Source organism: Paenibacillus motobuensis, from assembly GCF_039521865.1.
GTDB lineage: Bacteria > Bacillota > Bacilli > Paenibacillales > Paenibacillaceae > Fontibacillus > Fontibacillus motobuensis.
The window spans coordinates 1-57671 of sequence record NZ_BAAACX010000016.1; the positions used below are offsets into that span (position 1 = coordinate 1).

A 57671-nucleotide genomic window follows, 5' to 3' on the forward strand; every position below is an offset into this window, starting at 1 on the left:
ATAGCGTTAGACTGCGAATACAGTATTTTACTCGGGTCAGACTCCAGATTTAAGGGGCCGAACCGTAGCCGCAGTTATTTGCTGTATGAAGCCCGTAAAAGACCGGAATAGTTGTAAATAAACACTTATTTCCGTTTTTACTATTCTGTATTAGAAAATATAGTATACAGCTACAAGAATAAGTGCATAACATACACTTAAATTAACAATCAAAAGGGCTATGGTTTTAGTAAGTGTAATTTGTACACTTAAAATAGCGATAGCTCACAAATTTCGTGTAAACGGCCATTTTAAGTGTACGTTATACAATTAAAACTTGAGTTAACGCCCATAGCCATCCATTTAGTTGTATTTTTTGCAATTAAGTATTCGGTTAATGAATAAAGCCAGGGAATGAGGAGCGGAGCGTACAAAGTTTGTACGAGAGCACCTGAGATGTTTCCAGAGGAAACATGACTTCGTAAGCATCTGCTCAGGCCCGGCTGAATTCAAGATTCGATGCCGAATAAGCTACTTTGATTCACTTCGTGTTAGATATAGAATTTATACGTTATCAGCAATGCTGATGAAATTCTATATCGCAAGAAAACCTACCTTTGAGTCGCGGTCGCTCATCCCCTGAATGGCTTCGATCAGTTTTCTTATCAAAAGTGGAATTTTTGAACTACCCGTTAAATTAGTGTTCAAAAATTCCAGTTTTCAGCACCGAGAAGGTTGGATGAAGCTAGGGATTGAGGAGCGGAGCGTACGAAGTTTGTACGAGAGCACCGGAAATCCCGGCTGAATTCAAGATTCGATGTCGGATATGCTTCTTGGATTAACTTCGTGATCAAAAGTGGAATTTTTGAACTACATAAAGAAGGATGGTGTGTTGATATGGCATTGCGGATTATTGTCCAAGAACCGGATGAAGTGTTGCATCAGGTCGCTAAAGAGGTTAAGAAGATTACTCCAAACGTACAGAAATTGCTGACCGATATGGCGGAGACGATGTATGATGCTGAGGGCGTTGGGCTTGCGGCACCGCAGGTTGGTATTCTGAAGCGGGCCATTGTCGTAGATGTTGGCGATGAGCATGGACTAATTGAGCTGATTAACCCCGAGATCGTCAGCAAAGAGGGAGAACAATTCGGTCCCGAGGGCTGCTTGAGTATCCAGGGATTGCGTGGTGATGTGCGCCGGGCACAGACGGTCACGGTTAAAGGCCTCGACCGTAACGGCAAAGAGGTTACATATACAGGGTCGGATTTGCTCGCGAGAGCTTTTCAGCATGAAATTGACCATTTGAACGGTGTTCTCTATACAGATGTAGCGGAAAGAGTATATGAAATTACCCCTGAGGGTGAAGAAAAGGTGTGAGGAATAACGATGAATATCGTATTTATGGGGACGCCTGCTTTTGCGGTTCCGTCTCTGGAGGCTCTGATTGCAGAAGGCTATAACGTTGTTGGTGTCGTGACTCAGCCAGATCGTCCGCAAGGTAGGAAGAAGGTCCTGACTCCGACTCCGGTAAAAGAAGCAGCATTGCGGCATGGTCTTCCAGTGCTTCAGCCACATAGAATGCGCGCGCCGGAAGCCGTAGGAGAACTGGCTGCGCTACGTCCTGATCTGATCGTTACGGCCGCTTACGGACAGATTCTGCCTAAGGCCGTGTTGGACTTGCCTCAGTATGGTTGCTTGAATGTGCATGGGTCCCTCTTGCCCGCTTACCGCGGGGGTGCGCCGATCCAACGCTCGATCATCAACGGTGAGAAGGAGACCGGCGTTACGCTGATGTATATGGCAGAGGGCTTGGATACTGGGGATATGATCGAGAAGGTTGTTGTTCCGATCGAGGATGAAGATAATTCGGGCACGATGTTTGAGAAATTAAGCCTTGCCGGGGCGAAGCTGCTGATGGAGCAGCTGCCGCTTATCTTGAACGGAACTGCCAAGCGGATTCCGCAGAACAACGAGGAAGCTTCGTATGCTTCTAACTTGTCGCGTGAGGATGAGCGGATTGATTGGACGGCTTCATCCCGTGATATTTTCAATCGGGTTAGAGGCTTGGTGCCATTCTCGGGCGCATTTACGCTGTGGAACGACGAAGTTTTCAAGATATGGTCGGTAGCTAAGCCGACCATGACAGGATCTGCGTCGGCTACCGGGGTAGTTCCCGGGACAGTACTCGGGCTGTCCGAGCAGGGGATCGAAGTGAAGACCGGCGATGGATCGGTTTGGCTGACCCGTGTTCAGCCCGCTGGGAAGAAAGCCATGGAGGCCGCTGAATTTATTCGCGGCGGTGTCATGAAGAAAGGCGCGGTATTGTCATGAGCGATATGAAAGGCCATTCCGGCCAGGCTGGCAGCAACAAGAGAAGGCAGGGGAATCAATCTGGAGCTGGCATGGGTTCAAATGCTGGAAAAAGAAGCAAAAAGGCGCAGCCTACAGCGCGGGATACTGCTCTGGATGTGTTGACCGCTGTAGAGCAAGAAGGGGCCTACAGCAACTTGCTGCTGAATGGAGCGCTGCAGAAATCCGGGCTTACTGGTCCAGATGCGGGTCTTGCTACAGAGCTTGTATATGGCACCATATCGCACCTCAATACGATTGATTACTTTCTGGAGTCCTTTGTTAGCAAAGGGATGGCCAAGCTTCAGCCTTGGGTCAGAAATTTATTGCGGCTAAGCTTCTATCAATTGTATTATCTGGATCGTATTCCACCCCATGCGGCGGTGAACGAAGCAGTAAATATCGCAAAACGGCGTGGTCATCAAGGGATTTCCGGAATGGTAAACGGGGTGCTGCGAAATGTGCTTCGTCGCAAGGCGGAGTTGTCCTTGCCTAGTGATCTCTCTCCGGCGGCACGGATCTCACTTGCTTATTCCCATCCGGAATGGCTCGTCTCACGATGGATTGAGCAATACGGAGAAGCTATCGCAGAAGCGATCTGCATCGCGAATAATGAACCTCCTTCCGTCAGCATTCGTGTGAATCGTTCTCGGACAAGTCGGGAAGAGATGTTAGTTGTTATGGAAGAGCAGGGGCTGGAGGTCGTTCCGTCACCTATATCACCGGATGGTATTTTGGTATTAAGCGGCGGCAACATGGCACTTACAGAATGGTATAAGGGTGGACTTATCTCGATCCAGGACGAGAGCTCCATGCTCGTTGGCGCGGCTGTTCAGGCGATGCCAGGTATGAAGGTGCTTGATTGCTGCGCCGCTCCCGGCGGCAAGACATGCCATATCGCTGAACGGATGGAAGGCCGCGGTCAAGTGATCGCGAACGACATCCATACGCATAAGGCGCAGCTGATCGCCGATCAGGCAAAGCGGCTTGGTCTTGACCAGGTTGAGACGATGACCAGCGATGCGGCCAAATTATCTGAGCGATTCACGGCCGAGTCATTCGACCGTATTTTGCTGGATGCTCCATGTTCAGGCTTGGGCGTAATTCGCCGGAAGCCAGATTTGAAATGGACGAAGACACCAGGCGATATTACGGAGATTAACGCGATTCAACGTACCCTATTAGATGCGGTGTGTGGGCTGCTGAAGCCGGGTGGAATTCTTGTCTACAGTACCTGTACGATTGAACGAAGCGAAAATGCGGGCATGGTAGAAGCTTTTTTACAGCGTCATCCGGAATTTTCACTTGCCGAGGATATGCCAGGGGGCTGGCAAGCTTTGCAGGAAGCGAGCGCCAGAGAGAAGGACGGATTGCAGATCCTACCTCAGGACTATCATTCTGACGGATTTTATATCGCTCGTCTTGTGAAAACCTCGATTTAAGCTGTGTCTATACTTAATCTTTGCGAAATACCTAGAATTACTATATACTGGAATCGGTGAAGCACACTTCTATTTATTGCTTTAAGCGATAATAGGGTGTGCTTTTTGCTGCGTAAGCCCCTGTTAAGGGCTTCCACTTTAGTGTTATTATATTTTATGCTAAAATAGGTGGAATGAGTATGGTCATATACTTGATACTATAAGAATAGGTGTGTGAAGATGAAACCTTTTATATACGATATGAGTTTGGAAGAGCTTCAGGAATGGGCAGTACAGCAAGGGGAGTCGTCCTTCCGCGGTGCGCAGATATTTGACTGGCTTTATGTAAAGCGCGTAAACTCTTTTGATGAGATGACGAATTTATCCAAGACGCTTCGGCAAAAATTGGACGAACAGTTCTCGTTCGTAACTTTGAATGAAATTACGAAGTTTGAATCCAAGGACGGTACGGTCAAGTTCCTGTTCGGGCTGCATGATGATCATGCGATCGAGACGGTTATCATGAAGCATAACTACGGGAATAGCGTCTGCGTTACCACCCAAGTCGGATGCAAGGTTGGTTGTACATTCTGTGCGTCTACCTTGGGTGGACTGAAGCGGAATCTCAATCCGGGGGAAATAGTAGCCCAAGTTGTGCAGGCTCAGAAGATTCTTGACACACGCGGCGAACGTGTTAGCAGCATTGTGATCATGGGCACAGGTGAACCGTTCGAAAATTATGATGCCACGATGAAATTTTTGCGAATTATGATTCATGAGAAGGGCTTGAACATTGGACAACGGCATATTACTGTATCAACGAGCGGTATCGTTCCCAATATATATAAATTTGCTGATGAGGATACCCAGATTAATCTGGCGATTTCGATTCATGCCCCGAACGATGCGCTACGCTCCAAGCTGATGCCTGTCAACCGCCGCTTCCCGTTCGATGATGTTATCGAGGCACTGCGTTATTACATCGCCAAGACCGGACGCCGCGTAAGCTTCGAATATGCGCTGATTGGCGGAGTAAATGATCAGGTGGAGCATGCAGAGGAACTGGCAGAGGTTCTCAAGGATATGCTCTGTCACGTGAATCTGATTCCAGTCAACCATGTTCCAGAGCGGAAATATGTCAGAACCTCAAGAAACGATATTTTTCAGTTCCAACGTACATTGGCGGACAAGGGCATTAACGTAACGATTCGCCGGGAGCAAGGACATGATATTGCAGCGGCTTGCGGACAACTGCGGGCCAAACATATGCAGTCTGGTACGAGGTGATTAAGATTGATAAAAACGGCTTATGTAAGTGATGTAGGAAGGGTTCGCTCTGTGAACGAAGACAGCACCTGGGTTGCTGGCTTGGAACAAGGGTATACGCTGGCGATCGTGGCTGATGGTATGGGTGGACATCAGGCTGGGGATACAGCCAGCCGTCTGACCGTCGAGACGATTGTGCAAGATTTGCAGTCTTTGCCTGCAAACTTGTCATCGCAACAGTTCGGAAATGAACTGCAACGAGCGATTCTGCATGCTAATGAAATCGTGTATCATGAAGCGAAGGAGCATGTAGAGTACTACAATATGGGGACCACGGTGGTTGCCGTCCTCCTTAAGGAACGCGAGGGAATCATCGGCCATATTGGAGACAGCAGAGTCTATCAATTCCAAAATAACGTGCTGACTCAAATCACTGAAGATCATTCTCTCGTTAATGAATTGCTTAAGAATAATCAGATTAGCGAGCAGGAAGCAAACGTGCATCCACATCGAAATATCGTGACCCGGGCACTCGGAACCGATGAAGAGGTGGTTGCCGACATGTATTCGGTGATGTTAGATGAGGGAGATATACTGCTGCTCTGTAGTGACGGTCTCAGCAATCATGTAACCCCGGAACAAATGATTCATACGCTTGGAGCCGGCGAGCTTCCTCTGGATCATCGTGCTAATCAATTGCTTCAATTCGCCCTGGATGCAGGGGGCGACGATAATATTACCGTCGCATTGTTGGAGTATCATGATGAGTCCGTGTCAAGCGCAAAGGGGTGGGATTTATGATCGGTCACGAGTTAGGTGGTCGTTACCAAATTATTGAACGAATTGGCGGGGGAGGAATGGCCCTCGTCTATCGGGCTCAGGATATTCTATTAAATCGTAATGTGGCTATTAAGGTTTTGCGTCAGCAATTTGTGAACGATGAGGAATTTATCCGCCGTTTCCGACGTGAGGCACAATCAGCGGCATCCTTGTCACATCCGAATATCGTTAGCGTCTATGATGTCGGACAAGAGGGCGATGTTCATTACATTGTTATGGAATATATTGAAGGCCGCAACTTGAATGAGATAATCAAAGAGCGTGCTCCATTGCAGGTAGATGAGGCAGTTCGTATCGCATCGCAGATCGCCGATGCCCTGGATCATGCCCATATGAATCATATTATTCATCGTGATATTAAACCTCATAACATATTAATCGGCCGTAATGGCTGGGTGAAGGTGACTGACTTCGGAATCGCGCGTGCCGTAACTTCAACGACGATTACGCAGACGGGCTCGGTCGTCGGGTCTGTGCATTATTTCTCACCTGAACATGCCAAAGGGGTAACAACGGGCGAGAAATCAGACCTTTACTCCCTTGGAATTGTACTCTATCAGATGCTGACGGGCCGTCTTCCATTCCTTGGGGAGAGTCCGATCAGTGTGGCGCTGAAGCATCTACAGGAGCATTTTGACGAGCCGCGTTCGGTGAATCCAATGATCCCGCAGAGTGTGGAGAATATTATATTGAAATCAATGCGCAAAAATCCTGGCGAGAGATATGAATCTGCCAAGGAAATGCTGCGCGATCTGGAGACCTGTCTGCTGCCAGAGCGCAGGACGGAGAATAAGCTGACCTTTGCCGATAACGAGGATGAGGACAGCACTCGTGTTGTCCCGGCTATTAAGCCGCAAAACAGGCAATCTGGTGGAGGTTCTAAGTTGTCCCGTGATGATCAGGGGTCCGATGAACGGCAGAAGCAGAAATCAGGTAAGAAGCCGATAAGCAGCAAGACTAAATTATGGGTCAGCATTACACTGATTGTGATCGTTGCGATGCTTGGTATTGCCTGGTATGTGAACAAGCTCGTCACCGTGGAAGAAGTAAAGGTGCCGAATGTGCTAAATATGTCCATTGAACAAGCTACTGAGGAGTTCTCCAAGGTAGGTATTGTGGTTGGGGATATTGCTCGGGTATATAAAGAGGGCGTAGATGAAGGAATTGTCTATGAACAGAGCAAGCCAGAGGGAACCGCGGTGAAGGAAGGCTCGTCGATTGATTTGACAGTAAGCACCGCGAAGGAGCTTCCAAAAATGCCGATGCTAAGTGGTGCAACCTATGAGGATGCTGTTGCACAGCTAGAACAGATCGGGGTATCGAAAGAAAGGATCAGCAAGAACGAGGAAAATAACCCCGATGTAGAAGCAGGCAAGGTCTTTGGTCAAAACCCGGATGCCAATGCGGAGTTTGATCCGGAAACCGTTCAGATTGTGCTGAAAGTGAGCAAAGGCCGAGAAAATATCAAGATGCCAAATCTGGTCGGGAAGACCCAGGATGAAGCGCTAAAGGCGATTGAGGATGCGGGGCTGAAGCTGGCGAAAGACGGAATTAAGCAGAAATCGAGCTATGATAAACCATTAGGTGAAGTTATGGAGCAGTGGCCATATGCGCCAGATGGAGATGTAGCACCGGGATCAGAGATAACGATCTTCGTCAGCTCCGGCTATCCGTCTGATGCGATCGAGTATACCTTCGTGGTTCCTGTTGTTCCGGCTGAAGACGGACAAAAGAGCAAAATCCATATTATCTACGGGGATGCTCGCGGTGAGAATCAAGACTGGGGTACGAAGACAATCGGCAAACCGCAATATATGTCGGTAGATCTCGTTCTGGCACCTAATAAGGACGGATATGTCTATGTGAACCGCGATGGGGCATTAACGGATACCTACAAGATCTCGTATATTGATGCCAAGCAGGGGACTGTACCGCAGCCATCGTTGCCTGTAACGAATACGCCGGATGAATCAAATCATGAGTCCAATGGCAATAATGGTGACGGTGATAACGGGAACTCTGATCAGAACCCTCCTGATACAGGCATGGCCACCAGCTCAAAGTTAACTGGAAGGTTAACGAATGGGAAGATGAAGGGGTTTAGACATCATTGAAGTTGAGCTTGAATAAGCTTCAATCGTTATATCGTTGTACAGACAGATATGAAAGCGAGGCCTGCAAGAATGCCAGAAGGCTTAATCGTTAAGGCACTAAGCGGTTATTACTATGTGAAGCCTGCAGACCCGGCGTTGGATGAGATTATCCAGTGCCGGGGCCGCGGCATTTTTAAGAAAAAAGGCATATCACCTCTCGTTGGAGATCGGGTCATATATAGTCCGACAGAGAACGGCGAAGGGATGGTAGATGAGATTTTACCACGCATCACGGAGTTGATTCGTCCGCCGATAGCTAATGCCAGGCTTGCGGTACTGTTATTCTCACTGAAAGAGCCTGATCTGAATTTGCAGCTTCTGGACAAGTTCCTGGTACATATCGAACATGAGGGGCTGCAAGCCTTGATTTGCTTGACCAAAGAGGACTTGCTCGATGCGGAGAACGAGGATATAGCCAGCATTACGGAGCAGGCAGCTCGCCTCTATGAGCAGATTGGATATGAAGTGTTCATTACCAGTTCTCTGACTGGCAAAGGAACGGAAGCTGTGAAGTCGCGTCTAGCCGGGGAGATTAGCGTTCTTTCCGGTCAGTCCGGGGTAGGCAAATCGACGCTGCTGAATGCGATGTTCCCCGGATTGTCGCTGGAGACGAGTGAGATTAGCACGAAGCTTGGCCGGGGGAGACATACGACCCGACATGTAGAGCTGATCGAGCTTGAGAATGGCGGATATGTTGCGGACACTCCAGGCTTTAGCCAGCTGGATTTCCTTGAGCTTGGCATTGAGGAGCTGTCTACCTGCTTCCGCGAGTTCCGCGAGCTTTCAGAGGGTTGCAAATTCCGCGGATGTACGCATCTGCATGAGCCAGGCTGTAAGGTGAGAGAGGCTGTGGATGATGGGGCTATTGCAGCAGGACGGTATGAGCACTATGTGCAGTTTTATGAGGAAATGAAAGACAAAAAACGGAGGTATTGACTTCATGAATGACATCTATATTGCACCGTCTATATTGTCGGCTGATTTTGCCAAGCTGGGTCAAGAAGTAGTCGAGGTAGAACGCGGCGGAGCCGATTGGCTTCACGTCGATGTCATGGACGGCCATTTCGTGCCCAACATTACATTTGGAGCGCTGGTAATGGGAGCAATTGCCCCGCTGACCAAGCTTCCGCTCGATGTCCATCTGATGATCGAGAATCCTGAGCGATATATTCCAGATTTTGCAAAAGCAGGAGCTCATCTTATTACAGTTCACCAGGAAGCTTGCGTACATTTGCACCGCGTCCTGCATATGATTAAGGAGCATGGCGTCAAGGCGGGTGTGGCGATCAATCCGGCAACTCCTGTGTCTTCGATTCGCGAAGTGCTGGAGGATGTGGATCTGGTGCTCGTCATGACGGTAAATCCAGGCTTTGGCGGTCAGGCTTTCATTCCGTCTACTCTTCGCAAGATCAAGGAATTGAAAGAGCTGCGAGAGGAACTGGGGTTGAAGAACCTCCGAATTGAGGTTGATGGCGGAATCTCAGCTGCTACAGCACCGCTGGTCGCCGAGGCCGGTGCGGATGTGTTGGTCGCAGGGAATGCGGTGTTTGGCCGTAGCGACCGCAGCGCTGCTATTCAGGAGATTCGCAGCAGTTTGCAAGAGTAGTCGTAGCTATATTCTCTTCATATTTGCCTGGTTTCACCTTGTCTGATTGGCATAGTGATTCGATCAGACGCATACAATGGGTTACATGAGCGGGTTCTCATGCAGCCCTTTTTTTGTCGGCGGAAATACACAGGAAGAGGGCGCGGAACATACACTATGAATGAAGGCATGAGAATGATGGGGAGGGTGAACGATGAAATTTTATACATTCAAGCTGCCTAAGTTTTTGGGAGGTTTCGTCAAAGCGGTGTTGAATACATTTCACAAAAACTAGGCAGCGACAACTGCCGCTATCATGGAATTCGGCGCGGCGCAAATCCCGCCTTCCATCACGCGGTTTGTGGCGATACTGTTTTCCGGTTGCTGAAGTGGCAGGAGAATACGAAAAAAGCACCTCTACTAAGAAAAGGTGCTTTTTGTCTATATTCTTATTCTCACCATTATACGCGAGTCAGTTTACCGGATTTCAAAGCCCGAGTGCTGACGTATACGCGTTTTGGCTTACCGTCTACCAAGATCCGGACTTTCTGTACGTTAACGCCCCAAGAACGACGATTACGGTTGTTAGCGTGGGATACGTGGTTACCGCTGCTTGGTTTCTTGCCTGTTACATAGCATTTGCGAGACATTCATTACACCTCCTGTTCCGATACACCTGTCTTGAAAATAACAGTTTATTATTGAAGTTAACAGTTATTGTTCAAGCCGGCTTAAGCCGGTCGATTTCCTTCTTTTAACCTATAAATGTATGGAAACCGCATAAAACAATACTTACATATAATATCACAGTAAAAAAACGTCCGTCAACCGATCGACAAACTTTATTTCTATAGTGCGCTTGTCGCGCTTTGTTTATTTATTTATCTTTATTCTTATAGTACAATATGGTTTAGCCCATAATAATTTCAAGGGAGGAGTGAGCAAGGCGTGGCAATACAACTGGATACCGAATATGGACGTATCGATATTTCGGAGGAAGCAGTAGCTGTGATCGCCGGGTCGGCCGCCATGGAATGTTATGGACTCGTAGGGATGGCAAGCCGGAAACAATTCAAGGACGGCATTGCTGAATTGCTGGGGCGTGAGAATCTAGCCCGGGGTGTGGAAGTGAAGCTCGATAATAAGCGATTGGCAATTCATCTTTATATCATAGTTAGTTATGGTACGAAAATTTCCGAGGTTGCCTACAACATACAGCGAAAAGTAAAATACGTGTTAAATGAAGTCGTTGGACTCGAAGTGGCTCAAGTTAATGTTGCAGTCCAAGGCGTTCGTGTATCAAGCTAGGAAGGGGAATTCTCATTGAGTAAGCGTTCTATTAACGGAACAGATTTTACCGCCATGGTGCTAGCCGGGGCGAAACGATTGGGAGATCATGCCGAGCATGTCAACTCTCTAAATGTCTTTCCGGTTCCCGATGGAGACACCGGGACGAATATGAATCTAACGATGACGGCTGGAGTGGCCGAATTGAATAATAACGGATCGGGCGGACTTGGCAGTCGGGCAAATACTTTGTCCAAGGGTTTGCTGATGGGGGCCAGAGGGAACTCCGGCGTTATTTTATCCCAGTTATTCCGCGGATTTGCCCGCTATTCATCCTCTTATGAAGAGCTGAATGCGATTCAATTTGCTGCCGCTTTGCAGAGCGGGGTGGATACAGCCTATAAGGCCGTAGTGAAGCCGGTGGAAGGCACGATTCTTACGGTAGCGAAGGAAGCGGCCAAGCACGCCGTTCACCAGGCTAGACGCACGACCGATATCGTAGATTTGATGGCTGACGTGCTGGCGAAGGCTAAGGAAGCTCTTGCGAATACGCCTGAGCAATTGCCTGTACTGAAGCAGGTCGGAGTTGTTGATTCCGGCGGACAGGGTCTTGTATATATTTACGAAGGCTTTATGGAGCAATTGACGGGCACAGCGAAGCCTATCGATTCGATGCCTGCACAACCTAAGGCAGGATCGGTCTCTGCAATTACAGTCGTTCATCCGGCCGAGCATCATGATGCTACTGCCCAAGCGAAGCTTGATACAGAGGATATTGAATTTCTCTATGATATGGAATTTTTCATAAATCGTACCCTGGGCGGCGTACCGCATGCGAATTTTGATGAGGATCAATTCAGGGAAGCGCTGTCATTAAATGGTGACTCTATTATCGTCATTGCCGATGATGAAGTTATCAAAGTTCATGTGCACTCTAAAGCACCTGGCGAGGTTCTGAATCTCGCTTTGAAATATGGGGAAATTACTCAGATTCATATTTTGAATATGCGTGAACAGCATCGCGAACTACTATCAACCGGACTTGATGCTACTCCGATGCCAGAGCTGTTCGCTGATATTCCGGCGGAACCTGTCCGTTCTGTGGATCCTGCTGAGGTTCCTGCGGACGAATTGGCGCCTTATGGATTTATTGCTGTAGCGTCTGGACAAGGCATCTCGGATATTTTCAAGAGCCTTGGTGTTGACGTTGTTCTATCCGGTGGACAGACGATGAATCCAAGCACAGAGGATTTCGTTAAGGCAATTCATTCGATTTCTGCACAGCATGTATTCGTGCTGCCGAACAATTCGAATATTGTTCTTGCTGCTCAGCAGGCTCGGGATTTGCTGGAAGATGAGCGCAGCGTAACAGTCATTCCAAGCAAGAGTATTCCGCAAGGAATCGCTGCTGCATTTGCCTTCCAGGAAGAGGAGAGCGCTGAGGTGAATACGGATTCTATGTTGAACGCCGTATCTCATGTCAAGACAGGACAAGTTACTTATGCGATCCGTGATACGATGTTTGATGATCTGGAGATCAAGGCTGGTCACTATATCGGGATCGAGAACTCCAAGATCGTTGCGACAGAAGAACAACTGCTAGAGACAAGCCAAGCTTTACTTGCCAAAATGCTGGTTGGCGGAGATGAGATCGTTACGATCCTGATTGGAGAAGAGGCGACAGAGGAAATTACAGAGTCGTTGGTGAGCTGGCTGAATGAAACTTATCCTGATGTCGAAGTCGAGACTCATGATGGCGGACAACCGATCTATTATTACTTGTTCTCGGTTGAATCCTGATCGTCCTTGAGTAAGGACGAATGATGAAAGGGTGAAGATACCTATGAGTCAGATCGTTATTGTAGCAGACAGTACAGGTGATGTTCCTGCAGCGCTGGTTGCAGAATACGGTATTCATATTATACCGATGCGGCTTGCCTTCGGGGATGAGTCTTACTTGGAAGGAATCGACATCACGGTAGAAGAGTTCTATGACAGGCTGGCGAAGTCTAAGGATCTGCCGACGACTTCGCAGACCTCGCCTGCTCAATACGTCGAGGTGTATCAGAATCTGATGAAGCAGTACCCTGGTTCTCCTATCGTCTCGATACATATTTCATCGGGGATGAGCGGCACATATCAATCCGCTCAGCTGGCAAAGTCGATGATTGAGGAAGACTCGACGGAGCCGGTAAATATTACGGTGATTGACTCGCTCTGCGCCAGCTACGGCTTCGGGATGCTGGTCGTGCATGCGGCAAGATTGGCGAAGCAAGGGGCTTCCGTCGAGCAGATTCGCACGGAGTTAGAGCGTCTCGGACAGGAGCGCAGGCTTTATTTTCTGGTCGATACACTGGAATATTTGCAGAAAGGTGGTCGGATCGGCAAAGCGGCGGCCATTCTTGGCACATTGCTGAATATTAAGCCGATTCTTTCTGTAGACCATGAAGGCATCATCTATTCGGTAGATAAGATTAGGGGCCGTAAGAAGGCGGTATCCCGTGTTATTGAGCTATTCAGGAATGATTTTCCGAATCATAAGGATTTGAACGTCGCTGTGTGTGATTGTGTGAATCCTGAAGGAGCGGAAGAGATTATTCAATTGTTATCAGAGCATTTTACCCTGCATGAGATCGTCCGTAACAGCATCGGTTCTGTCGTGGGTACTCATGTGGGTCCTGGTACGGTAGCCATCTTCGTGTGGCCGGCCTAAAGAGGTTGTCCCAAAAGTCCGACTTTTGGGGCGTGTATTAAAGCGAGGGATTTGTACAATGAATTTGCATGAAATCCCCGTAAGGCAAGTCAGCGGCGTGAGTGCTCTCAAAGCAGGAGAGCTTCACGCCTTTGGCATCTTTACGGTAAATGATCTAATTGAATATTATCCGTTCCGTTACGAAGATTATCGGCTTAAATCTTTGACAGAGGTTAAGGACGGCGACAAAATTACAGTTCAGGCGAAAATTATAGGAGTTCCAGTCCTGCAGCGTTATGGGCGTAAATCAAGAATGACCTGTAAAATGGTGGCCGAGGATTGGATGTTCACGTCGACATGGTTCAATCGCCACTTCCTTCGCGATCAATTGGTTGCGGGAAGAGAGATCATATTAACCGGGAAATGGGATCTGAAGCGTAATCAACTTACAGTATCCGATTCGGAGTTCCCGGACAAGGGCGTGCAGCGAAGCGGCACCGTCCAGCCGGTGTATTCGATTGGTGGGAAAATTACGCAGAGCTGGATGCGCAAGACGATTCAACAGGCGATGCAGCAGTATGGGGAGCTGATCCCTGAAATTTTGCCTGAGGGGCTGCTGAAGCAATATGATCTCATGTCGAGAAAACGGGCGATTCAGCGGATCCATCTGCCGCAGGATCAGACTGAGGGACAGCAGGCCCGTCGCCGTATGGTCTATGAGGAGCTCTTCTTATTCCAGCTTAAGCTGCAGGCCTATCGTGCGATTAACCATGAGCGGATGGATGGTGTGGCTCATATCGTCGAGAACTCGGTCATTCGGGAATTCGTGCGCAGCCTTCCGTTTGAGCTGACGGATGCACAGAAGCAGGTGGAGCTGGAGATCCTGCGGGACATGCGCTCCCCTTATTGTATGAATCGCCTGCTGCAAGGCGATGTCGGTTCTGGGAAGACAGTCCTTGCTGCGATTGCGCTGTTTGCCGCGGTGAAGTCGGGACATCAGGGAGCTTTTATGGTGCCGACAGAAATTTTGGCGGAGCAGCATGCCCGTTCGCTTGCGAAGATGTTCGAGCCCTTTGGCATCTCTGTAGGATTGCTTACAGGAAGTGTTACGGGCCGCAAGCGCAAGGACTTGCTCGCTTCCTTGCAGATGGGGCTGACGGACGTCATTATCGGTACCCATGCTTTGATTCAGGAGGATGTATTTTTCCGTTCGCTGAGCTTGGTTGTTACAGATGAGCAACATCGCTTCGGGGTGAATCAGCGCAGTGTATTACGGCGGAAGGGATTCAACCCCGATGTACTGACGATGACCGCTACTCCGATACCGCGGACGCTGGCGATTACTGCTTTCGGAGATATGGATGTCTCTACGCTGTCAGAGCGGCCGAAGGGCCGGAAGCCGATTTCAACCTATTGGGTGAAGCATGATATGATGGATCGCGTGCTCGGCTTTATTTCCCGTGAAGTTTCGCAGGGTAGACAAGCTTACTTGATCACTCCGCTGATTGAGGAATCGGAGAAGCTGGACGTTCAGAATGCGATTGATCTGTATGTATCGATGCAGCAGGCGTTCCCGGATTTCCGTGTCGGACTGCTGCATGGGAGAATGACCCCAGGCGAGAAGGATGAGGTCATGCGGGCGTTCTATGCGAACGAGGTGCAACTACTCGTGTCAACAACGGTTGTAGAGGTCGGCGTGGATGTGCCGAATGCTACGCTGATGATCATCATGGACGCCGACCGCTTCGGCCTGTCGCAGCTGCATCAGCTGCGCGGCCGTGTAGGGCGGGGGGAGCACGCGTCTTACTGCGTGCTCATCGCCGATCCGAAGACGGAGGTAGGTCAGGAGCGAATGAAGGTCCTGACCGATACGGACGACGGCTTCGAAGTGGCGCGCCGGGACCTGGAGCTACGTGGTCCCGGGGATTTCTTCGGCACGAAGCAGAGCGGCGTGCCGGAATTCCGAATCGCGGACATGGTCAGCGATTTCGCGGTGCTCGAGGCGGCGCGCGATGACGCCGCCCGGCTGGTGGCGGACGCGTCATTCTGGACGTCGCCCGAGTTCGAGCCGCTGCGCGGCTATCTGCAGCGGGAACAGGTGCTGCAGGGTGAAGTGATCGACTGATGGCTATAAGCTACCGCCCGCTCCTACAAAACTGCATAAATGTGTTGGTCTCTCTACTGAGCGTTTTTGGGACATTTTCTATAGAGTAATTGGTTCTTCTCCTCTGAGCTTAGCCGTGGCGCCTTGCAAGGAGAATGGTCCCCATTTACTAAGCATTGCAGCTGCTTTCCAACTTGTATTTCCCTTACTGCTCAGGGGGCTAGCGCTTTTGGAAAACCCAATACTCGCGCGCCTAATTTCATTTTTAAGACACTATGTACAGACTTCCGTCATATATCTAGAAAGTAGGTGTTATGAGGGAGGTGCAATGAGCGTTTGAGTTACCAACAGTTTGGCATTAGTCCGCAATTAGTAGAGCGGATAAAGCTTAAAATGAAGAATCCGGCCACGAAGGATCGAATCAAGAATTTGGTGGACGGTTTAACAAAATCCGATTTGCAGGATCGTGTGAAGGTACGCCGGCTTGTCAAGTCAGCAGCAGGGATTCTGAATGAGCGGTTGACGAGCGTACAGGAAGAGCAGATTGTCTCATTTGTAGTTGCCCAGAAAATCGATCCACGCAATACATTTCACCTGATTAAGCTGTGGGGAATGTTCCGATAGCGGTAAAACCAAGAAGTGAGGGTTCTTGTATCAAGGGCCTTCACTTTTTTTGTTATGAGGTACGCAGGTTCCTTCTTTACTTCATAGATGCCGATCGGTATAATTCGAACCAATGAATGTTTACATATCACTCTACCGCAATGGACGGGAAGGAGAAGCTGGAATTGCATATGTTTGGTTTCCCCTATGAGCTCATATTGTATTTTAGTCGGGATCATATCTCTTTTCTTACGAATAAGGTAGATGCCGATGATCACAGCCATCATTACATACAATTTACAGTAGGACTTGAACAGCCAGTATCTATTACGGTGGAAGGACAGCCGATGCAAGCTTCGGGACTCTTTCTTCAATCCAGTGTGATTCATCAATTGCAGGGGCATCAACAGTGGCAATGGTACATGCTGATCAATCCCGAATCAACCTTGGGAGAGTTAGTGAGACTGGCGTATTTGCAGGATTCAAATGTCTGTGTATTGGGACAAGATCAGGTTGACCCACTGCGGCAGCTTGCTGCCAAGCAATTGTATTCGATAACTAGCCAGGATGATTACAACCAGAGTATGAGGAGGTTTATGCAAATTTTACGGCTGCAGGAACAGGATCATGAGTTTGAGTCTGACCCGAATGAACGCATTGGTGACGTATTGCTCGCCATCGAGATGTTTCCGTCCCATGATCTGACGGTTAGAGCGCTCAGCCAGCATATGTATATTTCCGAGAGCCGATTATCTCATATTTTCAAACAAAAGGTAGGTATATCACTAGCAAGCTACATTGTACATCATAAATTAAGAGCAGCATTCCAGGCGATTTTCAGTGGGGTATCCATGACAGAGGCTGCGGTTGAGGCGGGCTTCAGCAGTTCCTCCCATTTCTCCAAGACGGTTAGGGATAAGTTGGGTATGACTGCTCGCTCCATCGTGCAGAATAGCAGATTTTTGAAAGTGTAATGATTTTCGCTCCCTTATACTAATAGTGCGTGTTCAAAAAGTCAGACTTTCAGCACCGAAGCTTATGCTTCCGAAGGAAACATACTTCGTAAGCATCTGCTTAGGCCCGGGTGAATTCAAGATTCGATGTCGAATAAGCCCTCAGTTACTTTGTGTTAGATATAGAATTTATAAGTTATCAGCAGAGCTGATGAAATTCTATATCGCAAGAAAACCTACCTTTGAATCGCGGTCGCTCATCCTTGAATGGCCTCGTTAGAGGTTTTCTTATCAAAGAAGGACTTTTTGAACATCTCTAATAAGCAGAAGGAGGGATGAACATGGAAGAATTCTTGCAAGCTACAGCTTTAGTAGACTATACTCATCCATCGATTAGGCAACTCATAATGGAGAAGGGATGGAATGAGCTTACTGAATACGAAAAAATCCGTCAAATCTATGATTATGTAAGAAATCAGATCAAATTCGGCTACAACCGTGGCGATGATATTCCCGCTTCGGAGGTGCTTGCTGACGGGTATGGGCAATGCAATACCAAGAGCATTCTATTGATGGCGCTGCTGCGGGGCGTCAAGATTCCGTGCCGGATTCATGGCTTTTATATCGATAAAAAAATGCAAAAGGGCGCGCTTACCGGTGTCATCTATACCTTCGCACCTGCAAATATCGTTCATGCTTGGACTGAAGTATGGTTTGAAGGGAAATGGGTAGCGTTGGAGGGTGTCATTATCGATGATCCTTATCTCAACCAGGTGCAGGATAGACTCTGCAGCTATAATGGAGGGTATATCGGCTACGGAATTGCCATTAAAGATAAAGCGGGCATTAATCTATGCTGGCGTGGTGAGAGCACCTATATTCAGAGCTTCTCGATTACCGAAGATTTAGGGTATTTCGACCATCCTGATGAATTTTTCGCCAAGTATAACAATGTCAAAGGCGCTGTGAAAAAAATGTTATTAAATCTGCTGCGCAAACGGATTAACCGGCAGACGGATGCGATCCGTAAGGGCAGCATGAAATAAAAAATGAGGTTAGCCTGGTTCGACAGGCTGGCCTTATTTTTTATAGTGTATTTGTTGTAGCTTGCTCCATAGTGGAAATTCCGATCCTATAATTTTACATATCGATCTTGTTTTTTGGCAGCAATTGCTGTATTTTTAAATTGACATGATAGTAGGTCAAAAAAAGGAGGCCAACATGACTCCCCGTACAAAAGCGCAAAATGAAGAAATTCGAAATCGGCGAATTGCCGAAATCATTCAGGCGGCGGCTGATGTTTATTTGGATAAGGGCATGCTGTTGGAAATTCGTGATGTTGCCCGCTTGGCTGGCTTAGGTTATGGAACGGTATATCATTACTATAAGAATAAAATAGACTTATTGCATGATTTGTTGTGGCAAGCTTTGGAGCGGAGTGCGGCAACTGTCGATCGATTAATTCATGAATCGCAGACGGTCTCTGGTGGCAAACTTCCTTATACCGTGGAAATATCGGGAGTCATGACTGTGGCTAGGACCAAAGAAATAGAACATAAACTCTGGCATGCTCTTGTTACAGATCTCTTGAAGACGTGGGCGGAGGATCATGCCGCGTATCTAGTGTTCCAGCTGGGTAATGAGGATTACCGTCAGCTTCCCGAGGAACAGGCTTTGCCTCTAATCAAGGCATACCAGGAACATATTGTGATTCCTCTATCGCATCTAATTGAACTAGGGGAATCAAGGGCTGCCCCAGGCATGTCTGGCCTGGATGCAGAGACCAAGACACGGATGCTGTTATCGGCGATGACCGGCTGCACGATGCTGCCGCTTCGGCGAGGGACGCTGTCCATTGAAGCGGAGGGGATTTCCAGCTTTCTATGTGCCGGACTGGCCTGATGGTCGTCGGTTGCTGGGCTAGTAAGTGAGATCTCGATTTCGCGTCTATCCATGGATGGAACAGTCCGCCTTGTGAAGGCTAAAGGGCATACAGATGTCCGAAAATGAAGGAGTGGAAGAGAAAGATGATTATTTTGAAGTCAGCAAGAGAGATTGAAGAAATGAAAACGGCGGGCCAAATTGTGGCTGATTGCCATCGCGAGGTTTCGAAGATCATTAAGCCAGGGATTACGACTCAGGAGATCAATGATTTCGTGGCCAGACATATTATTAAGCTTGGCGCCAAGCAGTTCACAAAAGGATATAACGGCTTCCCCGCAGAAACCTGTGCATCGGTCAATGATGTCGTAGCGCATGGCTTCCCTGGCAAAAAGCCACTAGAGGAAGGGGATCTGCTGAAGCTTGATATCGTTGCTGAATACGACGGCTGGTTTGGCGATTCTTGCTGGACTTATGCTATTGGTCAGATTAGCCTTGAGGCGGAACGCTTGATACAGGTCACGAAGGAGTGCCTCGATATCGGGATAAGCAAGGCCCTGCCTGGAAATCGTCTCGGCGACGTAACATCGGCGATCCAACAGCATGCCGAATCGAACGGCTTCTCGGTTGTACGCGATTTGTTGGCGCACGGAGTTGGGCGCAGCCTGCATGAGGATCCGAACTTCGAGCATATCGGTGTGGCTGGGAAAGGTGTGCGTCTAAGAGAGGGCATGGTATTTACGATCGAGCCGATGATTAATCAAGGTACGTTCCGGATTACGATCGACGAAGATGGATGGACAGCCAGAACGGCTGACGGCAAGCTCTCCGCTCAATTCGAGCATACGCTGGCACTAACTGAGGACGGTCCGCTTGTATTGACCGCCCATTAATAAATAGGACTGCCATTTTTAATAGTTAATTCAACATACAGAACCGGTTAAGCGTAAGGGCTTGACCGGTTTTTCATTTGCCTGAATAACCAGTAATAACCTGTTGCCAAGGGGAATATTTGTTCGTATTATGAATATAATAGGAACAAACGTTCTTGCAGAAGGTGAACTTATGATTTACAGTGTGCGAAGTGGGCTGCGATGAGTCCAATTCCTTGGCAGACGCCGGAAGAGGCGAGGTTCGTGAAAGAGTCCGTTCTGCTGCCGATAATTCTAGATGTACTGGAACGGGACCGCGCAGCGGTAGTCCGGGCAGAGTTGAAGCTGCCGGAGATATATGGCGAACTCATTGATTCGCTGCAAAAGGCAGCGATGGAGGAGTTATCCCGGGCCAGACAGGGGCTACGGCAGCATGGAATGAAGATCTATAAGGAGCGCCGGACGGTGCTTGGCATCGAGGCAAGCTATTTATGCCGAGGATACCATTATGAATTTTCTATGCTATGGGGGCTTGTCAAAGCGGAAATCCTGCAGAGGATTCGCAGTTATCTGAGCGTCTCTTCAGTCGGCTTCCCAGAAGTCAATGGTGCAAAAGAAGGGGATGGCTCATGAAGCAGAAGGAGCGCGTCATTATGATGGGGGATTGCCAATCGTTCTACGCGAGTGTAGAGAAGGCAGACCATCCGCAGTATATAGATCGCCCGTTGATCGTGGCAGGCGATCCTGAACGTCGTTCCGGCATTGTGCTGGCGGCTTGTCCGATCGCCAAACGGTACGGGGTGACGACCGCAGAGAATGTGGGAACGGCGCTGGCGAAGTGCCCCGAGCTCGTCGTGATGAGACCGAGAATGGAGAAATATATCCATGTATCGATGCAGATTACGGAGATTATGAGACAATTTACCGACCTGGTGGAGCCTTACAGTATTGATGAACAACATTTGGATGTAACCGGGAGCTTATCTTTATTCGGGGACCCGGATACTCTGGCGCGCATGATTCAGACTGAGATCTTGAATAGGACGGGGGTGCGCTGCCGTTTTGGGATCAGCTATAACAAGGCGGTCAGCAAGATGGCCTGTGACAACTTTGCCAAGAAGAATGCGGATGGCATCTATCTTCTTCCTCAGGAGAAGCTTCAGGATGTGCTCTGGCCGCTGCCGATTCGGAAATTGCTGATGGTTGGTTCGCGGATGGAACGGCACCTTCTGAACATGGGCCTGTCGACAATCGGCCGTTTAGCCAACACGCCGGTGCAGCGGCTGAAAGCCCGTTTCGGAGTGAATGGGGAAGTGCTGTGGCGTCTGGCCAACGGCATCGATCCTTCACCAGTCAACCCGAATAGCCATCAAGGCGTCAAATCCATTGGTCACGAGATGACACTGCCACGGGATTACTATTCCTTTGAGACGATTGCCATTCCTTTATTAGAGCTGACCGAGCTCGTCTGTCGGCGCTGCCGGGACAAAGGGTTCATGGGCAGTGTGGTCAGCATCAGTTGCCGGGGAGCGGATTTCGACCGCCCGACCGGATTCTCACGGCAATTGAAGCTGTCTGATCCGACGAATGTGACTAACCAGGTCTACGAGGCAGTGATGGCACTGTTCCGCAAGCACTGGGACGATCTTCCTGTACGCAAGGTGGGTGTTACCCTGTCGGGATTAGTATCGGATGACGCCTATCAATTGACCTTATTTGACGAGCGGCCCAAGTATCAGGCGCTCGAGAGAGCAACGGATGAGATTAAGCGGAAGTATGGAGATTCCGCTATCCTAAGAGCGGTATCACTAACGGCTTCAGGCCAGGCCAGAGACCGGGCCGGCAAGATTGGAGGGCATTATCGATGACAGGTAAATTGCAAGGGAACGGGCTGTGGGAATCCTCGCGAATGATGCTGCCGGAGCATAAGGAAGCGATCCTGAACAGCAATCGTCATTTGCAGAAGAGAACGCGGGTTCAACTGGATGAACAGGAGCTGGAGAGATTCTCACGAATTTTAATGGAATCGCAGCATGAGGGAAGAGAGGTAGCGCTTCGTCTATTTGGTGAATATGAGGATCATCATCTTAATGGAATCGTCGCTCGTCTGGATCCTCGCGGGAGGCGGGTGTGTCTACGGACAGACTCCGGAATGGAATGGGTGTTATGGCGTGATATTGTCAGCGCCGAGTTCGCAGCGGGATACACCAGAGATTAAGAAGAATTGGACATGAAGTATGGTAAGGCCGCCCCATGGTGCCGAACGCATATTATGCTATAATATGGGTTACAGCATTTTGGATTGAATGGGGAGATTAATTGATGATCTTGCATAAAGGTGATGCATTATTTCACCAGGGAGATGAATGTGAGAACTTGTATCGCATTAAGAGTGGCTTATTCAAGGTAATACGACTGCATGAGAATGGAAATGTGGTATTGTTTAATATTTTATATCCCGATGAGATCGTTCCGCATCATTCTCTGGTCTCGCCCAAGGAAGTGCTGGGAACAGCGATTGCGCTGGTCCAAAGTGAGGTGGAGGTTATTCCAGCAAAGCAATGGTACCAGGATATGAAGAATAATCCAGACAAGGCGATGGAAGTGGCCATGCAGCTGCAGGAGAAGCTAAGATTTATGCAGGAGCGGCTGGATCATCTATCGATCGGCACTCCGGCCGAACGGCTGGAGCTATTGGGGGACTGGCTAAGCCAGCATGTCCCAGGCACGCATCTTACCGATTACCTGACTCAGGAGGAGATTGGGCAACTGATCGGAGTGAGGCGCGAGACGGTTAATCGTCTGCTCAAAACATTAGGCTAGATTGTCTGCTAGTGAATTCAGTATTATATCGTTGAGAATTGAAGGATGATAAGATCCGCATGATATGCGGCGTTTAATATGAGCAATAATGATGGTATTTCCTGCTTAGCGGAAGAAGCACGACATTTTTGTCATGAATCGAATTGTGGTATAATAATATAGAATCAAAAACAGAAAGGATCAGGATACCATGTGTCCCTTAAGGACGAATCCCCAAAGGACGATTTGGAAACGTTGTGATCTCTCTTACACTTAGCTTCTTACGTGGAACGTCGGTTTGCGACAATACCCTTACGAAAGAAGCGAGTGATGATGCGAAGTATGAAGTCCTCGAGGATCTTCTTCGCGGGGTGTTGGCGTAAGGTCAACCAATCTGCGATAAGAGGGATTCTTTATGAGGAAGAAAGCAGCAAGATGGCAGTATGACGGTAAGCAGTTATTAGTTTTGATGTTTGGTACTTTTTTATTGGCGTTTGCGTATTATCATATTAATTTTCAGAATGGTCTGTCAGAGGGTGGCTTTGTTGGCCTGGCGCTGTTAGGCAAATATTCACTGAATCTGCCTCCGGCGTTGTCGATGCTTGTGCTCGACGCTCTCGTAATGATTGTGGCTGTATTTTTCAAAGGCTGGAAATTTATTGCAAATACACTATTTGCCTCGGTGCTGTTCTCGGCATTCTATGAACTGTTCGAGCAATTCTCACCGTTGTCCATAGATCTAATGAACAATTTGCCGCTGGCGGCATTGTTGTCGGGTCTGTTGACAGGACTTGGCGCTGGGCTTGTTCTACGTGCCGGCGGTGCGTCAGGCGGAGACGATATTTTAGCATTGATGTTAAGTGGATGGTCAGGCATCAAGATTGGTACGATGTTCATCCTGATGGATGCGGTCGTATTGATATTATCCTTGTTCTATTTGCCATTTAAAGAGACGATGTTCACGATTATGGCGGTACTGATTGCCGGTAAAATCATTACCTGGACTGTACAGTATGGTCGTAAAGAAGTGCCATCGCGCAAAGTTTCTTACGGCATGAAACAGAAAACGGCGTGAGCCTTCGGGCTTCAGCGTCGTTTTCTTTTTTTTTGGAGATTTCGAACGGGCATAGGCTTTGGAATTCTGCTATAATATGGAATATAGTTTTTGCGGGAATGGAGAGATCAATATGATTTTACATAAGGGTGAGGTGCTATTTCATCAAGGGGATGAAGGCGTGAACCTGTATCACATTAAGAGCGGGTTGTTCAAGGTGACCAGACTACATGAAAATGGAAATATGGTGTTATTTAATATTCTTTACCCGGGTGAGATGGTTCCGCATCATTCCTTGATCTCACCGAAGGAGACGCATGGAACGGCAATGGCGCTAGTACGAAGTGAAGTTGAGGCTATTCCTGCTGAGAAATGGTACCGGGAGCTCGAAGAGGATCCGCATAAGGCGCTTGAGATCGCCAAGCTGCTGCAGGAGAAGATCAGATTTATGCAGGAACGGTTGGATCATTTGACGGTAGGAACGCCTGCTGAGAGGTTGGAACTACTGAATAAATGGCTAAGTCAGCATGCGAATGGCGTCCCGTTAACGGATTATTTGACGCAAGAGGAGATTGGTCAATTGATCGGGATCAGGCGCGAGACGGTGAATCGCTTGCTGAGGGAAATGAACAAATAAGGTTAATCTCAAATCTGAAATAAGCCCCCACGAATCTGGCGATACGAAGCACGCTGAAGCCGCGGGGGTTATATATAGAATCGTTATAGGCAATTAATCCAGACTATCCGCAGGTCCGAAGAACTCGAAATGGATCCGGTTCTCAGGAACTCCCCATTCCTTAAGAGCACGGTTAACGGCCTGCATGAACGGTGTAGGTCCACAGAAATAGAAATCGGCATTGGAATCAGTCACACTCTGCAGCCAAGGAAGATCGATGAAGCCGGTTTTGTCACAGCTTTCACCAGCGGCTGGAGCTTCATAGACAAGATAAGAACGTAAGGCCGGATGATCTTGAGTCAACTGGCTAATATGCTCTTTCATAGCATGCTGGCTTCCGTTGCGGGCTGCGTGGATATACACGACCTCGCGTGAAGGCTGTTGCTCCAGCAGTGTCTCAAGCATACTAACCATCGGAGTTAGGCCTACACCGCCACTGATCAGTACAACCGGAAGCTCCCCGGATTGATCAAGTATGAATTCCCCGGCCGGCGAGCTAAGCTCCAGAAAGTCTCCTTCATGAACATCGTCATGCAAATATGTGGATACGATTCCGGCTGGTCTATCGGCCATGGCCTCCTCGCGTTTCACGGAGATGCGGTAATAAGCATGACCTGGCGAAGTGGACAGACTGTAGTGGCGAAGATGGGTGAAGGATTGTCCTTCTGGTTTAACACGTACTGTGATGTATTGTCCAGGCAGATAACTGGCGATCTCATTGCCGTCTTCTGGTTTTAAGTAAAAAGAGGTGATGACATTGCTCTCTTTAACCTTGCGCTCAACAATAAAACGGCGGAATCCGCGCCAGCCGCCAGGCTGCTGCTCAGCCTCCTGGTACATCCCAGCTTCGACGCTGATGAATACATCGGCGATGACACCATAGGCTTTGCCCCAGGCCTCGATGATCTCATCGGTTGCAGCGTCACCGAGTACCATTTTAATAGCGGCGAGCAGATTCTCGCCAACGATCGGATATTGCTCCGGCAAAATGCCCAGCGCCCGGTGCTTTTGGGCAATTCCTTTGACAACAGGCAGGATTTCTTCCAGACGATCGATATGTGCGGCAGCAGCGTAGACAGCGTTGGCTAGAGCTGTAGACTGTTTGCCTTGACGCTGATTAGCGTGGTTAAATACATTGAGTAATTCAGGATGGTTTTTAAACATCGTTTCATAAAATTTTTTAGTAATTGTTTGCCCATGAACCTCTAGTACAGGAACCGTCGATTTGATGATTTCAATGGTTTTTGCATCAAGCATAGGGGTACCTTCTTTCTATGTGATAAATCTTACAGTTATAAGTATAGGCAAATAGAAATATTAACAAATGTGATTGCCGTCACTTTAATTATTTACAAAACGTGAACTTATGGATTGTGCAATTAAATTTGTCACATATAAAAAAACAGTGTGGGCCCTAAGGCTCACACTGTTTTTGAACGATATGCTATTTTAGCTCTGCTGCTCGAACAACGGCAGGTACTCTCCATAGCCTTCTTTCTTCAGCTCATCCTTCGGAATGAAGCGGAGCGCAGCGGAGTTGATGCAGTAGCGGAGTCCAGTTGGGCCTGGGCCGTCATCGAATACATGTCCCAGATGAGAGTCGCCTTGCCGGCTTCTAACTTCTGTACGTATCATGAAATGGCTCTTGTCCAGCTTCTCCTTGATATTGTAGGACTGCAGCGGACGGGTGAAGCTTGGCCAGCCACAGCCCGCGTCATATTTATCCAGTGAGCTGAACAGAGGCTCGCCGGATACGACATCCACGTAAATGCCATCTGCGGTATGCTCCCAATACTCGCCGGTGAATGGTCTTTCGGTGGCGCTGTTCTGTGTGACTTCATATTGAATCGGCGTCAGAACCTGCTTCAATTGCTCACGGTCGGCAGGGCCGGACCAATGTTGTTCAATGAAATCTTCCCGGCCAGAGCCGATCCGATAACGCTTGTAGTGCAGCGGGTTCTTCTTGTGGTAATCTTGATGATAATCTTCAGCCGGATAAAAGACGGAAGCCGGCAAAATTGGCGTTACGATCGGTTTATCAAAGCGTCCGCTCTGTTCAAGCTCGAGCTTCGATTCCTCGGCTTCTTCACGCTGGCGCTCATTATGATAGAAAATAGCTGTATAGTAGGATTCCCCGCGGTCATGGAATTGTCCGCCTGCATCTGTCGGATCGATTTGCTGCCAGAACAGGGTAAGCAGCTTCCGGTACGGAAAGACGGCCGGATCAAATGTGATCTGCACAGCTTCATAATGGCCTGTACCCCCGGCGCATACTTCCTCGTAGGTTGGATTCTCTTTATGGCCACCGGTATAGCCCGAGACGATTCCATGTATGCCCGGAAGCTCTTCAAATGGGGATACCATACACCAGAAGCAGCCGCCGGCAAAAGTAGCCAATTCCAGATTAGGCAATGGTGCCTGGTTCATGTTTTTCCCTCCGTTTCGATATTAGTAAGATCTTGAGGTGTATCGATATTATTATACCTTTTTTTATGTAAAATTCGAAATAATTCCGATAAATAGCTAACGGAAATCACAGCCGTTATTTGATCCCAATAGAACCACCTGAAACTCTAATGGAACTAGGGGACCTTAATTGCTTAAAAGAGAGCGGTTTAGCCGGATTTGGCCCGAATAACGCATCTTATTTCCGTTAGCGAATTTTGAGAAGTGCTTGTTCACGAAGTTATATATTGACAGGTAAATCTATATCTTATAATATTATGACGTATAGTATATGAATTCATATATAAGTGTTAAATGATTAAAGGGGAGTAGCTGCTTCAGTAAAGTCGTCATTACGAGATGAACATCTCCGGCTTTATTGGCAACTTCAAGTTGTTAGCGAGACCTTTACCATTGCAGGGTAGAGGTTTAATCAAAAAGACCTTTACCGCAATCGGTAAAGGTCTTTTTTTATTAGTTTTAAGCCACAATAACAACACTACACTGACTAATTGGGGGAAAAAAGATGGATATTGGCTTGCTTATGGAGTATGGTTGGGTGCTCATTGTTCTGGTAGTGCTGGAGGGACTGCTCGCGGCGGATAATGCGCTGGTCCTGGCAATTATGGTGAAGCATCTGGAGGAGGATGTACGGAAGAAGGCTCTGTTCTACGGATTGGCAGGTGCGTTTATTTTCCGTTTTGCATCGTTATTTATTATCTCGTACCTGGTTGACGTGTGGCAGCTTCAAGCGATCGGGGCAATCTATCTGTTGTATATGGCTATCAATCATATCGTTCGCAAGCTGGTCGTCCATCGAGCTGAAAATGAGGGCGGACAGAATCATGAGAACATCCCGGAGAAAAAGAAGAAAACCTCCGGCTTTTGGGGCACGGTGCTGAAGGTGGAGCTGGCGGATATCGCGTTTGCGGTCGACTCGATCCTGGCCGCAGTTGCTCTAGCTGTTGCCTTGCCACCTAGCGGTCTGCCGAATATCGGCGGCATGGATGGCGGCAAATTTATCGTCATTTTGCTCGGCGGATTCATCGGTCTCATCATCATGCGCTTCGCAGCCAATTTCTTCGTGAAGCTGCTTCATTCCCGTCCGGGCCTGGAGATCGCGGCATTCCTTATCGTAGGCTGGGTGGGTGTTAAGTTAGCCGTACACACCTTAGCGCATCCGTCGCTTCACATCATCCCTGAAGCTTTTGCAGAGAGTACAGCCTGGAAGATCACATTCTATATTGTCCTGGTACTGATCGCTGTCGGCGCCTGGTTCCTGTCGGGCAAGAAGACCGCAGAGAACAAGCCTAGCAAGGCAAACGGATAATTCAGGAATACATCACATAAAAAAATGCTGCTGAAACCATCTATGGTTCTAGCAGCATTTTTTGTAACAAGCAGTACCCGAATCACCAGTTACATCCCATGGTTACGCGTGGTTTGCCGGTATTGCTTGGGAGACATCCCGAATTTCTTGCGGAATACTTTATGGAAATAGTTGTAGTTCGGAAATCCGGAGCTCTCGGCGACATGCTCCAATGATAGAGGGCTGAAGGTGATTCGCTCCTGTGCCATATTTAATCGCACTTCCAGCGCATATTGAATGATGCTTGTACCAAATGTTTCTTTGAACAAGTGGACGGCTCGCGATACGCTAATTCCAACATGGGCCGCAGCATCCTCCAGCTTAAAAGGAGAGGCGGCGTTCTCTTCAATATAGTTCTTGATGCGATGGGCGAGGTACGACGGATAAGTGGGCAGCGGCTGCTGCAGGAAGTTCCGATCGATATCCAGGCACAATATTCTTAAGTAATATTCGGCTATTTCAGGTGTAGGATTAGAAATCCGTCGCTGTTCGAGCATAATTTGACGGAAAGCGCCAATGATCCCCTCGGAAAGAGGAACCTTAATCTTCTGCGGCCGATCGTATTTCTCCCACCATTCATCGACCCAGCCTCCAGATAGGAATATATGATAATCGGCGCTGGAGACCATTTTCTCACCGAGTTGGTTCTGTTCCGCCTCAATTCGAAGCTCGTAGGGTTCACCGGGCTTGAACAGCAGCAGGTCACCCGGTTCTAGCAGCTCTAGCTTCCCATCCAAACGGGCCCGGCAGCGCCCGAAGGATTGAAGGCGAATAAGATAACTATGCAATCCTTCAGGATTAACCATATGAAAAGGCTTGCGGTGAGAGGAGTAGTTAGCAGTTAATATTTGCAAGTCCAAGCGTTCTGTCGGCGCTACCTTGTTGATGTGCTGAGGTGAATCATTGGCAGTTAATAGGTGAAGGTTACGGCAATCCATCGCTGATTCTCCTTTAGATAATAATAAAATAATGACCAGATTGTTCATGTTTGAATCATATTATTCATTTTAAATGAAAGCGATTTGAAATACCATTGGATTTGTAGTGCTAATATAAAAAAATCCTTTTCAGGAGTGGTGTCGTTGGCCGAGTGCCAAGGATAGGTGCTAGTTAAGGAAGACCTATGAATTCGGCGCACCCGAAGGTGTTGTGAGTTATAAAGTACACATTTTCGGTGTTCGTCTACAATCATTCGTAATGAGGTGAATCATATGGTGAAGGTAGGATTACAGCTTTATACGGTACGCGATTATTTGGAACGTGATTTTGAAGGTACGCTGCGGAAGGTGGCTGAGCTTGGATACCAGGGTGTGGAATTCGCTGGGTTCTATGGCCGTACGCCAGAGCAGGTGAAGGCTATCCTTGATGAGACAGGGCTTGTTGCTTTAGGTGCGCATACACCATATGAGCGCTTGCTCCATGCGCTGGATGAGGAGATCGCTTTTAACAAAGCTATCGGCAATCGCTACTTGGCTATGCCTTATTTGGCTGAAGAGGATCGCGGGCGCTGGGGTGAAGTGATAGAGGATCTGAAAGTGATTGGCCAGCGCTGCGCAGAAGAGGGAATGGTGCTGTTCTATCATAACCACGATTTCGAACTGACAGAGAAGCTCCGGGACAAGCCAGTACTTGATGCGATATTCTTTGAAGTATCCGAGGAATTGCTCAAGGTCGAGCTGGATTCATGTTGGGTGTACTTCGCGGGATTTGATCCGCTTGAATATATCGCAAAATACAGCGGTCGCATGCCTCTGCTTCACTGGAAGGATCTCGTTAAGAAGGCAGACGGATCACCGGAGACGGTGGAACTGGGCAAGGGAGAAGTGAATGTTCGGGACATTGCTGACGCTGCGATCCAGGCAGGTGCTGAATGGCTAGTTGTAGAACAGGATTATTGTGCTAATGATTCATTGAAGAGCATCGAGACAAGTATGGAATTTATACGCGCTTATGCACAAGAAGGAGGAAAACTAAATGTCTAAAAAAATAAAAGTAGCTGTAATCGGGTGTGGCGGGATCGCAAACGGCAAGCATTTGCCGAGTCTTTCGCAGGTAGAGCAAGTTGAATTGGTCGCTTTTTGCGATATTATCGAAGAACGCGCGACCAAAGCGGCTGCTGAATATGGCGTAGAAGGCGCCAAAGTATTTACAGATTTCCGCAAGTTGTTGGCAGAGACTGATGTAGAGGTTATTCATGTATGTACGCCTAACGATTCTCACGCAGAGATCACGGTGGCTTCCCTGGAATCCGGACGCCATGTTATGTGTGAGAAACCGATGGCCAAGACGGCTGAGCAAGCTCGTCAAATGCTGGACGCAGCGAAGCGTACGGGCAAGAAATTGAGCATTGCATATCAGAACCGCTTCCGCGACGATAGCATGTATTTGAAGCAATTGTGCGAAGAAGGGGAATTGGGTGATATTTATCTGGGTAAGGCGCTGGCGCTTCGTCGTCGTGCAGTTCCTACTTGGGGTGTATTTCTTGATGAAGAGAAGCAAGGTGGGGGCCCGCTCATCGATATCGGAACTCACGCACTGGACTTGACGCTTTGGTTGATGGACAACTACGAGCCGAAGAGTGTAACCGGACAAGTGTTCCACAAGCTAGGGGATCGTGAGAATGCGGCGAATGCATTTGGTCCGTGGAATCCGGAAGAGTTCAAGGTTGAAGATTCTGCATTCGGATTCATTACGATGAAGAATGGTGCGACCATTATTCTTGAATCAAGCTGGGCGATCAATATGGTTGATATCGGTGAAGCTAGAACGATGCTGTGTGGTACTGAAGGCGGAGCTGATATGACTAACGGTCTGCGTATTAACGGCGAGAAGAACAGCCGCTTGTATGACACGAAGATCGACCTTGGCGCTGGCGGTGTAGCGTTCTATGACGGCAAAGTGGAGAATGAAGCTGTCCGTGAAGCGAGAACTTGGATTGAAGCGATTATTGAAGACAAAGAGCCGATCGTAAAGCCGGAGCAAGCTCTCGTAGTTACTGAAATTCTTGAGGCAATTTATGAATCAGCGAAGACAGGCAAGGCAGTATATTTTGACTAATGGCTTATACACTATTAACTAAACATATGATAAACAAGAAATAGAGGTAGGAGGAAATACGATGAAATTAGGCGTCTTTATGGTTCTGTTTGGTGATCGTTCGTTCGAAGAAGCGTTGGATATGGCTGCATCCCGAGGCTTGAAGGCAGTAGAGATCGGTACAGGTGGGAATCCCGGCAAGGCTCACTGCAACCCGGATCTTCTTCTGGAGAACAAAGCTGCTCGTGAACAATTCAAGAAAGCGGTGGAATCCCGTGGCCTGATAATCAGTGCCTTGAGCTGTCACGGTAACCCGCTTCATCCGCAGAAGGCACTTGCACAGCAGGATCATGACGATTTCGTCAAGACGGTTCAGCTTGCAGAGTTGCTTGAAGTACCTGTCGTTAACACCTTCTCAGGCTGCCCAGGTGATCATGAGGATGCGAAATATCCGAACTGGCCGGTTGCTCCTTGGCCGAATGATTACCAGGAAGTGCTGAAATGGCAGTGGGAGAATAAAGTCATTCCTTATTGGAAGGAATGGGGTGCTTACGCTGAGAAGCATCATGTCAAGATCGGCCTTGAGCTTCATGGCGGCTTCTCCGTGCATACGCCAGGTACATTGCTTCGTCTTCGTGAAGCGGTTGGTGAAGTTATCGGCGCTAACCTGGACCCTAGCCATATGTGGTGGCAAGGCATTGATCCGGTTCAGGCAGTAGCTATCCTAGGTAAGGCGGGTGCAATCCACCACTTCCATGCCAAGGATACAACAATTGATCCGATTAATGTCAACATGCACGGGATTACTGACATGCAATCCTATTCATTAATGCAGGATCGTGCATGGCAATTCCGTACCGTTGGATATGGCCATGATATGAAGACTTGGGCGGATATTATCAGCGCGCTTCGCCTGCATGGTTATGACTATGCAGTAAGCATCGAGCACGAGGATGGATTGATGTCCATTGACGAAGGCTTCACGAAGGCTGTTCGCAATTTACAGCAAGTTATTATGGAGGACTCTGCCGCTGAGATGTGGTGGGTGTAAATACCTCAGGTTCTAAATAGAAGCAGAAATAACGGCTGCCATTAGGGAGCCGTTATTTCTGCTTCCTTAAATTGCTAAACTTATCGTATAGTTTACGAGATTAAGGCCTATGTTAATAGTACAGAGTTGGGAAAATGTTAAGGTAAGTATAATCTCTGTGTTAATTTATTTAAAAATATGCTAAACTGAAACAAACTAACTTATTGTAAGTTTTTAACGATGAAGTTTCTCATGAAGTAATGTTTCTAAATAGGTAAGAGGTGAAATGTAATGGATGATAACGGTACATCCATGTGTCAGCTGTGTCCGCGCTTTGAGTCGGCTTTCTCTTTGCTGGGAAAACGCTGGAACGGATTAATTATTCGAACTTTAATGGACGGACCCAAGAGATTCAAAGATATTTCAAATGGCATCCCGTCGATGAGTGATAAAATGCTATCCGAACGAATGAAGGATCTTGAGAATGAAGGCATTCTTGTGCGACATGTGTATCCGGAGACACCGGTTCGGATTGAATACGAATTGACGGATAAAGGGCGCGCATTGCGTCCCGTTATGGATCAGGTTCAATGCTGGGCTGAAGAATGGATTGAGTAACGTGGCTAGCCGTGCCGCTACCTGTGACGGGGGCGGCACGAACATTTTAGTTCAAAAAGGTCGGTTTTCAGCACCGAAGCTTATGCTTCCGATGTGCGTTTTTTCTAAATGCTGATGCTGAGCCACTTCTTGATTCACTTCACGATCAAAAGAAGACTTTTTGAACTACCCCTAATATTATAGAGAGTAGGTGTAATTTTGGCTGAGGTAATAGTAATCGGAGCAGGACCTGCAGGGGCAAGTGCAGCTTTGTTTCTGGCAAAGGCAGGTAAGGAGACACTTGTACTAGACAGCAATGGAAGCATGACGAAGAGAGCCTGGATTGAGAATCATTACGGCGTCAAAGAGACGTCCGGACCGGATTTACTGCAGACAGGCCGTGAACAAGCTGAGAAATTCGGCGCTAAGTTCATCGAAGAGAAAGTAATAGCCGTAGATACAAATGGTGAAACGAAAATAACCGTTAAGACGGAATCGGGACGCAGCTATGAAGCTTCTCATGTTATTTTGGCCACTGGTGCGCTTACGGATTTAGCTAAGTCGATCGGAATTACACTTAAAGATGGAAGAGAGCCACGTATCAAGACGGTCATTGACACGGACGGTAACGGACGTACCAGCAAGCCGAGAATTTGGGCAGCAGGTACAGTAGCTGGTGTCAGCGTTCATACGATTATTACCGCTGGCGATGGGGCTAAGGTCGCGATTGAGATTATTAGCGAATTGAACGGTGAACGTTATGTTGACCATGACATTTTAAAATAAAATGAACTTTTGCAGAAGAGGCCTTCATTATTTTGAAGGCCTTTTCTTTTTTGTCTTTCATATGATTGTGATCTCATGAGCCGGGTGTATGAATACAAAAAACCTTCATCTTCCTGATGGGGGAAGATGAAGGTTAAGGGGATGGTGCCGAACCGATCGTCAGATCCGGCAAATTTCATTTGGACAGAGTTCACAGTGGCACATGTCCTGCAGCATAACAAGGTCTTTAATGACGATCATGCCGTTCACATATTCGAGCGCGTCTTTCTTGCGCAGATCGCTCAGCATACGGTTGACGCTCTCGCGGGTAGCACCGATCATGTTGGACAAGTCTGTATGTGTGATTTTCTTGTTAATGAGAATGGAATCGCCATAGGGCTCACCGTAAGTATTGCTAAGACGGATCAGAGTAGAGGTGAGCGCACCAGGTTTGCCGTACATCATCAAGTCACGGAATTTAGTCTGGGTTAGTCGGTGATGGATTCCCATCCATTTCATGAAATCGATTGAAAAATCGCAATGCTGACAAATCATGATCTCCAGATCCTTCTGCTCGATTACACCGACCTCGCTGTCTTCGATCACTTCAGCGGTGAAGCTGTGCTTCATACTAAAGAAAGGATCGGCCTGTCCGACCATATCGCCGCGACCATACATATATAGAATAAGTTCTTTACCTTCATCGGTAGATTTGGTTAATTTTACTCGCCCGCGCTTAATGTAGAATAGCTTATCGGAAAGATCGCCTTCCCAGAAAAGATGCGTTCCCTCGGGATAAGATTTATCCTTCATCGTAACAAGAAGCCTGTTGAAGTTTTGCTCGGAGAAACAACTTGTATTGCCGCGGGGCATGGTGGTATTTACGCTTTCACTCATCATCGATTTCCCCTTTTATACGAATTTGTTCTAAATTTTCTGAAAATTTTAAATTATTTTAAATTAATTATATAACGATTATTTGATTTTGGGTCGCCTCTAATACGTCTAAAAGTGTCTAATTTTTAACATTGTGACTAATTTCACTTTGGAAGCGTTATCCAATTGCAAATATGTTCGCTAAACGTGAAACTTAGTTTGTTAAATTGCTTAAAGTTTGGAACCCAAGCAAAATGGAATATAATATATGTAAGAACATGATGAAAATATACACCCAAAGCTGAAAGTTTTCAACTATTTTAAACTATGTGAAAAAATTCACTATACAAATGAAAATCGATATGCTATGATCAAACCATAAAGAGAAGCACAAAGCTTCCAAAGGATGAACCTACAAGTGAAATATTTCACGAACTCTAAAGACAGGTGCATCCATTAAACTTAGGAGGATGAGAGAGATGGCCGTTAAAAATGAAGTTGCGACCAAGGTTCAACAGCCAACTGCGCAAGAGTATGTTCAGACGTTGATTGACAAAGCAAACAAAGCACAAGAAGCTTTCATGGGAATGGATCAAGAGCAAATTGATTCCATCGTACAGGCAATGGCGCTTGCTGGTCTAGACAAACATATGTACTTGGCGAAGATGGCCGTAGAAGAAACCGGCCGCGGCGTGTACGAGGACAAGATCATTAAGAACATGTTCGCTACGGAATACATCTACCACAGCATCAAGTATGATAAGACGGTTGGTGTTATTGAAGACAATGAATATGATAGCTTTCAGAAAATCGCCGAGCCGGTCGGTATCATCATGGGGATCACTCCAGTAACCAACCCGACATCGACGACGATCTTCAAAGCCCTTATCGCGATCAAGACCCGTAACCCGATTATTTTCGGATTCCATCCATCCGCTCAACGCTGCAGTGCTGAAGCAGCCCAAATCTTGCTTGATGCGGCGATTAAACATGGCGCACCTGCCGATTGCATTCAATGGATCGAGAATCCATCCATGGATCGTACGAATGCACTGATGAATCATAACGACATTGCCTGCATCTTGGCCACTGGCGGTTCTGCAATGGTTAAGGCAGCGTACAGCTGCGGCAAACCAGCTTTGGGTGTAGGACCTGGTAACGTTCCATGCTTCATCGAGAAGAGTGCAGACATCGATCAAGCCGTAAATGACCTCATCCTATCTAAGACATTCGACAACGGCATGATTTGTGCTTCTGAACAAGCGGTTATTATCGAAGAACCGATCTTCGATCAAGTAAAGAAGAAAATGATAGCTAACGGATGCTATTTTGTAAATAAAGAAGAAGCTGGTAAATTGACCAAGGGAGCAATTAATGCGGATAAATGTGCCGTGAATCCGGCGATCGTAGGTCAATCTGCTGTAAAAATTGCTGAAATGTGCGGTATCGATGTACCTGCAGGAACTAAAATTCTCGTGGCAGAAATTGATGGTGTAGGTCCTAAATTCCCATTGTCTGCTGAGAAGCTTAGCCCAGTGCTGGCCTGCTACAAGGTGAAGAATGCAGAGCAAGGCATCAACCTCGCACTTGAAGTTGTATCGTTCGGCGGAATGGGTCACTCCTCGGTCATCCATTCGAATAATGATGAAGTAATCAAGAAGTACTCCGACCGTATGCCTACATGCCGGATCCTGGTTAACCAGCCATCTTCGCAAGGCGGTATCGGCGATATCTATAATACGAACCTGCCATCGTTGACACTGGGCTGCGGCTCGTATGGACGCAACTCGACATCGTCGAACGTAACAGCCGTCAATCTGATCAACGTGAAAAGGGTGAATCATCGTACCGTGAATATGCAATGGTTCAAAGTACCGAACAAGATTTATTTTGAAAAGGGATCTACTCAATATCTTGCCAAAATGCCTGACATCAGCCGCGTGTTGATCGTGACAGACCCAATGATGGTTAAACTGGGATATGTAGAGAGAGTGGAGCATTATCTCCGTCAACGCCAAACGCCGGTTGCGATTGAAGTCTTCTCGGATGTAGAGCCGGATCCATCGACAACTACGGTTGAACGCGGAACTGAGCTGATGAACAAATTCCAGCCGGACTGCATTATCGCACTTGGTGGCGGTTCGCCGATGGACGCTGCGAAAGGGATGTGGTTGTTCTACGAATATCCGGATACAAGCTTCCACAACTTGAAGCAAAAATTCATGGATATCCGCAAGCGGATCTACAAATACCCTCGTCTCGGTCAAAAAGCAAAATTCGTTGCTATTCCGACGACTTCGGGTACGGGTTCGGAAGTGACTTCGTTCGCAGTAATTACTGATAAAATTAACGGCAACACGAAATATCCTTTGGCAGACTATGAGCTAACTCCTGATGTAGCTATTATCGATCCTGAATTCGTATATACACTGCCAAAGACCGCTGTTGCAGATACCGGTATGGACGTATTGACTCACGCAATCGAGGCTTATGTCTCGGTAATGGCTAATGATTACACGGATGGTCTAGCAATCAAAGCGATTCAGCTGGTGTTCCAGTACCTTGAGAAATCGGCGCTTACTGGCGACAAGCTGGCCCGCGAGAAAATGCACAATGCTTCGACATTGGCAGGTATGGCCTTCGCCAACGCTTTCCTGGGTATTAACCATAGCTTGGCGCATAAATGGGGCGGACAATATCATACAGCACACGGCCGCACGAATGCGATCCTGATGCCGCATGTTATTCGCTACAATGCCAAGAAACCGACCAAGTTCGCAGCTTGGCCTAAATACAGACATTTCGTAGCTGATGAGCGTTATGCAGAAATCGCCCGCATTCTTGGCTTGCCGGCTCGCACTACCGAAGAGGGAATCAAGAGCTTGATCAATGCGATCCGTGACTTGAACAGAAAGCTTGGCATTCCTGAGAGCTTCCAGGAGCTCGGATTCGATCCGAAGGATTTCGAGTCGAAGGTAGATTACTTGGCTGACCGGGCCTTCGAAGACCAATGTACAACAGCAAACCCTAAGCTCCCACTGGTCACTGAACTGGCGGAAGTATACCGTGATGCCTTCTACGGAAGATTTGACGAATAATTGAACAAATGCAAGGAAAATCGTGACAAATATCACTTCGATTGTGATATTTGTCACAATCATTTATGCGGGATTGATGTATGATTATGACATAAACGATCCCGCATATTTGAGTAGTAGGTGATTAATTTTCATAGGTTCATTAGTGTATGAAATGTGAAAATTATCACAAATTTTAGGGATCACGAGGCGCGAGTATATCCTTCAACCGCGTGCTCCAAACTATATATATGGAGGGAATAAAGATGTCGGTGATTGAGAGAGAAGTAAAAGAAGTTCAATCCGCATGGAGAGGCTTCAAAGCAGGCAAGTGGATGAGAGAAGTCAATGTTCGCGATTTTATTCAAGGCAACGTTGCTTCCTATGAAGGAAATGAAACCTTCCTTCAAGGAGCTACCGCTAACACAAAAGCGCTCTGGGAGATCATTTCCGATCTGACCAAGAAAGAACGCGAAGCAGGCGGCGTACTTGATGTAGATGTTAACACACCTTCCGCCATTACTTCACATGCTGCTGGATATTTGGATAAAGATAAGGAACAAATCGTTGGCTTGCAAGCAGACGAGCCGTTCAAACGCACGATTCATCCGTTCGGCGGTATCAACATGGTTCTCAATTCCTGTAAGGCTTATGGATTTGATCTGCCAGGCGAAATCGTTGACATGTTTACAAAGATTCGTAAAACGCATAACCAAGGTGTTTTCGATGCTTATACATCCGAGATGAGAGCATGCCGCAAAGCGGGTATCATCACCGGTCTTCCAGATGCTTACGGCCGTGGCCGGATTATCGGCGACTATCGTCGTGTAGCACTCTATGGTATTGACTTCTTGATCAAACAGAAGAAACAAGAGTTGCTTAGCCTTGAAGTCGATGTGATCGATGAAGATGTAATCCGTCTTCGTGAAGAGATCTCTGAGCAAATCCGTGCTCTGCAAGAGTTGAAAGAACTGGGTCAAATGTACGGCTTCGATATTTCCAGACCAGCTGAAAATGCTAAAGAAGCAGTTCAATGGGTATACTTCGGTTACCTTGCAGCTGTTAAAGAACAAGACGGTGCAGCGATGTCGCTTGGTCGTGTATCCTCGTTCCTCGATGCTTATATCGAACGTGATCTGGCTGAAGGCACATTGACTGAAGAAGCAGCTCAGGAATTGGTTGACCATTTCGTTATGAAATTGCGTATTGTCAAGTTCTTGCGTACTCCTGAATACAACGATCTGTTCAGCGGTGACCCAACTTGGGTAACTGAATCGATCGGCGGTATGGCTGAAGACGGCAGAACGCTCGTAACGAAGAACAGCTTCCGCTTCCTGCATACACTCTACAACCTGGGACCTGCTCCAGAGCCTAACCTGACTGTCCTTTGGTCCGAGAAATTACCTGAAGCGTTCAAGAAATTTGCTGCCAAAGTATCGATCGAGACAAGTTCGATTCAATACGAAAATGACGATTTGATGCGTCCGATCTATGGAGATGACTACGGTATTGCTTGCTGTGTATCCGCTATGAGAATCGGTAAACAAATGCAGTTCTTCGGTGCTCGCGCTAACTTGGCTAAAGTATTGCTGTATGCAATCAACGGTGGTAAAGACGAGAAATCCGGCGTTCAAGTAGGTCCTGAATATCCAGCAATTACTTCGGAATATCTGGATTATGACGAAGTTATGAAACGCTACATTCCAATGATGGAATGGTTGGCTAAGACATATGTTAACTCCTTGAATGTTATTCACTATATGCATGATAAATACTGCTATGAACGCATCGAAATGGCATTGCATGACCGTGACATTCTGCGTACGATGGCTTGCGGTATTGCAGGTTTGTCAGTAGCTACTGACTCCTTGAGCGCAATCAAATACGCTAAGGTTAAACCGATCCGCAACGAAAATGGCATCGCTGTTGACTTCGAAATCGAAGGCGAATATCCTTGCTATGGTAACAACGATAACAAAGTTGACGACATCGCTGTTAAGCTCGTTGAGAGCTTCATGGGCATGATCCGCAAGCATAAAACTTACCGTAATTCGTTGCCAACACAATCGATCTTGACGATTACTTCCAACGTCGTATATGGTAAGAAAACAGGTAGCACTCCAGACGGACGTAAAGCTGGCGAACCATTCGCACCAGGTGCTAACCCAATGCATGGCCGCGACAAGAAGGGTGCTCTTGCTTCCCTGAGCTCGGTTGCTAAGCTTCCTTACGAACACAGCTTGGATGGTATCTCGAATACCTTCTCGATCGTTCCTAAGGCGCTGGGTAAAGATGCTGAGACTCGTAAATCCAACCTCGTATCGATGATGGATGGATATTTCGGCAGCGATGCTCACCACTTGAACGTTAACGTATTCGACCGCGAACAATTGATCGACGCTATGGATCATCCAGAGAATTATCCTCAATTGACCATTCGCGTATCGGGCTATGCTGTTAACTTCATCAAGCTGACTCGCGAACAACAACTTGATGTTATTAACCGTACCTTCCACGGTTCGATGTAATAACGGGATCTGAATAGTCTTAGAGATTGTGGCTATACATCAGGCAGCCTCAATGAGAAAGGGTGACGAACAATATGCTTAAAGGTCGTATTCATTCATTAGAAACATTCGGAACGGTAGATGGACCGGGTATACGCTTCGTACTCTTCATGCAGGGCTGCCTGCTGCAATGCCAATATTGCCATAACCCCGATACCTGGAGCCTGACGGAAGGCAAGGAGATGACAGTAGAAGAGGTCCTGGCTGAAATTGAGCCATATCTGAACTACTATCGTTCGTCAGGCGGCGGGTTAACCGTATCCGGAGGAGAAGCAACGTTACAGGCCCCATTCGTCACTGAATTGTTCCGTGAGGTGAAGAAGCGCTGGAACCTGCACACTTGCCTGGATACGAACGGATACAATGAAGGCGATAAGATCCGCGATTTGCTGGATGTGACGGATCTGGTCATGCTTGATTTGAAGCATATTGACAATGAGAAGCATATCAAATTGACCGGCAAACCGAATGAGCGCATGTTGAACATGGCGCATTGGTTGTCTGAGCATGATCGTAAAATGTGGATTCGTCACGTATTTGTACCAGGGATCCACGACGATGAACAGGATTTGATTCATCTTGGCAAGTTTATCGGCGGCCTGCATGGTTTAGAGAAGTTTGAGATACTTCCTTATCATACAATGGGGATCTATAAATGGCAGGAGCTTGGTTGGGATTACCCTCTAGAGGGCGTTCCTTCTCCAACAGCGGAGGAGATCGAACGGGCGAATCGCCTGATCGAAGAGGGGCGGCAGCAGGTAGTTACAGCGAAGTAATCATTATGTCAGTTAACATGACTTAATCCATATTACTAACCCACACAAACGGTTGAATTTGACACGACTTGTCAGATTTAACCGTTTTTCTTATTTTACAACTAGATAATATTATCCCCGTTATAGAAAAATGTCCTCCTTATCAAAAATGGAATCGCTTTCTATAATGAAGATGTAACATACAAACCGATCTTGAGGAGGGTCCAAAGAAATATGAAGAAGAGTTTGACGCTGTTACTATCCCTGTTCTTCGTAGCTTCGGCATTGCTTGCTGGTTGTGGAAGTTCCAATGACAAGAACACAACGGACAAAGGCAGTGCGGGAACAAATAACAAGCCTGCTAACGAAGCAAAGGTAAGTGATGAACCGTTTGAAATTACGATTCGCCACACACAAATCGGGGAAGCAAAGAAGTTCCGCTTGGCAATTCTGGATGATGTGGTGAAAAAGACACAAGATGCTGTTCCTGGTTTAACAATCAAGCTGGACGGCGTGGATTCAGAAGTTAACCGTAAGGAGAAGCTGAGAGGCGAGATGGCTGCAGGCAAGCCACCGGAAGTGTTTGACGTATTCGGCAGCCCGGACGCAGCATTGTATGCTAAGGAAGGCTTAATGCTCGACCTTACTCCGATTCTCGATGAGCTTGGACTTAAAGATAAATTCAGTGACTTGGGTCCATTTACTTATGACGGTAAAGTTTATGGCCTGCCAATCGGCGGATCGATCGAAGGTATTTTCTACAATAAAGAATATTTCGAACAAAAGGGTCTGACGGTTCCTAAGACACTTGATGAATTGGAAGCGATTGCGGACAAGATTAAGGCAGACGGCAAGATTCCGTTCGCTCAATCATCCAAGGATGCTTGGATTCCTCTGATGACGACGAATAACCTGTGGTCCTACTATGCTGGTCCGGAGGTCACTTACGGATTCAAGACAGGTGAGACAAAATGGACCGACGAGAACGTGGTTAAAGGGGTTGCCAAGCATCAGGAATGGGTACAAAAAGGCTACTTCAAGAAAGGCGAGCTTGGTTTTGAATATGCAGATATGAGAAACCAAGTGATAACTGGCGAAGCGATCATGATGATGGACGGATCGTGGGCGAACTCGGTGTTCAGAGATCCGGCACAAGCTGGTGACCTGGTAGGCAAGATTGGTTACTTCAGTATGCCACCTCTGAAAGAAGGAGACCCATTCGTTGTCATGCAGGATTCGAATAACGGTTATGGCTTCTCCAGTTCTGTTAGCGAAGATCCTCGCAAATTGGCAGCAGTCAAGGAATTCATCAAGAATATGTGGACAGATGAAATGCAGCTTCGCGGCCTGAAGGAAGACGGTGTGCTTCCTGCCCTGAAGATGGATCTGGAGCAAATGAAGACAACATCCGATGATCCGTTGATGCAAGATATTTTCAAAGCTGTAAGTGAAATTGGAAAACCATTCCCTGCCTTTGACGCGCTTGTTCAAGCAGAAGTTAACACTGCAATTGGCATGGGTATCCAGCAAATCATCGGAGGAGAAATCGATCCTCAGAAGATGCTGGAGAATGTGCAAGCCGCTCAAGACGCAGCTAATGCAGCCGGCGAGTAATTATTTCTGAACTACCTCTTTAGTTAGCAAAGGGCGCCACCCGCCTCGACTTTGTGGGGGCGCCCTTTCTGACTACATGGAAAGATAGATAGAACTTAGGAGCAGAAGAAACGAATATCAAAGATACAACGGAGGTTACCATGAATAAAGCACTAAGAAATCCGCTGATATATGTCTTGTTCATACTGCCTGCCTTCATCTTGTTTCTGGCCTTTTTTATCTATCCGGTATTTACAGCGGTCAACAACAGTTTTACTAGCTGGAACGGGATATCTAAGACCGTTCATTATATCGGATTTGATAACTATGTGCAGGCATTTAACGATCTTGCTTTCTGGAAGTCAGTAAGAAATAACGTCTATTTTATTTTGTTCTCATGTTTGATCCAAGTTCCGCTCATTATCATCTTCTCATTGTTAATAGCTAACGTGAAACGTTTTAAGGGGTTATACAAGACGGCGGTATTTATGCCTTCGATTATGTCGACGGCAGTTATCGGGATTCTATGGGGCTTCATTTATAACCCGGATTTCGGTCTGGCTAATGAAGTGCTCGGACTCTTCGGTGTATCGCCAGTCTACTGGCTGTCTGATAAGAACTGGGCCATGATATCGATCCTGATTACAAATGCTTGGCAATGGACCGGCTTCTACATCGTAATGGTGCTTGCAGCCATCCTCTCCATTCCTAAAGAACTGGATGAGGCCGCGGCAATTGACGGGGCAACCGGATTCCAAAGAGCTACCAAGATCACACTTCCACTCATTATGCCAATTGTATCAGTCGTTATTATGTTGTCCATCGCTGGTGCGATGAAAGCTGCAGATATCGTGCTCGTCATGACTAAGGGCGGCCCTGCAGGCTCGACGGATGTTATGGCAACATACATGATCCGTTATGCGATTACAAGCTTTAGACATGGCTTCGGTAATTCCATCGCTGTATTGATCTTCGTATTTACGATTATCATCACAGTATTATATCAAGTCTTGATTGCAAAACGGACGGAAAGGATTGAATACTGATGAGAGCAATAAAGAAGACTATTCCGCATATATTTCTAATGGGCTATTTGCTGATCATTCTGTATCCGTTCCTGTTTGTCATCTTCTCATCATTTAAGACGAACAATCAGGATATCGCTTCTAATCCGTTCGGACTTCCAGGCTCGATCTCATTTGATAACTACGTAAATGCTTGGGTCAATGCAAAGATCAGCACTTATTTCTTGAACAGTTTGTATATCGGGGTTCTCGCTGCCTGTGTATCGATTCTTTTTGCAGCGATGCTGTCCTTTGCAGTTACGCGTATGCGCTATAATAAGATCAGTGCAATCGTGTTTCAATTAATTTTGCTAGGGATGCTGATCCCGAATAACTCTTTGCTACTTCCAATCTATGGTATTATGAGAAAGCTGGATATTCTCGATACGCATATGGCGCTGATCCTGCCTTATGTCGCTAATGCAATTCCATTCTCGGTTGTCATCCTAGCAGCTTTTATGCGGTCTCTTCCGGGAGAAATCGAAGAGGCGGCGGTTATTGATGGATTGAGCTCTGCCGGACTGTTTGCTAGAATAATAATACCACTAACTATACCGGCGATCGTGACCGTCTTCATTATCAACTTCCTAGGCAACTGGAACGAGTTCTTGCTAGCGAACTATTTCCTGTCCAATGATGCACTGAAAACGCTTCCGGTAGGTATGGTAGGTTTCAGGGACGCCTACAACACGAACTACGCACAAATGTCCGCTGGGATTGTCTTTAGCGTTGTGCCAGTCATGATTATCTACGCGATTTTGCAAGAGCAAATTATTGAAGGAGTCACGGCGGGCAGCGTCAAGGGCTAATTACTAGATTGGTCGGGAGCTCATGCGTATGAATCTGCGAATTAAATTGTTTACCGCTTTTCTGGGGCTGGTGATCATCCCTTTATTTATCCTCGGTATTATTACGTTTCTAGTCAGCTTTAATTCGATAGAGACGAAGTATAGCCAGCAGTCGGAATATTCGCTGAAGGCGATCGGCTATAGCATCAAGAACGTATTCTATGAAATGGATAATGTAACCGATAACGGCATTGCCAAAGGAGTGTTTCAACAGGCGTTGATTGCCAAAGACCCGGATTCGCAGGATTTGACGGCATCGAGCCAGCTTGAGCTTAATGCGAACCAGAAGAACTTTCGGTCGCTGCTCTATAATCACCCGGCGATTGATTATGCTTTTTTGTACAATGTGCATGGGCGTGTTGGATCGAATGTGATTACGATTTTTAATAAAGAGAATTTTCAGACTTTGCCTTATGAACAGTTCAAGGAGCATCCACTATATGATGAAGTTGTGTCTCTCAGAGGGATGCCGCTATGGATTGCGCCTCATGAGTATCCTGAATTTACTGGCTCGGACAATGTATTTACGCAGATCCGCTTGATTAAAGATTTGAACAATCTGCGCAGCGTAGGTATTCTGGTTGTTCAGATTAAGAACTGGGAATTCGAGAAAATATTTCAGAACCTCAGACTGGGCAGTAGTATGAAGGATACACGCTTCATGCTGGTCAATAACAAGGGCCAAGTATTGTATGATTACAAATCCGAGATGGTCGGGCAATCCTTGGAACCGAACATTATGAAGAAACTTGAGGGTGGGGGCACCTATCAGAGCTTCAAGGCTAAGTTCAATGGGGAAGAGAGTGTCATATCCGCCTATGATTTGAAGGAGTATCCTTGGAAGCTCGTCTCTGTAACATCTTGGCGCTATTTGTCGCGTGAGGTTGTGACTTTTGCCAATTGGTTCGTGATTATCTTCTTCGTATGTGTCGTGACAGCCCTGCTGTTCAACCTGTTGTTCATGAACCGGATTACAGGCACGATTGGCGTCATCGTAAGATTCATGCGCAAGGTTGAGGATGGGGACTTGAGCGCGCGTGTGGATGAGAAGGGCGATGATGAGCTATTGCTTCTGCAGCAAGGCTTCAACAATCAGATGGTCAAAATTAACGAATTGTTCGAGCAGGTCAAGAGAGAGCAGTTCCAGAAGGCTAATGCGGAGCTGAGAGTGCTGCAAGCCCAGATCAAGCCGCATTTTCTATTTAATACACTGGAATCTATTAATGTTCTGGCTGTCCAGAATGAAGGCCGCAAGGTCAGTGAGATGGTGCTGCGGCTCGCTAATATATTACGGATCAGCATTCAGGACAAGGAGGAGATTAGCCTCAGCCTGGAAATTGAACATTTAAAAAATTATTTGGAGATTCAGAAGTTCAGATTTGATGAACTGTTCGATTATGAAATTGATATTCCGGATGAGATGATAGGCTGTCAGCTTCTCAAGCTTACCCTTCAGCCGCTTGTGGAGAACAGTATTCAGCACGGTTTTGAAGGAATCGAATATCCGGGAATGATCAAGGTCACTGGAAGGATGGAGGTGGATCGGATCACGCTTCGGGTTGAAGATAATGGAATTGGGATGACGAACGAAGCGCTGTCCAAGATCCAATACCTGGATTGTGATAATCCAGCCTACCAGGAATCTGGATATTATCCTAATCATGAGCGAAGAGGCCTGGGGCTGAGGAGTGTGTATGATCGGCTCCGGCTTAAATACGGAGTTAGATACGGGTTGTTCATCTGTTCGCAGCCTGGATACGGTACGGTGATTCAATGTGTGATTCCTAAATATGAATTGGGTGATAAAAATGAGACTGAAGGCGTTATTAGTTGATGATGAGGTTCATATCCTGAACAATCTATCGAAAGTGCTGCCTTGGGAGGATCTGGGCTTTGAAATTATCGGCTTGGCTAAGAACGGTGTGGACGCTTTGGAGGCGGCCACCCTGCATCATCCCGATTTGATTTTATGTGATATCCGAATGCCGGTAATGGATGGTTTGACGCTGATCCAGAAGGTTAGAGAACAGGGATTAACCGGGGAAATCCTTCTTCTGACAGGCTATCAGGAATTTGAATATGCACGTACCGCAATCCGCTACGGGGTTCGCGATTATATTTGCAAGCCGATCAACTACTTCGAGCTGGAAGACACGGTAAGGAAGCTGGCGAAGCAGATCATCGAGAAGAAGAAGCAGAAGAACAAAGAGCAGCTCTTAAGCCGGGTAGCATCTCTGGCTAATGAGAATATTCTGATTCATTCCTTATTGGGGCAGGAGGCCGTCAAAGAGGATGAATTGTGGCAGGATGAGGAAGGCGCAGGCCATCCGGACAGCTATGCCGTCTTGCTGCTGGATATGGACGGTTACGCGCACGAGTCCATCTCCTGGCCTGCCCCCGAACGGAAGGCATGGAATCTGGAGATCAAGCTGAAGTTGAAGGAGCTGTTCCTGCCCCTGCTCAGAGATTATACGGTGCTTCAGGTACGTGAAGGAGAATGGTGTATCATCTTCGACACTGTCGTAAATCAGCCTATAGCGATGGAAGCCTTGAGCCTAGTGCATGAGAAATTGCAAGCGATGGTTAAAGACAAGCCGCATATGCTCATCCGTATGTGTCTGGGGCAAGAACCTCGCTCCTTGAGTGAAATATCCGCGGTTTATCAGCGCATGCAGCAGATTCTGATTCTGAACCCGTCGCAGGGGTGGTTTACTGATATTTCAAATGTGAGTGAGGATTTATTTGAGCCTATTCCTAGTGGTGTTCTCGGCGTAGTGGATGCACAGTGGCACTGGGTTGAGCAATTCGGAAGTGGCCTGCGGAATGGCAATTATGAAGCGTTGACGCAGATGATCAGCGATTTGAAAGCTTATGTAGCCCGTCTGAATGAGACCTCGGTCGGCAGGGCCGAGAAGCTGTTGTATTACTTGCTCATTCATTTATTGCGTGAAATGCGCGAGATGCAGATGCTCCCTGGAGAACAAGAGGAAGCCGTCTGGTTACGACTTCAGGAATCGCTCAGCGTAAAAGAACTGATATCGTTGATCGTCTCACTGATTGAGCGTTATAAAGATTCGCTCTCGACGAAGAAATCATCGGAGGTACTGATGATGTCGGCACAGAATTATATTCAACAGAATCTGGGATCTGACTTCGGCATCGAGGATATTTCCGATTTTCTTGGGATTAGTTGCAGTTATTTCTGCCTGCTCTTCAAGAATCATTTCGGGGAAACTTTTGTGGAGTATTTAACGAGACAACGGATTGAGACGGCGAAGTATATGCTAAGCGGCAGTGAGAAGTCAATCACACAGATCGGCGCTGAGGTAGGCTATCAGGAGCGTCGTTATTTTACCAAAGTGTTTCAAAAGTATACCGGTATGACTCCTTCAGAATATCGCTTGAAGGACTCACCGGCATCATAAATCATGGGTTCAAAAAAGTTGGTTTTCAGCACCGAAGCTTATGCTTCCGATGTTCGTTTTTACAAAACGCTTCAGTTGGATGAAGCTAGGTGGCCTCGATTGGTTCTCTTATCAAAGGGGGACTTTTTAAATAACCTCTAAAAATGGGAAGGTGAATAATGTTGGACTTGACTCAGTGGACTCTGGAGCAGAAGATTGGCCAATTGTTTATTTGCGGATTTCATAGCTTGACGCCTGATGAGCAAATAACTACATTGACTGGGAAATATCACGTCGGCGGTGTTGTATACTTCCGTCGCAATGTTGAATCGGTACGGCAGCTTGCCGCGTTGTCGCACAATTTGCAGAAGCTTCCGCGCAGCCACTCCGATGTTCCGCTCATTATATCGATCGACCAGGAGGGCGGTATGGTCGCCCGTCTCGATCATGACGGAATTAGCCGTATTCCAGGGAATATGACACTTGGAGCCGTAGACGACCTGCAATTGACCTATGATGTAGCCAAGCTGGCTGCTGAGGAGATGCTGGCGCTCGGTATCAACATGAACTTTGCCCCGTGTATTGATGTGAATAACAATCCGGCCAATCCAGTCATCGGTGTCAGATCCTTTGGGGAGGACCCTGCCAAGGTAGCCGACCATGGCGTAGCAGCCACCCGTGGATATCAAGAGCATGGTGTCATCGCAACGGTTAAGCATTTCCCTGGGCATGGAGATACAGCGGTTGACTCGCATCTTGGGCTGGCTGTTGTGCCTCATGACAAGGAAAGGCTGCATCAAATCGAATTGCTTCCTTTCCGCAAGGCGATTGAAGCAGGTGCCGATGCGGTGATGACGGCGCATGTCATCTTCCCGGCCTTTGAGACGGAGGAGATTCCAGCTACTTTGTCGCGCCGTGTGCTGACAGAGCTTCTGCGCGAAGAAATGGGCTTTGACGGTGTCATCGTAACGGATTGCCTTGAGATGCATGCTATAGCTAAGAGTTGCGGCATCGCTGAAGGAGCGGTGCGGGCCATTGAGGCGGGTGCCGATCTTGTACTGGTCAGTCACACGCTTAGCGATCAGATTGCCGCTATAGAAGCAGTGCGGGAAGCGGTAGCAAGTGGCCGGATCAGTGAAGATCGAATTAATCAATCGCTGCAGCGGATATTGGAATTGAAGGCAAATCGAATTGCTCCTTCTACAGGGACTGACCCTTTGAGTGTACCTGTTCCACTTACGCCTCATACGGATAGTGAGGCGTTGCTAAGGGAAGTTGCCGAGCGTAGTGTAACGCTTGTGCGAGATTCCGGCAATCTTCCCTTGAGCAAGCAGAAGCCTCTGCTTGTGATCTGGCCGGAGCTGCGGCATCGTACTGAGGTCGATGAGCCTTCGGTACATCAATATACGCTGCTCAACGCCTTGCAGCCGTATAGCGATAAGGTCAGTTTATCGGTGATCGGAACACGCCCGGACGAAGGGGAAGTGCTAGAGGTGCTGAAGCGCAGCACTGATTTTGAACAGATTGTCGTGGTCACCTATACGGCGGAAGGCGAGGTTCCGGAAGGACAGAGCCACCTGGTCAATGCGCTGAATCGGATGCACGGATCCAATGTCGTCGTTATTTCGACGCGGAATCCGTATGATGTCGAATCATTTAAGGATGTAGGCACGTATATTTGCTTATACGAGAATCGCCAGTTCTCTCTGGATGCCGTTGCCAAAGTGTTGATGGGCGAGTTTATCCCCCAAGGAAAGCTTCCGGTTAGCCTAAGGTTGGAGTAATCACGAACTAATAATAAATATAGTATAGGCCTGGCAGAGATATCGTTCTTTGCCGGCCTATTTTTATGAGGCAACAGAAAATTAATCTGGAAAATATCTGGAATGTCAGATACAATAGTTTCGTTGTTGTTTTTTATTTTTTGACAAGAAGCAACTTTTTCCGTTTACATGCGTTTAACATTATGTGATTGTCAGAGAGACAAAATGGGAGTAGAAGGAGCTAGACATGAATTTCAAAAGATTAATTATCACTACGATTATTATTGCTTCGCAATTAGCAATGGTTATTCCTGTAAGTGCTGAAGAAGCGGGTAAGCAAGATACAGTTAGCGCTGTAGGGCAGCAATATACTGTAACATCGAATAATTTGGGAGCTAATGATGCTACCAGTCCGAATAACAATGTAACTAAACCTAGTCAAGAGGGTCAAGTGACTAACGAAGAATCGACGGGTCAGGAAACATCAGTTACTGGAGAGAACGGTCAGACCGAAGGGACTGGTGATAATAACGGCGCGGAGGATGGCCAGACGGAGCAACCGACTAGTACTGACGAAGGCCAAGATGCCGATGGCTCGAACCCTTCAACGATCGACTCTGCTACGACAACGGATAGCAATGTGAATGCGAATGCAGCTAACTCCGGAGCCGGGCAACTGGTTCTTATGATGAACAGCAACAAGATGTACCAAGGCGGCAAAGAATACATAGCCGGCTATCCGATGGAAGTGAAGAACGGCGTTTCCTACGTTTCGATCCGAGCCATCGTAGAGCGTGCCGGTTTGCAGCTTTCTTTTGACAATAAGACTAAAGAGACGATTATTTCGCGCGGCAATGATGAGCTCCGCTTCAAGCTGGACACATCAAATTATCGTGTGAACGGCGTCGTTACGCCGATGAAGGGCAAGTCTTATTCAGCCAAGAACAATTTCATGGTGCCATTGACGGCGATTACGAAGGCGCTTGGTATTCCATATACAGTAGATAATGTCGGTAAGCGCGTTATTCTGAATCTATCGACGAAGCCTGTAGCATCCTTCTCGATTGGTAACAAAGAAGTGATCGCAGGGGAGACAGACGTTCAATATTTGACAAATTCCTATTCCCCGAGCGGGCTTCAGATCGTGAATGAGGAGTGGACAGGGCGCCAGGATAAGTTCACGGATCCGGGGATTTATACGGTAACCTATCGTGTTCAGGATTCCAACGGGCAGTGGAGTGATCCGTTCTCTCTGAAGATTAACGTTGGGAAGCCGCATACTCCGCCTCTTGCTAATTTCATGACGGACAAGGATACGTATAAGATGGGTGAACTGATCACTTATACAGACCTTAGTACAGATGAAGTAGGCATCAAAGAACGGGTGTGGGAGAACAATGAGCGTGCCTTCTTTACGCCAGGGCAGATGACGATCCGCCTGAAGGTAGTCAATGAGTTTGGGTTATCTTCAACGGTAGAGCGTACGATTACAATTACGAACGAGTTGTTGTATAGCCGCGACGACTTCAATAAATTATTCACACCAGTTGGAGAGAAATACGCTTTTGATGGTACATCTGTCCCATCCTGGGAGAGAGTGAACTACTCGATTTCTTCCGATCCTGTCACATTGATCCGCAGTAACAGCCCAGAGACTGTATATTCGGAAGGCAGAGTATATAAAGAAACGGCAAGCGGCGCAATGCGCTTCATGGTTCACCATGTGAACTCCACGGGCAAGAATATGAAGATGTATGTTGTTGCTACGAATAAGAATGACACAACTGCTCGTCTGACACAGAACAGCCTCGGTTTTGGTGGACCAAGTCAGTATGCGACGGCTGCAGGAAAAGTTTCGGTTGAACGATACTACAAATCTTTGCAAACCGGTGGTCAATATAAGGATGTTTGGATTGCCCCAGGAGAGAGCAAAGTTATTATGCCAGAGCTTAATGCTACAACGATGAAGCAAGGAGACGTAATATCTCTATTTGCTGATATGTACAGCGATCAAGCATTAGAATTTAATGTAATCATGATTGATCCGAATAAAGATCCTCTTGCAATTGCACAGTCTCAGTCGCTTCCAAACTTGAAAGAAGATGTTCACAATCGTGGAACCTATGAGGATTCGACTCGATATTTCCATTATAATGATCTAGTTGGAACTACTCGACAAAGACTGCTTATTGGTGATAATTCAAATGATCCGTTCCAAGTTGGGTATGATGGTATAACAAATGCTTATAAACTGAATGCTGGCAACTTTGGAATGTTGTATAAAATTAAGCTGTATCGTGTTGCTCCAAATACACTGATTACGTTTAATCCACGCGGCGGCAGATATTCCGGTTCGATCATGGTGAACGGCGATATCGTACAATTGTCTACAGGTGGTTCGCTTAGCGCGCCGAATGATGCCAACGTATTGTTCCGCACAGGCGATCACGAGCAGACCGTTGAATTTGTCTTCACAGCTGCACCGGGCAGCAACTTGTCCGTCAACCTGCTGTTCCAGCCGTTGCCGGAAGCGAAGTAATAATTTGTGTTATGAAGAGCGTCCCAAGTCATCTTAGATGACTCTGGACGCTTTTTTTTGTTGATACGCTTCGATTTGCTCGCCGATTCCTGCATTCTTTTTCAGTAGCCTGACTTGCCAACCACCTTCGATTTTCTGAACGTCATGCTAGACGTATCTTGCAAGAATTAGTTGAACGGAATCTGTTTTTAAAAGGTACAGATACGCTACCAAAACATATACAGATTCAAGCTGGCCGTTGACGACGGGCCACGTTACATTGACGGAGGAGAATTTTTGCGGCATTATTAAGAGAGATGTAGTGTAGAAGACGCATGGAAGGGTAGTTCAGACGGGAGGAATGTCACATGCTGTCGACAGAGGATATTATCGGTGTGATGTCTGCCCAGGGGTTGCGAATCACCGACCAGCGCAAAAGCTTGGCCAAACTGTTCGCAGAACGGGAAGGTTATCTAACGCCAAAAGATGTATATGAGTATATGGGTAAGCAATACAGCGGGCTTAGCTTCGATACGGTATACAGAAATCTCAGGGTTATGGAAGAGCTCGGAGTGCTTGAGCAAGTTGTATTTGAGGATGGACTGAAATTCAGAGTCGGCTGCAGCAAGGAAGGGCATCATCATCACCATATGATCTGCTTGCAGTGCGAGAAGACGTATCCCATTCATTTTTGCCCGATGCCCATGACGGATGCTCCTGAGGAGTTCCAGATCGTGAAGCATAAATTCGAAGTGTTCGGTTATTGCAAAAATTGCCGCCCTGACAAGTGTCAAGACCCAGCTTCGAATAAGGGTAAGGAACTGGGCGGAGGCGTATAATATGGGTATCGTCCGCAAGACTTTTCAGGCGCCGATCCATGTATACCGTAAATTTATTTCGCCGCTGAAGCCTCCAACCTGCCGCTTCTATCCAACCTGCTCAGCGTATGCGCTGGAAGCGATAGAAGTGCACGGGCCATTGAAGGGCTCCTTGCTGGCCGCTAAGCGAATCGTGAAATGTCACCCTTTTCACCCGGGTGGCGTGGACCTAGTACCGCCCAAGAAGACTCACGTCAAGTATAAAGATAAGGCAGGGCGGGTATAACTTGACAACATATATGTTCTTTTCTTAATATAGTGCTATATGTACGTATTCAATAAGTATAGGCTTATTGAACATTAACCTTTATATATGTCCATTGAAGGGATGAGTACAGAGCGTTGCGTCCAGCAGCAGAGAGCCGGGGAAGCTGAGAACCGGTCTGGAACAGCTTTGGAATATGGTCCTGGAGGAACTGCTTTCGAGTCGGGCTTAGCTAAGTCGATAAGGGAACAGCGCGGATCCGGCGTTAATGGGTGGTTGCGACAGCGACCAACTGAGCCCGTTCGCCTGCAAAGGCGCGGGGAATTTGGGTGGTATCACGTGAGAGATCTCTCGTCCCATTGTGGGGCGGGAGTTTTTTTATTTTTTTAAAGGAGATGACAGTATGTCTGACAAGAAAACCTTCTACATCACGACACCGATCTATTATCCGAGCGCTAAACTGCATATCGGCCATGCTTATACGACTGTAGCCGGCGATGCTATAGCGCGTTATAAAAGGTTGCGTGGCTATGATGTTCGCTATTTGACAGGATCGGACGAACACGGACAAAAAATCGAGCAAAAAGCTAAAGAGAGTGGGAAAACTCCACAGCAGTTCGTAGATGATATTGTTGTTGGCATTAAGGAGCTGTGGAAGAAGCTTGACATTTCTAATGATGACTACATTCGTACGACTGAACCACGCCATAAAGAGGTTGTAGCCGAAATTTTTGATCGTCTATTGAAGAAGGGCGACATTTATAAGGGCGAGTACGAAGGCTGGTACAGCATTCCTGATGAGACTTACTATACAGAATCACAATTGGTGGATGTCATCAAGAATGAGAAGGGGGAAGTCATCGGCGGCAAAAGTCCGGAGAGTGGTCACCCGGTAGAGCTGGTGAAGGAGGAATGTTATTTCTTCCGGATGAGCAATTATGTTGATCGCCTGCTGAAGTATTACGAGGAAAATCCTGAATTCATTCAACCTGAATCGCGTAAGAACGAAATGATCAACAATTTCATTAAGCCCGGTCTTGAGGACTTGGCTGTATCCCGTACCACCTTCGATTGGGGGGTTAAAGTCAAGGGTGATCCGAAGCATGTCGTCTATGTGTGGATCGATGCTCTGACCAACTATATTACCGCACTGGGCTATGGAAGTAATAACGAAGAGATGTTCAACCGTTATTGGCCTGCCGATGTGCATCTGGTGGGCAAGGAGATCGTTCGTTTCCATACGATTTATTGGCCGATTATGCTGATGGCACTTGATCTGCCGCTGCCGAAGAAGGTATTTGGCCATGGCTGGTTGCTGATGAAGGGCGGCAAAATGTCCAAGTCGAAAGGCAATGTCGTTGATCCGAACGTGCTGATTGATCGTTATGGTCTCGATGCAACTCGTTACTATTTGCTGCGCGAGGTGCCGTTCGGCGCTGATGGTTCGTTCACCCCAGAGAGCTTCGTACAGCGGGTAAACTCTGATCTGGCTAACGATCTGGGCAATTTGCTGAATCGTACCGTGGCGATGGTAGGCAAATATTTTGAAGGCATCGTACCTGCCTATCGTCCGAATGTAACGTCATATGATGCGGATCTGGCCGACATGGCACTGCGCACCGTAGAGAAGGTAGAGGAAGTGATGGAGAATTTGGAATTCTCTGTTGCTTTGACTGCGATAAGCGCATTTATTAGCCGGACGAACAAATATATCGACGAGACGCAGCCATGGACGCTGGCCAAGGATGAAGCCAAGCGCGATGAGCTTGCTTCTGTCATGGTGAATCTGGTGGAATCGCTGCGGATCATTTCGATTCTGCTGCAACCATTCCTGACGAAGGCCCCAGCGAAAATCTGGGAGCAATTAGGCATCACACCGGGAGAATTGACAGCATGGGATAGCGCCAAGAGCTTTGGCTTGATTCCGGCAGGTACAACAATGGGCAAGGGTGAGCCTATCTTCCCACGTCTCGAAGTGGAGAAGGAGATTGAGTTTATCGATAACTCGATGACTGGAGGCACTGCTGCTGCGGAAGCTGCGTCTGCTGCAAGCGCACCGGCCGTGGAACAGCCGGAATTGAAGGAAGAGATCGGCATTGATGATTTCGCTAAGGTGGAGCTAAGGGTAGCTGAGGTGCTTGCCTGCGAGCCGGTGCCAAAAGCGGATAAGCTTCTGAAGCTGCAGCTTGATCTTGGCTTCGAGCAGCGTCAGGTTGTATCGGGAATTGCGAAGTTCTACAAACCGGAGGAGCTTGTAGGACGCAAGGTGATTTGTGTGACGAACCTGAAGCCGGTGAAACTGCGTGGTGAGCTGTCGCAGGGCATGATTCTTGCCGCATCGCAAGGGGATCAGTTGACGCTGGCAACCGTGCCTAATTCGATGCCTAACGGTGCTGTCGTGAAGTAATAGCAAGTCATTATCATACCGCCGGGGCTTAACGCCTCTGGCGGTTTTTTCTGGGAAGATCATCTCGAGCCGGATCCAGATCAGACCTTCGAATAAAACGAGTATATCTTGTCAACAAATACTGATATAGAGCGTAATAGAGCGGCTAGCGGCTCATAGATTCAAAGGGGCAGAAGCAGTCAAGACTTGCATAGTTTTGGCTGCTCTTTGTCCCAACTTTGTTTATTTTCAAAAATAATATAGTTGACAAAACTTTAAATTTGCACATATAATCCTAATTGTAATTATTACGATTAAGTGCGGAGGTTGTGAATTCATGCTTTTGACAAGACGTAAGTTAGGGACTGCAGGATTAATCCTGCTCATGTTAATATTTATGGTTATCTTATCGGGCTGCGGCAAGAAGAGCAATGCTGAAATCGTTCCAGGCAAGGTAAATGTAGTTACAAGCTTCTATCCTATCTATGAATTTGCCAGGGAGATTGGCGGGGATGAAGCCAATGTGACTAATTTGCTGCCGACCGGGGTCGAACCGCATGATTGGACACCACGAAGTAAAGAGATTCTGAACACATCGAAGGCGCAGCTATTCCTGTATCATGGTGCTGGTCTGGAAGGCTGGGTACCTAACTTTCTGAAGGGGCTTGGCAGCGATGCGGTCGTGAAGCCGGTGGAGGTTAGCCAGGGTGTATCCTTAATTACTGCCGAAGGTGATGATGGACATCACCATGGGGAAGAAGCGGCTGAGCACGAAGATCACAATGAAGGAAGCGAAGCAGCAGCGGAGAGCAGCCATCATATCGATCCTCATACTTGGGTCAGTCCGAAATCCGCTAAAATTATCGCAGAGAATATTAAAAATAGCTTCATCGAAGTCGATCCGGATCACCAAGCGGATTACGAGAGCAGATATGCGGAACTTGCCAAAAAATTGGATGATCTCGATGCGAAGTTCTCTACTGAGCTCGCAGGCACGAACAAGAAAGAAATCGTTGTATCCCACCAAGCTTTCGGTTACCTCTGCCGTGATTATGGTTTGACACAACATGCCATTATGGGATTATCACCTGATGCTGAGCCTAGAGCGCAGGATATCGTAGCTTTGTCGAAGACGGTGCAGGAGGAAGGAATCCAATATATTTTCTTCGAAGAACTGGTATCCGACAGATTGGCGAAGACATTGGCTAACGAGGCCGGAGTTAAGACATTGGTGCTGAATCCGGTGGAAGGACTGACGAAGGAGCAAGAGAAGAACGGGGAGAATTATTTTACCTTGATGGAGAAGAACTTGCAAAATCTGCTGCTCGCTCTACAATAAGGAGAGTCAGATGGTTCGTACAGAGCAGGAAGGCAGGAAGGAAATTGTCTATGAAACCAGAAATATCAATGCCACAAGAATATTGTCATGATAATGTCATTGAACTCGATCATATCTCATTTGCTTATCAGAATCAGAAGGTCATTTCCGATTTCAGCTTTGTTGTCAAAGAACGGGATTTTGTGGGCCTAATCGGCGCGAATGGCGCGGGCAAGACAACCTTGATGCGCATGATGGTGGGGCTTCTCCAGCCTAATTCGGGCGAGATCAAGCTGTTCGGTCAGCCGATTCGCCAATTCCGGGATTGGGAGCGGGTCGGTTACGTGCCGCAGAAGAACTCTTTTAACCCATTGTTCCCGGCAACGGTGCGCGAGGTGGTGTTATCGGGTCTATATAGCAATAAGAAATTGTTCCGTCGCATCGGGGCGGCGGAGCAGAAGAAATGTGATGATGCGCTGGAAGTCATGAAGATTAGCGATCTTGCAAATAAGCGGATTGGACAACTGTCTGGCGGGCAGCAGCAGCGCGTCTTCCTGGCCAGAGCGATGATTAATCATCCCGATCTGCTCGTCCTGGATGAGCCTACGGTCGGCATTGATGCCCAGACGCAAGCTGATTTCTTTGAATTGATTTGCC

The 57671-nt window shown here is 47.4% G+C and carries 50 protein-coding genes (1 of these 50 running past the window's edge); 45 read left to right on the forward strand and 5 right to left on the reverse strand.

Translation table 11 applies throughout. The annotated features are described in order from the left end of the window. The first annotated feature begins 876 nt into the window (after positions 1-876). The 9 genes from def (at position 877) to spoVM (ending at position 9891) form a co-directional block, all read left to right on the forward strand. On the forward strand, positions 877-1359 hold the full coding sequence (gene def / locus ABD014_RS17820; RefSeq protein ID WP_126997483.1) for a peptide deformylase: 483 nt from the start codon (positions 877-879) through the stop codon (positions 1357-1359). A gap of 9 nt (positions 1360-1368) precedes the next feature. After that, the gene (fmt, locus tag ABD014_RS17825; protein WP_343863254.1) at positions 1369-2313 is read left to right on the forward strand and encodes a methionyl-tRNA formyltransferase; all 945 of its coding nucleotides are present in this window, start codon (positions 1369-1371) and stop codon (positions 2311-2313) included. Beyond that, positions 2310-3773, forward strand: coding sequence for a 16S rRNA (cytosine(967)-C(5))-methyltransferase RsmB (gene rsmB, locus ABD014_RS17830; RefSeq protein WP_379340866.1), 1464 nt, complete (start codon positions 2310-2312; stop codon positions 3771-3773). Before fmt ends, rsmB begins: the two co-directional genes overlap by 4 nt. Before the next feature lie 219 nt (positions 3774-3992). After that, positions 3993-5039 carry a dual-specificity RNA methyltransferase RlmN gene (gene rlmN / locus ABD014_RS17835; protein WP_343863256.1) on the forward strand — a complete coding sequence of 349 codons (1047 nt, stop codon included), beginning with the start codon at positions 3993-3995 and terminating at the stop codon, positions 5037-5039. Positions 5040-5045: 6 nt separating this feature from the next. Beyond that, the gene (locus tag ABD014_RS17840; protein WP_343863258.1) at positions 5046-5819 is read left to right on the forward strand and encodes a Stp1/IreP family PP2C-type Ser/Thr phosphatase; all 774 of its coding nucleotides are present in this window, start codon (positions 5046-5048) and stop codon (positions 5817-5819) included. Then, positions 5816-7972, forward strand: coding sequence for a Stk1 family PASTA domain-containing Ser/Thr kinase (gene pknB / locus ABD014_RS17845; protein ID WP_343863260.1), 2157 nt, complete (start codon positions 5816-5818; stop codon positions 7970-7972). The genes ABD014_RS17840 and pknB overlap by 4 nt, the downstream gene beginning before the upstream one ends. 69 nt (positions 7973-8041) lie before the next feature. Continuing rightward, the gene (gene rsgA / locus ABD014_RS17850) at positions 8042-8947 is read left to right on the forward strand and encodes a ribosome small subunit-dependent GTPase A (protein ID WP_343863262.1); all 906 of its coding nucleotides are present in this window, start codon (positions 8042-8044) and stop codon (positions 8945-8947) included. Between the two features lie 4 nt (positions 8948-8951). Continuing rightward, positions 8952-9617, forward strand: coding sequence for a ribulose-phosphate 3-epimerase (rpe, locus tag ABD014_RS17855; RefSeq protein WP_343863264.1), 666 nt, complete (start codon positions 8952-8954; stop codon positions 9615-9617). A 193-nt stretch (positions 9618-9810) separates the two neighbouring features. Beyond that, entirely contained in the window at positions 9811-9891 is an 81-nt protein-coding gene (gene spoVM / locus ABD014_RS17860; RefSeq protein ID WP_036621610.1) for a stage V sporulation protein SpoVM, read from the forward strand. A gap of 166 nt (positions 9892-10057) precedes the next feature. Here spoVM and rpmB read toward each other — a convergent pair whose 3' ends face one another. Continuing rightward, complete coding sequence (gene rpmB, locus ABD014_RS17865; RefSeq protein WP_068781907.1) at positions 10058-10246, reverse strand: 50S ribosomal protein L28; 189 nt, start codon at positions 10244-10246, stop codon at positions 10058-10060. Positions 10247-10544: 298 nt separating this feature from the next. Between rpmB and ABD014_RS17870 the strand changes: the two genes are divergently transcribed. The 15 genes from ABD014_RS17870 (at position 10545) to ABD014_RS17940 (ending at position 24481) form a co-directional block, all read left to right on the forward strand. Further along, complete coding sequence (locus ABD014_RS17870; RefSeq protein WP_343863268.1) at positions 10545-10904, forward strand: Asp23/Gls24 family envelope stress response protein; 360 nt, start codon at positions 10545-10547, stop codon at positions 10902-10904. Positions 10905-10919: 15 nt separating this feature from the next. Beyond that, positions 10920-12683: a DAK2 domain-containing protein gene (locus tag ABD014_RS17875; RefSeq protein ID WP_343863270.1), complete on the forward strand. Its 1764-nt coding sequence runs from the start codon at positions 10920-10922 to the stop codon at positions 12681-12683. 43 nt (positions 12684-12726) lie between these two features. Next, positions 12727-13596 (forward strand): DegV family protein, encoded by an 870-nt coding sequence (locus tag ABD014_RS17880; protein ID WP_343863272.1) that lies wholly within the window; start codon positions 12727-12729, stop codon positions 13594-13596. A gap of 58 nt (positions 13597-13654) precedes the next feature. After that, positions 13655-15700 carry an ATP-dependent DNA helicase RecG gene (gene recG / locus ABD014_RS17885; protein ID WP_343863274.1) on the forward strand — a complete coding sequence of 682 codons (2046 nt, stop codon included), beginning with the start codon at positions 13655-13657 and terminating at the stop codon, positions 15698-15700. Positions 15701-16015: 315 nt separating this feature from the next. Beyond that, positions 16016-16303 carry a stage VI sporulation protein F gene (locus ABD014_RS17890; RefSeq protein WP_068781899.1) on the forward strand — a complete coding sequence of 96 codons (288 nt, stop codon included), beginning with the start codon at positions 16016-16018 and terminating at the stop codon, positions 16301-16303. A 170-nt stretch (positions 16304-16473) separates the two neighbouring features. Beyond that, positions 16474-17256 carry a helix-turn-helix domain-containing protein gene (locus ABD014_RS17895; RefSeq protein WP_343863738.1) on the forward strand — a complete coding sequence of 261 codons (783 nt, stop codon included), beginning with the start codon at positions 16474-16476 and terminating at the stop codon, positions 17254-17256. A gap of 320 nt (positions 17257-17576) precedes the next feature. Beyond that, positions 17577-18281 (forward strand): transglutaminase-like domain-containing protein, encoded by a 705-nt coding sequence (locus ABD014_RS17900; protein ID WP_343863277.1) that lies wholly within the window; start codon positions 17577-17579, stop codon positions 18279-18281. Positions 18282-18456: 175 nt separating this feature from the next. Further along, on the forward strand, positions 18457-19137 hold the full coding sequence (locus ABD014_RS17905; protein ID WP_343863279.1) for a TetR/AcrR family transcriptional regulator: 681 nt from the start codon (positions 18457-18459) through the stop codon (positions 19135-19137). 125 nt (positions 19138-19262) lie between these two features. Further along, positions 19263-20009: a type I methionyl aminopeptidase gene (map, locus tag ABD014_RS17910; protein ID WP_343863281.1), complete on the forward strand. Its 747-nt coding sequence runs from the start codon at positions 19263-19265 to the stop codon at positions 20007-20009. A 201-nt stretch (positions 20010-20210) separates the two neighbouring features. Continuing rightward, complete coding sequence (locus ABD014_RS17915) at positions 20211-20621, forward strand: YhjD family protein (RefSeq protein WP_343863283.1); 411 nt, start codon at positions 20211-20213, stop codon at positions 20619-20621. Beyond that, entirely contained in the window at positions 20618-21856 is a 1239-nt protein-coding gene (locus tag ABD014_RS17920) for a DNA polymerase IV (RefSeq protein WP_343863285.1), read from the forward strand. The genes ABD014_RS17915 and ABD014_RS17920 overlap by 4 nt, the downstream gene beginning before the upstream one ends. Then, the gene (locus ABD014_RS17925) at positions 21853-22206 is read left to right on the forward strand and encodes a YolD-like family protein (RefSeq protein ID WP_343863287.1); all 354 of its coding nucleotides are present in this window, start codon (positions 21853-21855) and stop codon (positions 22204-22206) included. The genes ABD014_RS17920 and ABD014_RS17925 overlap by 4 nt, the downstream gene beginning before the upstream one ends. 104 nt (positions 22207-22310) lie before the next feature. Beyond that, positions 22311-22811 (forward strand): Crp/Fnr family transcriptional regulator, encoded by a 501-nt coding sequence (locus ABD014_RS17930; RefSeq protein ID WP_126997564.1) that lies wholly within the window; start codon positions 22311-22313, stop codon positions 22809-22811. Positions 22812-23205: 394 nt separating this feature from the next. Continuing rightward, positions 23206-23865 carry a YitT family protein gene (locus ABD014_RS17935; RefSeq protein ID WP_343863292.1) on the forward strand — a complete coding sequence of 220 codons (660 nt, stop codon included), beginning with the start codon at positions 23206-23208 and terminating at the stop codon, positions 23863-23865. Positions 23866-23977: 112 nt separating this feature from the next. Beyond that, positions 23978-24481 carry a Crp/Fnr family transcriptional regulator gene (locus tag ABD014_RS17940; protein ID WP_343863294.1) on the forward strand — a complete coding sequence of 168 codons (504 nt, stop codon included), beginning with the start codon at positions 23978-23980 and terminating at the stop codon, positions 24479-24481. A gap of 93 nt (positions 24482-24574) precedes the next feature. Here the strand turns inward: ABD014_RS17940 and hmpA are convergent, their stop codons facing one another. Both hmpA and msrB read right to left on the reverse strand, forming a co-directional pair. Further along, entirely contained in the window at positions 24575-25777 is a 1203-nt protein-coding gene (gene hmpA / locus ABD014_RS17945; RefSeq protein WP_343863296.1) for an NO-inducible flavohemoprotein, read from the reverse strand. A gap of 192 nt (positions 25778-25969) precedes the next feature. Beyond that, the gene (gene msrB / locus ABD014_RS17950; RefSeq protein WP_343863298.1) at positions 25970-26947 is read right to left on the reverse strand and encodes a peptide-methionine (R)-S-oxide reductase MsrB; all 978 of its coding nucleotides are present in this window, start codon (positions 26945-26947) and stop codon (positions 25970-25972) included. A 544-nt stretch (positions 26948-27491) separates the two neighbouring features. Here msrB and ABD014_RS17955 point away from each other — a divergent pair. After that, the gene (locus ABD014_RS17955) at positions 27492-28295 is read left to right on the forward strand and encodes a TerC family protein (protein WP_343863300.1); all 804 of its coding nucleotides are present in this window, start codon (positions 27492-27494) and stop codon (positions 28293-28295) included. Between the two features lie 89 nt (positions 28296-28384). On the opposite strand, the gene ABD014_RS17960 is transcribed toward ABD014_RS17955, so the two are convergent. Beyond that, positions 28385-29272, reverse strand: a complete 888-nt coding sequence (locus ABD014_RS17960) for an AraC family transcriptional regulator (protein WP_343863302.1) — start codon at positions 29270-29272, stop codon at positions 28385-28387. 273 nt (positions 29273-29545) lie between these two features. Between ABD014_RS17960 and ABD014_RS17965 the strand changes: the two genes are divergently transcribed. From ABD014_RS17965 to ABD014_RS17985, 5 genes are all read left to right on the forward strand, one after another. Continuing rightward, positions 29546-30316, forward strand: a complete 771-nt coding sequence (locus ABD014_RS17965; protein ID WP_343863304.1) for a sugar phosphate isomerase/epimerase family protein — start codon at positions 29546-29548, stop codon at positions 30314-30316. Then, entirely contained in the window at positions 30309-31391 is a 1083-nt protein-coding gene (locus ABD014_RS17970; RefSeq protein WP_343863306.1) for a Gfo/Idh/MocA family protein, read from the forward strand. The genes ABD014_RS17965 and ABD014_RS17970 overlap by 8 nt, the downstream gene beginning before the upstream one ends. Positions 31392-31452: 61 nt before the next feature. After that, positions 31453-32421 carry a sugar phosphate isomerase/epimerase family protein gene (locus ABD014_RS17975; protein ID WP_343863309.1) on the forward strand — a complete coding sequence of 323 codons (969 nt, stop codon included), beginning with the start codon at positions 31453-31455 and terminating at the stop codon, positions 32419-32421. A gap of 270 nt (positions 32422-32691) precedes the next feature. After that, positions 32692-33018, forward strand: coding sequence for a winged helix-turn-helix transcriptional regulator (locus ABD014_RS17980; RefSeq protein WP_126997584.1), 327 nt, complete (start codon positions 32692-32694; stop codon positions 33016-33018). Between the two features lie 198 nt (positions 33019-33216). Then, positions 33217-33783, forward strand: coding sequence for an NAD(P)/FAD-dependent oxidoreductase (locus tag ABD014_RS17985; protein ID WP_126997587.1), 567 nt, complete (start codon positions 33217-33219; stop codon positions 33781-33783). A 159-nt stretch (positions 33784-33942) separates the two neighbouring features. On the opposite strand, the gene ABD014_RS17990 is transcribed toward ABD014_RS17985, so the two are convergent. Continuing rightward, positions 33943-34659, reverse strand: coding sequence for a Crp/Fnr family transcriptional regulator (locus ABD014_RS17990; protein WP_126997591.1), 717 nt, complete (start codon positions 34657-34659; stop codon positions 33943-33945). Between the two features lie 458 nt (positions 34660-35117). On the opposite strand from ABD014_RS17990, the gene adhE reads away from it, so the two are divergent. From adhE to ABD014_RS18065, 15 genes are all read left to right on the forward strand, one after another. Continuing rightward, a complete protein-coding gene (gene adhE, locus ABD014_RS17995) occupies positions 35118-37736 on the forward strand; it encodes a bifunctional acetaldehyde-CoA/alcohol dehydrogenase (protein WP_343863314.1) in 2619 nt (872 codons plus the stop codon). Between the two features lie 245 nt (positions 37737-37981). Next, complete coding sequence (gene pflB, locus ABD014_RS18000) at positions 37982-40243, forward strand: formate C-acetyltransferase (RefSeq protein WP_343863316.1); 2262 nt, start codon at positions 37982-37984, stop codon at positions 40241-40243. A 74-nt stretch (positions 40244-40317) separates the two neighbouring features. After that, entirely contained in the window at positions 40318-41058 is a 741-nt protein-coding gene (gene pflA, locus ABD014_RS18005; protein WP_343863318.1) for a pyruvate formate-lyase-activating protein, read from the forward strand. Between the two features lie 213 nt (positions 41059-41271). Beyond that, positions 41272-42651 carry an ABC transporter substrate-binding protein gene (locus ABD014_RS18010; RefSeq protein ID WP_343863320.1) on the forward strand — a complete coding sequence of 460 codons (1380 nt, stop codon included), beginning with the start codon at positions 41272-41274 and terminating at the stop codon, positions 42649-42651. 140 nt (positions 42652-42791) lie between these two features. Next, positions 42792-43676 carry a carbohydrate ABC transporter permease gene (locus tag ABD014_RS18015; protein ID WP_343863322.1) on the forward strand — a complete coding sequence of 295 codons (885 nt, stop codon included), beginning with the start codon at positions 42792-42794 and terminating at the stop codon, positions 43674-43676. Beyond that, positions 43676-44503 (forward strand): carbohydrate ABC transporter permease, encoded by an 828-nt coding sequence (locus tag ABD014_RS18020; protein ID WP_343863324.1) that lies wholly within the window; start codon positions 43676-43678, stop codon positions 44501-44503. The genes ABD014_RS18015 and ABD014_RS18020 overlap by 1 nt, the downstream gene beginning before the upstream one ends. 28 nt (positions 44504-44531) lie before the next feature. Further along, positions 44532-46376 carry a cache domain-containing sensor histidine kinase gene (locus ABD014_RS18025; RefSeq protein ID WP_343863326.1) on the forward strand — a complete coding sequence of 615 codons (1845 nt, stop codon included), beginning with the start codon at positions 44532-44534 and terminating at the stop codon, positions 46374-46376. Further along, positions 46351-47967, forward strand: a complete 1617-nt coding sequence (locus ABD014_RS18030; RefSeq protein ID WP_343863328.1) for a response regulator transcription factor — start codon at positions 46351-46353, stop codon at positions 47965-47967. Before ABD014_RS18025 ends, ABD014_RS18030 begins: the two co-directional genes overlap by 26 nt. A gap of 158 nt (positions 47968-48125) precedes the next feature. Beyond that, positions 48126-49730 (forward strand): beta-N-acetylhexosaminidase, encoded by a 1605-nt coding sequence (nagZ, locus tag ABD014_RS18035; RefSeq protein ID WP_343863330.1) that lies wholly within the window; start codon positions 48126-48128, stop codon positions 49728-49730. Positions 49731-49956: 226 nt separating this feature from the next. After that, positions 49957-52248 (forward strand): copper amine oxidase N-terminal domain-containing protein, encoded by a 2292-nt coding sequence (locus tag ABD014_RS18040; RefSeq protein ID WP_343863332.1) that lies wholly within the window; start codon positions 49957-49959, stop codon positions 52246-52248. Positions 52249-52595: 347 nt separating this feature from the next. Beyond that, positions 52596-53066, forward strand: a complete 471-nt coding sequence (locus tag ABD014_RS18045; RefSeq protein ID WP_343863334.1) for a Fur family transcriptional regulator — start codon at positions 52596-52598, stop codon at positions 53064-53066. Between the two features lies 1 nt (position 53067). Beyond that, positions 53068-53331, forward strand: a complete 264-nt coding sequence (yidD, locus tag ABD014_RS18050) for a membrane protein insertion efficiency factor YidD (protein WP_343863336.1) — start codon at positions 53068-53070, stop codon at positions 53329-53331. A 340-nt stretch (positions 53332-53671) separates the two neighbouring features. Further along, the gene (gene metG / locus ABD014_RS18055) at positions 53672-55717 is read left to right on the forward strand and encodes a methionine--tRNA ligase (RefSeq protein WP_343863338.1); all 2046 of its coding nucleotides are present in this window, start codon (positions 53672-53674) and stop codon (positions 55715-55717) included. A gap of 316 nt (positions 55718-56033) precedes the next feature. After that, the gene (locus ABD014_RS18060; protein WP_343863340.1) at positions 56034-57035 is read left to right on the forward strand and encodes a metal ABC transporter substrate-binding protein; all 1002 of its coding nucleotides are present in this window, start codon (positions 56034-56036) and stop codon (positions 57033-57035) included. 50 nt (positions 57036-57085) lie between these two features. Further along, positions 57086-57671, forward strand: partial view of a metal ABC transporter ATP-binding protein gene (locus tag ABD014_RS18065; protein WP_343863343.1) — the 5' portion only. Its footprint extends 173 nt past the window's final position; 586 of the gene's 759 nt are visible here — the first part of the coding sequence; its start codon is at positions 57086-57088; its stop codon lies beyond the right edge, outside the window.

What these genes read in the sequence shown, in the direction of transcription:
- spoVM (WP_036621610.1), top strand. Translation starts at nt 9,811, where the DNA reads ATGAAATTTTATACATTCAAGCTGCCTAAGTTTTTGGGAGGTTTCGTC.
- ABD014_RS18015 (WP_343863322.1), top strand. Translation starts at nt 42,792, where the DNA reads ATGAATAAAGCACTAAGAAATCCGCTGATATATGTCTTGTTCATACTG.
- def (WP_126997483.1), top strand. Translation starts at nt 877, where the DNA reads ATGGCATTGCGGATTATTGTCCAAGAACCGGATGAAGTGTTGCATCAG.
- ABD014_RS17980 (WP_126997584.1), top strand. Translation starts at nt 32,692, where the DNA reads ATGGATGATAACGGTACATCCATGTGTCAGCTGTGTCCGCGCTTTGAG.
- ABD014_RS17925 (WP_343863287.1), top strand. Translation starts at nt 21,853, where the DNA reads ATGACAGGTAAATTGCAAGGGAACGGGCTGTGGGAATCCTCGCGAATG.
- ABD014_RS17965 (WP_343863304.1), top strand. Translation starts at nt 29,546, where the DNA reads ATGGTGAAGGTAGGATTACAGCTTTATACGGTACGCGATTATTTGGAA.
- pflA (WP_343863318.1), top strand. Translation starts at nt 40,318, where the DNA reads ATGCTTAAAGGTCGTATTCATTCATTAGAAACATTCGGAACGGTAGAT.
- pflB (WP_343863316.1), top strand. Translation starts at nt 37,982, where the DNA reads ATGTCGGTGATTGAGAGAGAAGTAAAAGAAGTTCAATCCGCATGGAGA.
- fmt (WP_343863254.1), top strand. Translation starts at nt 1,369, where the DNA reads ATGAATATCGTATTTATGGGGACGCCTGCTTTTGCGGTTCCGTCTCTG.
- map (WP_343863281.1), top strand. Translation starts at nt 19,263, where the DNA reads ATGATTATTTTGAAGTCAGCAAGAGAGATTGAAGAAATGAAAACGGCG.
- ABD014_RS18025 (WP_343863326.1), top strand. Translation starts at nt 44,532, where the DNA reads ATGAATCTGCGAATTAAATTGTTTACCGCTTTTCTGGGGCTGGTGATC.
- ABD014_RS18045 (WP_343863334.1), top strand. Translation starts at nt 52,596, where the DNA reads ATGCTGTCGACAGAGGATATTATCGGTGTGATGTCTGCCCAGGGGTTG.
- recG (WP_343863274.1), top strand. Translation starts at nt 13,655, where the DNA reads ATGAATTTGCATGAAATCCCCGTAAGGCAAGTCAGCGGCGTGAGTGCT.
- ABD014_RS17975 (WP_343863309.1), top strand. Translation starts at nt 31,453, where the DNA reads ATGAAATTAGGCGTCTTTATGGTTCTGTTTGGTGATCGTTCGTTCGAA.
- adhE (WP_343863314.1), top strand. Translation starts at nt 35,118, where the DNA reads ATGGCCGTTAAAAATGAAGTTGCGACCAAGGTTCAACAGCCAACTGCG.
- rsmB (WP_379340866.1), top strand. Translation starts at nt 2,310, where the DNA reads ATGAGCGATATGAAAGGCCATTCCGGCCAGGCTGGCAGCAACAAGAGA.
- yidD (WP_343863336.1), top strand. Translation starts at nt 53,068, where the DNA reads ATGGGTATCGTCCGCAAGACTTTTCAGGCGCCGATCCATGTATACCGT.
- ABD014_RS17880 (WP_343863272.1), top strand. Translation starts at nt 12,727, where the DNA reads ATGAGTCAGATCGTTATTGTAGCAGACAGTACAGGTGATGTTCCTGCA.
- ABD014_RS17920 (WP_343863285.1), top strand. Translation starts at nt 20,618, where the DNA reads ATGAAGCAGAAGGAGCGCGTCATTATGATGGGGGATTGCCAATCGTTC.
- pknB (WP_343863260.1), top strand. Translation starts at nt 5,816, where the DNA reads ATGATCGGTCACGAGTTAGGTGGTCGTTACCAAATTATTGAACGAATT.
- rsgA (WP_343863262.1), top strand. Translation starts at nt 8,042, where the DNA reads ATGCCAGAAGGCTTAATCGTTAAGGCACTAAGCGGTTATTACTATGTG.
- ABD014_RS17900 (WP_343863277.1), top strand. Translation starts at nt 17,577, where the DNA reads ATGGAAGAATTCTTGCAAGCTACAGCTTTAGTAGACTATACTCATCCA.
- rpmB (WP_068781907.1), bottom strand. Translation starts at nt 10,246, where the DNA reads ATGTCTCGCAAATGCTATGTAACAGGCAAGAAACCAAGCAGCGGTAAC.
- ABD014_RS17990 (WP_126997591.1), bottom strand. Translation starts at nt 34,659, where the DNA reads ATGAGTGAAAGCGTAAATACCACCATGCCCCGCGGCAATACAAGTTGT.
- ABD014_RS18030 (WP_343863328.1), top strand. Translation starts at nt 46,351, where the DNA reads ATGAGACTGAAGGCGTTATTAGTTGATGATGAGGTTCATATCCTGAAC.
- ABD014_RS17905 (WP_343863279.1), top strand. Translation starts at nt 18,457, where the DNA reads ATGACTCCCCGTACAAAAGCGCAAAATGAAGAAATTCGAAATCGGCGA.
- rlmN (WP_343863256.1), top strand. Translation starts at nt 3,993, where the DNA reads ATGAAACCTTTTATATACGATATGAGTTTGGAAGAGCTTCAGGAATGG.
- ABD014_RS17955 (WP_343863300.1), top strand. Translation starts at nt 27,492, where the DNA reads ATGGATATTGGCTTGCTTATGGAGTATGGTTGGGTGCTCATTGTTCTG.
- msrB (WP_343863298.1), bottom strand. Translation starts at nt 26,947, where the DNA reads ATGAACCAGGCACCATTGCCTAATCTGGAATTGGCTACTTTTGCCGGC.
- ABD014_RS17960 (WP_343863302.1), bottom strand. Translation starts at nt 29,272, where the DNA reads ATGGATTGCCGTAACCTTCACCTATTAACTGCCAATGATTCACCTCAG.
- ABD014_RS17970 (WP_343863306.1), top strand. Translation starts at nt 30,309, where the DNA reads ATGTCTAAAAAAATAAAAGTAGCTGTAATCGGGTGTGGCGGGATCGCA.
- rpe (WP_343863264.1), top strand. Translation starts at nt 8,952, where the DNA reads ATGAATGACATCTATATTGCACCGTCTATATTGTCGGCTGATTTTGCC.
- ABD014_RS18010 (WP_343863320.1), top strand. Translation starts at nt 41,272, where the DNA reads ATGAAGAAGAGTTTGACGCTGTTACTATCCCTGTTCTTCGTAGCTTCG.
- ABD014_RS17935 (WP_343863292.1), top strand. Translation starts at nt 23,206, where the DNA reads ATGAGGAAGAAAGCAGCAAGATGGCAGTATGACGGTAAGCAGTTATTA.
- ABD014_RS17895 (WP_343863738.1), top strand. Translation starts at nt 16,474, where the DNA reads ATGTTTGGTTTCCCCTATGAGCTCATATTGTATTTTAGTCGGGATCAT.
- ABD014_RS17930 (WP_126997564.1), top strand. Translation starts at nt 22,311, where the DNA reads ATGATCTTGCATAAAGGTGATGCATTATTTCACCAGGGAGATGAATGT.
- ABD014_RS18020 (WP_343863324.1), top strand. Translation starts at nt 43,676, where the DNA reads ATGAGAGCAATAAAGAAGACTATTCCGCATATATTTCTAATGGGCTAT.
- nagZ (WP_343863330.1), top strand. Translation starts at nt 48,126, where the DNA reads ATGTTGGACTTGACTCAGTGGACTCTGGAGCAGAAGATTGGCCAATTG.
- ABD014_RS17915 (WP_343863283.1), top strand. Translation starts at nt 20,211, where the DNA reads ATGAGTCCAATTCCTTGGCAGACGCCGGAAGAGGCGAGGTTCGTGAAA.
- hmpA (WP_343863296.1), bottom strand. Translation starts at nt 25,777, where the DNA reads ATGCTTGATGCAAAAACCATTGAAATCATCAAATCGACGGTTCCTGTA.
- ABD014_RS18040 (WP_343863332.1), top strand. Translation starts at nt 49,957, where the DNA reads ATGAATTTCAAAAGATTAATTATCACTACGATTATTATTGCTTCGCAA.
- ABD014_RS17940 (WP_343863294.1), top strand. Translation starts at nt 23,978, where the DNA reads ATGATTTTACATAAGGGTGAGGTGCTATTTCATCAAGGGGATGAAGGC.
- ABD014_RS18060 (WP_343863340.1), top strand. Translation starts at nt 56,034, where the DNA reads ATGCTTTTGACAAGACGTAAGTTAGGGACTGCAGGATTAATCCTGCTC.